Annotated in this window: 54 protein-coding genes (1 of these 54 running past the window's edge); 34 read left to right on the top strand and 20 right to left on the bottom strand. The window is 45.4% G+C overall.

Annotated elements, in window-relative coordinates:
- Both A3IE_RS0113910 and A3IE_RS0113905 read right to left on the bottom strand, forming a co-directional pair.
- A protein-coding gene (locus A3IE_RS0113910) for an NAD(P)/FAD-dependent oxidoreductase (protein ID WP_020396231.1) crosses the window boundary here: on the bottom strand, positions 1-247 show its 5' end (the start). 1031 nt of this gene lie to the left of the window's left edge; 247 of the gene's 1278 nt are visible here — the first part of the coding sequence; its start codon is at positions 245-247; its stop codon lies off the left edge, out of view.
- Positions 247-1581, bottom strand: a complete 1335-nt coding sequence (locus tag A3IE_RS0113905) for a glutamine synthetase family protein (RefSeq protein ID WP_020396230.1) — start codon at positions 1579-1581, stop codon at positions 247-249. The genes A3IE_RS0113910 and A3IE_RS0113905 overlap by 1 nt, the downstream gene beginning before the upstream one ends.
- Before the next feature lie 142 nt (positions 1582-1723).
- Here A3IE_RS0113905 and A3IE_RS0113900 point away from each other — a divergent pair, with 142 nt between their 5' ends.
- Both A3IE_RS0113900 and A3IE_RS0113895 read left to right on the top strand, forming a co-directional pair.
- Positions 1724-2509 carry a GntR family transcriptional regulator gene (locus A3IE_RS0113900; RefSeq protein ID WP_211206833.1) on the top strand — a complete coding sequence of 262 codons (786 nt, stop codon included), beginning with the start codon at positions 1724-1726 and terminating at the stop codon, positions 2507-2509.
- A gap of 19 nt (positions 2510-2528) precedes the next feature.
- Positions 2529-4022: an aldehyde dehydrogenase gene (locus A3IE_RS0113895; RefSeq protein WP_020396228.1), complete on the top strand. Its 1494-nt coding sequence runs from the start codon at positions 2529-2531 to the stop codon at positions 4020-4022.
- 7 nt (positions 4023-4029) lie between these two features.
- Here A3IE_RS0113895 and A3IE_RS0113890 read toward each other — a convergent pair whose 3' ends face one another.
- Positions 4030-4629 (bottom strand): HD domain-containing protein, encoded by a 600-nt coding sequence (locus tag A3IE_RS0113890; RefSeq protein ID WP_020396227.1) that lies wholly within the window; start codon positions 4627-4629, stop codon positions 4030-4032.
- 59 nt (positions 4630-4688) lie between these two features.
- Positions 4689-5681: an adenosine kinase gene (locus A3IE_RS0113885; RefSeq protein ID WP_020396226.1), complete on the bottom strand. Its 993-nt coding sequence runs from the start codon at positions 5679-5681 to the stop codon at positions 4689-4691.
- Positions 5682-5863: 182 nt separating this feature from the next.
- Here A3IE_RS0113885 and A3IE_RS0113880 point away from each other — a divergent pair, with 182 nt between their 5' ends.
- Genes A3IE_RS0113880 through A3IE_RS0113870 form a run of 3 tightly spaced genes read left to right on the top strand, consistent with a single transcriptional unit; the run spans position 5864 to position 9365 of the window.
- Positions 5864-6454 carry a LemA family protein gene (locus A3IE_RS0113880; RefSeq protein ID WP_020396225.1) on the top strand — a complete coding sequence of 197 codons (591 nt, stop codon included), beginning with the start codon at positions 5864-5866 and terminating at the stop codon, positions 6452-6454.
- Positions 6451-7887 (top strand): M48 family metalloprotease, encoded by a 1437-nt coding sequence (locus A3IE_RS22190; protein WP_020396224.1) that lies wholly within the window; start codon positions 6451-6453, stop codon positions 7885-7887. The genes A3IE_RS0113880 and A3IE_RS22190 overlap by 4 nt, the downstream gene beginning before the upstream one ends.
- A gap of 38 nt (positions 7888-7925) precedes the next feature.
- Positions 7926-9365 carry a M48 family metalloprotease gene (locus A3IE_RS0113870; RefSeq protein WP_026154947.1) on the top strand — a complete coding sequence of 480 codons (1440 nt, stop codon included), beginning with the start codon at positions 7926-7928 and terminating at the stop codon, positions 9363-9365.
- A gap of 3 nt (positions 9366-9368) precedes the next feature.
- Here A3IE_RS0113870 and A3IE_RS0113865 read toward each other — a convergent pair whose 3' ends face one another.
- Entirely contained in the window at positions 9369-10772 is a 1404-nt protein-coding gene (locus A3IE_RS0113865) for a mechanosensitive ion channel family protein (RefSeq protein WP_020396223.1), read from the bottom strand.
- Between the two features lie 4 nt (positions 10773-10776).
- Complete coding sequence (locus A3IE_RS23330) at positions 10777-10944, bottom strand: PLDc N-terminal domain-containing protein (RefSeq protein WP_020396222.1); 168 nt, start codon at positions 10942-10944, stop codon at positions 10777-10779.
- Positions 10945-11133: 189 nt separating this feature from the next.
- Here A3IE_RS23330 and A3IE_RS0113855 point away from each other — a divergent pair, with 189 nt between their 5' ends.
- From A3IE_RS0113855 to A3IE_RS20765, 7 genes are all read left to right on the top strand, one after another.
- Positions 11134-11919 (top strand): MBL fold metallo-hydrolase, encoded by a 786-nt coding sequence (locus tag A3IE_RS0113855; RefSeq protein WP_020396221.1) that lies wholly within the window; start codon positions 11134-11136, stop codon positions 11917-11919.
- Positions 11920-12062: 143 nt separating this feature from the next.
- A complete protein-coding gene (gene trpB, locus A3IE_RS0113850) occupies positions 12063-13247 on the top strand; it encodes a tryptophan synthase subunit beta (protein WP_083900651.1) in 1185 nt (394 codons plus the stop codon).
- Positions 13244-14068, top strand: a complete 825-nt coding sequence (gene trpA / locus A3IE_RS0113845; RefSeq protein ID WP_020396219.1) for a tryptophan synthase subunit alpha — start codon at positions 13244-13246, stop codon at positions 14066-14068. The genes trpB and trpA overlap by 4 nt, the downstream gene beginning before the upstream one ends.
- A gap of 5 nt (positions 14069-14073) precedes the next feature.
- Positions 14074-14964, top strand: coding sequence for an acetyl-CoA carboxylase, carboxyltransferase subunit beta (accD, locus tag A3IE_RS0113840; RefSeq protein WP_020396218.1), 891 nt, complete (start codon positions 14074-14076; stop codon positions 14962-14964).
- 11 nt (positions 14965-14975) lie between these two features.
- The gene (gene folC, locus A3IE_RS0113835) at positions 14976-16265 is read left to right on the top strand and encodes a bifunctional tetrahydrofolate synthase/dihydrofolate synthase (protein WP_033407250.1); all 1290 of its coding nucleotides are present in this window, start codon (positions 14976-14978) and stop codon (positions 16263-16265) included.
- A 24-nt stretch (positions 16266-16289) separates the two neighbouring features.
- Positions 16290-17492 (top strand): SPOR domain-containing protein, encoded by a 1203-nt coding sequence (locus A3IE_RS0113830; RefSeq protein WP_020396216.1) that lies wholly within the window; start codon positions 16290-16292, stop codon positions 17490-17492.
- 10 nt (positions 17493-17502) lie between these two features.
- Positions 17503-18078 carry a CvpA family protein gene (locus A3IE_RS20765; protein WP_020396215.1) on the top strand — a complete coding sequence of 192 codons (576 nt, stop codon included), beginning with the start codon at positions 17503-17505 and terminating at the stop codon, positions 18076-18078.
- A 95-nt stretch (positions 18079-18173) separates the two neighbouring features.
- Here the strand turns inward: A3IE_RS20765 and A3IE_RS0113820 are convergent, their stop codons facing one another.
- The 3 genes from A3IE_RS0113820 to A3IE_RS20760 are packed head-to-tail and all read right to left on the bottom strand — an operon-like array spanning position 18174 to position 21192.
- Entirely contained in the window at positions 18174-19565 is a 1392-nt protein-coding gene (locus A3IE_RS0113820; protein ID WP_020396214.1) for an ATP-binding protein, read from the bottom strand.
- Between the two features lie 3 nt (positions 19566-19568).
- Positions 19569-20258, bottom strand: coding sequence for a response regulator transcription factor (locus A3IE_RS0113815; protein WP_020396213.1), 690 nt, complete (start codon positions 20256-20258; stop codon positions 19569-19571).
- A 7-nt stretch (positions 20259-20265) separates the two neighbouring features.
- Positions 20266-21192 carry an alpha/beta hydrolase gene (locus A3IE_RS20760; protein ID WP_020396212.1) on the bottom strand — a complete coding sequence of 309 codons (927 nt, stop codon included), beginning with the start codon at positions 21190-21192 and terminating at the stop codon, positions 20266-20268.
- A gap of 320 nt (positions 21193-21512) precedes the next feature.
- Between A3IE_RS20760 and purF the strand changes: the two genes are divergently transcribed.
- From purF to A3IE_RS0113785, 4 genes are all read left to right on the top strand, one after another.
- Positions 21513-23018, top strand: coding sequence for an amidophosphoribosyltransferase (gene purF / locus A3IE_RS0113800; RefSeq protein WP_020396210.1), 1506 nt, complete (start codon positions 21513-21515; stop codon positions 23016-23018).
- Positions 22954-23652, top strand: a complete 699-nt coding sequence (locus tag A3IE_RS0113795; protein ID WP_245539201.1) for a L,D-transpeptidase — start codon at positions 22954-22956, stop codon at positions 23650-23652. Before purF ends, A3IE_RS0113795 begins: the two co-directional genes overlap by 65 nt.
- Positions 23653-23733: 81 nt before the next feature.
- Entirely contained in the window at positions 23734-24243 is a 510-nt protein-coding gene (locus A3IE_RS0113790; protein ID WP_020396208.1) for a DsrE family protein, read from the top strand.
- Between the two features lie 195 nt (positions 24244-24438).
- A complete protein-coding gene (locus A3IE_RS0113785; RefSeq protein WP_033407242.1) occupies positions 24439-25614 on the top strand; it encodes an O-succinylhomoserine sulfhydrylase in 1176 nt (391 codons plus the stop codon).
- A gap of 59 nt (positions 25615-25673) precedes the next feature.
- On the opposite strand, the gene A3IE_RS0113780 is transcribed toward A3IE_RS0113785, so the two are convergent.
- Entirely contained in the window at positions 25674-26567 is an 894-nt protein-coding gene (locus A3IE_RS0113780; protein ID WP_020396206.1) for a porin, read from the bottom strand.
- 402 nt (positions 26568-26969) lie between these two features.
- Here A3IE_RS0113780 and A3IE_RS0113775 point away from each other — a divergent pair, with 402 nt between their 5' ends.
- Positions 26970-27518 carry a DUF4124 domain-containing protein gene (locus tag A3IE_RS0113775; protein WP_020396205.1) on the top strand — a complete coding sequence of 183 codons (549 nt, stop codon included), beginning with the start codon at positions 26970-26972 and terminating at the stop codon, positions 27516-27518.
- Here the strand turns inward: A3IE_RS0113775 and A3IE_RS0113770 are convergent.
- Positions 27515-28204, bottom strand: coding sequence for a YggS family pyridoxal phosphate-dependent enzyme (locus A3IE_RS0113770; protein WP_020396204.1), 690 nt, complete (start codon positions 28202-28204; stop codon positions 27515-27517). The genes A3IE_RS0113775 and A3IE_RS0113770 overlap by 4 nt on opposite strands.
- 52 nt (positions 28205-28256) lie before the next feature.
- Between A3IE_RS0113770 and A3IE_RS0113765 the strand changes: the two genes are divergently transcribed.
- Genes A3IE_RS0113765 through A3IE_RS0113755 form a run of 3 tightly spaced genes read left to right on the top strand, consistent with a single transcriptional unit; the run spans position 28257 to position 31687 of the window.
- On the top strand, positions 28257-29294 hold the full coding sequence (locus A3IE_RS0113765; RefSeq protein ID WP_020396203.1) for a type IV pilus twitching motility protein PilT: 1038 nt from the start codon (positions 28257-28259) through the stop codon (positions 29292-29294).
- 9 nt (positions 29295-29303) lie between these two features.
- The gene (locus tag A3IE_RS0113760; protein WP_020396202.1) at positions 29304-30455 is read left to right on the top strand and encodes a PilT/PilU family type 4a pilus ATPase; all 1152 of its coding nucleotides are present in this window, start codon (positions 29304-29306) and stop codon (positions 30453-30455) included.
- 8 nt (positions 30456-30463) lie between these two features.
- The gene (locus A3IE_RS0113755) at positions 30464-31687 is read left to right on the top strand and encodes a PilT/PilU family type 4a pilus ATPase (protein ID WP_020396201.1); all 1224 of its coding nucleotides are present in this window, start codon (positions 30464-30466) and stop codon (positions 31685-31687) included.
- Here A3IE_RS0113755 and bioD read toward each other — a convergent pair.
- Positions 31684-32346 carry a dethiobiotin synthase gene (bioD, locus tag A3IE_RS20755; protein WP_020396200.1) on the bottom strand — a complete coding sequence of 221 codons (663 nt, stop codon included), beginning with the start codon at positions 32344-32346 and terminating at the stop codon, positions 31684-31686. The two genes, A3IE_RS0113755 and bioD, sit on opposite strands and share 4 nt — an antisense overlap.
- Before the next feature lie 74 nt (positions 32347-32420).
- On the opposite strand from bioD, the gene A3IE_RS0113745 reads away from it, so the two are divergent.
- On the top strand, positions 32421-33077 hold the full coding sequence (locus tag A3IE_RS0113745) for a thiopurine S-methyltransferase (protein WP_020396199.1): 657 nt from the start codon (positions 32421-32423) through the stop codon (positions 33075-33077).
- Here A3IE_RS0113745 and A3IE_RS0113740 read toward each other — a convergent pair.
- Both A3IE_RS0113740 and A3IE_RS0113735 read right to left on the bottom strand, forming a co-directional pair.
- A complete protein-coding gene (locus tag A3IE_RS0113740; protein ID WP_020396198.1) occupies positions 33074-33865 on the bottom strand; it encodes a metallophosphoesterase in 792 nt (263 codons plus the stop codon). The genes A3IE_RS0113745 and A3IE_RS0113740 overlap by 4 nt on opposite strands.
- A 2-nt stretch (positions 33866-33867) precedes the next feature.
- Positions 33868-35532, bottom strand: coding sequence for a mucoidy inhibitor MuiA family protein (locus tag A3IE_RS0113735; protein ID WP_020396197.1), 1665 nt, complete (start codon positions 35530-35532; stop codon positions 33868-33870).
- 70 nt (positions 35533-35602) lie between these two features.
- Between A3IE_RS0113735 and A3IE_RS0113730 the strand changes: the two genes are divergently transcribed.
- Together A3IE_RS0113730 and A3IE_RS0113725 are read left to right on the top strand one after the other, a co-directional pair.
- Positions 35603-36367 carry a TatD family hydrolase gene (locus A3IE_RS0113730; RefSeq protein WP_020396196.1) on the top strand — a complete coding sequence of 255 codons (765 nt, stop codon included), beginning with the start codon at positions 35603-35605 and terminating at the stop codon, positions 36365-36367.
- The gene (locus tag A3IE_RS0113725) at positions 36368-36874 is read left to right on the top strand and encodes a hypothetical protein (RefSeq protein ID WP_020396195.1); all 507 of its coding nucleotides are present in this window, start codon (positions 36368-36370) and stop codon (positions 36872-36874) included.
- A gap of 3 nt (positions 36875-36877) precedes the next feature.
- On the opposite strand, the gene A3IE_RS0113720 is transcribed toward A3IE_RS0113725, so the two are convergent.
- The 3 genes from A3IE_RS0113720 to A3IE_RS0113710 all read right to left on the bottom strand — a co-directional run bounded on the left by A3IE_RS0113720 (position 36878) and on the right by A3IE_RS0113710 (position 39929).
- A complete protein-coding gene (locus tag A3IE_RS0113720; protein ID WP_020396194.1) occupies positions 36878-37591 on the bottom strand; it encodes a hypothetical protein in 714 nt (237 codons plus the stop codon).
- Positions 37592-37594: 3 nt separating this feature from the next.
- Complete coding sequence (locus A3IE_RS22185) at positions 37595-38302, bottom strand: OmpA family protein (protein ID WP_020396193.1); 708 nt, start codon at positions 38300-38302, stop codon at positions 37595-37597.
- Positions 38303-38558: 256 nt separating this feature from the next.
- Positions 38559-39929, bottom strand: coding sequence for a FimV/HubP family polar landmark protein (locus A3IE_RS0113710; protein ID WP_026154944.1), 1371 nt, complete (start codon positions 39927-39929; stop codon positions 38559-38561).
- A 378-nt stretch (positions 39930-40307) separates the two neighbouring features.
- On the opposite strand from A3IE_RS0113710, the gene A3IE_RS0113705 reads away from it, so the two are divergent.
- The 7 genes from A3IE_RS0113705 to A3IE_RS0113670 all read left to right on the top strand — a co-directional run bounded on the left by A3IE_RS0113705 (position 40308) and on the right by A3IE_RS0113670 (position 49137).
- Complete coding sequence (locus A3IE_RS0113705; RefSeq protein WP_020396191.1) at positions 40308-41984, top strand: hypothetical protein; 1677 nt, start codon at positions 40308-40310, stop codon at positions 41982-41984.
- A gap of 156 nt (positions 41985-42140) precedes the next feature.
- Entirely contained in the window at positions 42141-43682 is a 1542-nt protein-coding gene (locus A3IE_RS0113700) for a hypothetical protein (protein WP_020396190.1), read from the top strand.
- A gap of 394 nt (positions 43683-44076) precedes the next feature.
- Complete coding sequence (locus A3IE_RS0113690; RefSeq protein ID WP_020396188.1) at positions 44077-45210, top strand: branched-chain amino acid ABC transporter substrate-binding protein; 1134 nt, start codon at positions 44077-44079, stop codon at positions 45208-45210.
- 102 nt (positions 45211-45312) lie between these two features.
- Positions 45313-46230 carry an ABC transporter permease subunit gene (locus A3IE_RS0113685; protein WP_020396187.1) on the top strand — a complete coding sequence of 306 codons (918 nt, stop codon included), beginning with the start codon at positions 45313-45315 and terminating at the stop codon, positions 46228-46230.
- Positions 46230-47510 carry a high-affinity branched-chain amino acid ABC transporter permease LivM gene (gene livM / locus A3IE_RS0113680; RefSeq protein WP_020396186.1) on the top strand — a complete coding sequence of 427 codons (1281 nt, stop codon included), beginning with the start codon at positions 46230-46232 and terminating at the stop codon, positions 47508-47510. The genes A3IE_RS0113685 and livM overlap by 1 nt, the downstream gene beginning before the upstream one ends.
- Positions 47507-48424: an ABC transporter ATP-binding protein gene (locus A3IE_RS0113675; RefSeq protein ID WP_020396185.1), complete on the top strand. Its 918-nt coding sequence runs from the start codon at positions 47507-47509 to the stop codon at positions 48422-48424. The genes livM and A3IE_RS0113675 overlap by 4 nt, the downstream gene beginning before the upstream one ends.
- On the top strand, positions 48421-49137 hold the full coding sequence (locus A3IE_RS0113670; protein WP_020396184.1) for an ABC transporter ATP-binding protein: 717 nt from the start codon (positions 48421-48423) through the stop codon (positions 49135-49137). Before A3IE_RS0113675 ends, A3IE_RS0113670 begins: the two co-directional genes overlap by 4 nt.
- Positions 49138-49520: 383 nt before the next feature.
- Here A3IE_RS0113670 and A3IE_RS0113665 read toward each other — a convergent pair whose 3' ends face one another.
- The gene (locus tag A3IE_RS0113665) at positions 49521-51008 is read right to left on the bottom strand and encodes a sulfatase family protein (protein ID WP_020396183.1); all 1488 of its coding nucleotides are present in this window, start codon (positions 51006-51008) and stop codon (positions 49521-49523) included.
- Between the two features lie 268 nt (positions 51009-51276).
- On the opposite strand from A3IE_RS0113665, the gene A3IE_RS0113660 reads away from it, so the two are divergent.
- Together A3IE_RS0113660 and A3IE_RS0113655 are read left to right on the top strand one after the other, a co-directional pair.
- Entirely contained in the window at positions 51277-52272 is a 996-nt protein-coding gene (locus A3IE_RS0113660) for a Gfo/Idh/MocA family protein (RefSeq protein WP_020396182.1), read from the top strand.
- An 11-nt stretch (positions 52273-52283) separates the two neighbouring features.
- Entirely contained in the window at positions 52284-53477 is a 1194-nt protein-coding gene (locus A3IE_RS0113655; protein WP_020396181.1) for an AGE family epimerase/isomerase, read from the top strand.
- Here A3IE_RS0113655 and A3IE_RS0113650 read toward each other — a convergent pair.
- The gene (locus A3IE_RS0113650) at positions 53474-54832 is read right to left on the bottom strand and encodes a sigma-54-dependent transcriptional regulator (RefSeq protein WP_020396180.1); all 1359 of its coding nucleotides are present in this window, start codon (positions 54830-54832) and stop codon (positions 53474-53476) included. The two genes, A3IE_RS0113655 and A3IE_RS0113650, sit on opposite strands and share 4 nt — an antisense overlap.
- Positions 54829-56730: a sensor histidine kinase gene (locus A3IE_RS0113645; RefSeq protein ID WP_020396179.1), complete on the bottom strand. Its 1902-nt coding sequence runs from the start codon at positions 56728-56730 to the stop codon at positions 54829-54831. Before A3IE_RS0113645 ends, A3IE_RS0113650 begins: the two co-directional genes overlap by 4 nt.
- 268 nt (positions 56731-56998) lie before the next feature.
- On the opposite strand from A3IE_RS0113645, the gene A3IE_RS0113640 reads away from it, so the two are divergent.
- Positions 56999-57313, top strand: coding sequence for a hypothetical protein (locus A3IE_RS0113640; RefSeq protein WP_020396178.1), 315 nt, complete (start codon positions 56999-57001; stop codon positions 57311-57313).
- 70 nt (positions 57314-57383) lie between these two features.
- Positions 57384-57671, top strand: a 288-nt coding sequence (locus A3IE_RS20745; protein WP_211206831.1) for a hypothetical protein, incomplete at its 3' end; no start/stop codon positions are given.

The following is a 57671-nucleotide window of genomic DNA, read 5'->3' as shown; positions in this document are numbered from 1 at the left end:
TAACCGACAAGTCGCGGCTATAACCATTAACGATTTGTCCGCCATTGCGGCCTGAAGCGCCCCAACCAACTTTATGGGCTTCTACCACAACGACTTTGTAGCCCAACTCGGCTAAATGGAGTGCTGCTGAAAGGCCAGTGAAGCCTGCACCAATCACGCAAATGTCAGTACGTATTGAGCCTTGCAATGCAGGACGTTCGGTAACAGCAGCCGTTGCGGCGTAATAGGAGGAAACGTGCTCAACCATTAAACCGACCCTAAATAAGTCGCATATTCAAGGCGAGTAATATGCTTTGAAAATTTACGTACCTCTTGCTCTTTGACCGCATTAAAAATACGCACAAATTCCTCACCCATGATCTCCTTAATAATCGCGCTATTTTTCAAGCGTGCCATGGCTTCAATCCATTGAGTGGTGAGTTGACGTTCTGGGTTGGAGTTTTTATACGCATTGCCTTGGGTGACTTCATAAGGCTCTAGCTTATTCTCAATCCCATAGAGCGCTGCACCGAGAATCGCGGCAAATACCAAATAAGGATTGGCATCGGCACCGGCTACCCGATGTTCAATACGACGTGCCTCATCAGGGCTCTCTGGAATACGGATGGCTACTGTGCGGTTTTCATAGCCCCAGTTAGCGGTGGTGGGTGCATGTGAACCCGGTTGTAGGCGGCGATAGGAGTTCATGTGCGGTGCAAAAATTAACATACTATCAGGCAGCGCTTTTAATAATCCTGCCACCGCATGACGCAATAAAGGCCCACCTTCTGGTGTTCCATTGGCAAAAATATTATTGCCTTCTTCATCCAATACGCTGAAGTGCATATGGAAACCACTACCACTACGGTCGCTATAGGTTTTCGCCATAAAACTAGCTAAATGGCCATGGTTGCGGGCAACACGTTTTACCATGCGCTTAAACATCATGGTCTGATCGGCGGCTAAGAGGGCATCTGGAATATGATTGAGATTCACCTCAAATTGCCCATCACCAAATTCAGCAATAATTGCATCAGCCGGAATTTGTAGCGCCGCACAAGCATGGCGTAGCTCCGCTAGTAGTGGTCGGAATGCGTCTAAATTGGCGATGGAATAAGCATCGGGGCGATTAAAACTTTGTTCCATTAACCAAGGTGAGGTCACAGGGGATGCGGTATTTTCAGATTCATCTTTTAACAGATAAAACTCTAATTCAGCGGCAGTGACAGGGGTATAACCATGGGCTTTATAGCGTTCTACCACGTGGCTTAGAATTTGGCGTGGATCGCCATAAAAAGGAGTACCATCGGGGTTGAACATGGTGGCAATCGCCTGAAAATGCCCACCACTGGCCCAAGGTACGGGCAATAAGTTTTCAGAAACGAGTTTGCAAACGCCATCGCTGTCGCCGGTTTCAAACACCAAGCCATTCGCGATGACATCGTCACCCCAAAAGTCAACGCCCATAACAGAACGGGGGAGTTTAAAGCCTTCTCGGTGTAAAACAGGGGCTGCGGATGATGCAACTCGTTTGCCGCGTTGATTACCATTCAGGTCTGTGATGAAGACATCGAGTTCAGATATGGTATCAAAGTGATTCATGATTTGTGGCCTCTCCGCAATTTGTTTTTATCCTAAAAGGATATTGTGATCACAAAAAAAAGGCGGGTCAAGCTGATTAAGCTAAATATAGCGGCATTTATGTGGAAGTTTAGGCTAGAAAACTTTTAATTTGTGATCAATAATGATGAGTAGTCTGGGTTCAACCTTATTCAAGGAATGTATGCGCCAACAATTACAGAATCCTCTTACCAACCTTCCTCGGCCGGTGCGTAGCGCCGAATTAAGTGTCAATCAGTGGGTGTATCAGACCTTGCGACAAGCCCTATTGAGTGGACAGATTCGCCCTGGTTTTGCCTTAACAATTCGCGGTCTGGCGGATGTCTTAGGTGTGAGTTCTATGCCAGTACGCGAAGCTTTGCAGCGTTTAGGCTGTGAAGGCGCGATTGAAGTCAAAGACAATCGTCGCGTCATTGTGCCACAGATGACCCCTGCTAGGCTGAATGAGTTATTTAGTTTGCGGATTGTGTTGGAAACGCACGCGGCGGAAGGGGCTTTAGCTTATATCCGTGAAGAGGATGTGCGTGAACTAGAGCGTTTGGATGCTGAAATTGATCGTGCTTATAAACAGGGTGATATGGAGCTGGGCGCTTTGTCCAATCAGGCCTTTCACCGTTATTTATACCAATGCCATCCTTTTCAAGTCAGTGTTCCTTTGATTGAGCGTGTTTGGTTACAACTCGCTCCATTTGTGCGAATTGCCATGGAAAAATTACAGCGCAATTATCGCATTGATCGTCACCAAGAGGCTTTGAAAGCGATTCGTCACTGTAATGCGTATGCCTTACGCCGTGCGATTGAATCCGATATTCGTGATGGAATGGCCTCGATTCAAGCCGTGGATGGTTTAGAACAATATTTTAGCGAAGCTACGCAAGTGGCGGTCAAGCCGCGCTTAGTTCGCGGTTAATTCCTAGGAGAAAGATACCATGTCAAAACCAGAAGTCATTAACTGGCATGAGCGTGCTGCCGCATTAAAACCCGAAGGGCAAGCGTTTATTAATGGCCAATACGTGAGTGCCTTGTCGGGCGAAACCTTCGAGTGTGTGAGTCCCATTGATGGGCGTATTTTGACGCAAGTCGCCGCTTGCGATCAGGAAGATATTGAGCAAGCGGTTAAGGCAGCTCGTAAGGCTTTTGAGGACGGGCGTTGGGCTTTGCGTGCGCCTGCGGAACGTAAAAAGATTTTGCTGCAATTTGCCGACTTAATCGAGCAGCATAGTGAAGAACTAGCTTTGCTAGAAACCTTAGACATGGGTAAGCCCATTCGTGATAGTCGTAGTGTTGATGTGCCTGCTACGGTACGTTGTTTCCGCTGGTACGCGGAGGCAGTCGATAAATTGTACGATGAAGTTGCTCCAACGTCGCCTTCGATGTTAGCGACGATCACGCGCGAAGCGCTGGGTGTCTGTGGCATTATCGTGCCGTGGAATTTTCCCATGATTATGGCGGCATGGAAACTCGCTCCCGCTTTAGCCGCCGGTAATTCAGTGATCTTAAAACCGGCTGAGCAATCGTCCTTGACAGCACTTCGCTTAGCGGCGTTAGCCCTTCAGGCGGGTATACCGGAAGGCGTATTAAATGTGGTGACTGGGTTTGGCCCAACAGCCGGTAAGTCCTTGGCGTTAAATATGGACGTGGATGGCGTGTTTTTCACAGGTTCGACGCAAGTAGGCAAATACATCATGCAATATGCCGCCGAATCGAATATGAAGCGTATCGGTTTGGAGTGTGGTGGCAAGTCTGCGCATATTATTTTACGCGACTGCGAACACTTGGATGAAGCAGCGGAAGCGGCTGCCTTTGGTATTTTCTTCAATCAAGGTGAAATGTGTTCTGCGGGTTCGCGTTTAATTTTAGATGAGCCAGTGCGGGATAAGGTCTTAGCAAAAATTCAACAAATGGCGCAAAACATGCAGCCGAATAATCCATTGGAGTCAGAAACTCGCTTAGGGGCAATGGTTGATGCAACGCACACACAGCGTGTGATGGAATATATTGCGTCTGGTAAGCAAGAAGCACAGTTATTACTTGGCGGGAAACAGGTACGCCAAGAAAGTGGCGGTTGCTATATTGAACCAACGATTTTTGACCACGTGAGCAATAAAGCACGTATTGCACAGGAAGAGATTTTTGGGCCGGTTTTATCTGTGATTACCGTGAAGGGTTTAGAGGAAGCGCTGCAAATAGCGAATGATTCTATCTATGGTTTAGCCGCCGGTGTGTGGAGTGATAATGTGAATACGCTGATGAAGGCGACCCGTGCGTTGAAGGCTGGGGTAGTGTATGCGAATTGCTATGATGCGGATGACATTACTACGCCCTTCGGTGGCTTTAAACAATCGGGTATTGGGCGCGACAAATCTTTACATGCCTTTGATAAATATACCGAATTAAAATCGACGTGGTTGCGAATCCGCTAGGCTTTATTTAGTCAGGCTGTGGCCTAGACTGTGCAATGGCATGTTGTTCGTGTCGGGTTTGCGTATCTCTATCAATGATTGCACGCAAGGCACTAAATAAAGGGTGATAAGCGGTGTATTGCTGTCCATAGCTTAAGTTAAACGCATAATCAAAATCAGGCGGGTTTAAGCCTTGGGTGTGCTGTAATACCGTTTCCAATTTATCCAAGGCTTTCGCGGCTTTTGCTTCGGGGCTTTGGGCTTGATCATACTCATCCCATAAAGCCAAAAATTGCGCACGCAAACTCGAATGAAGGGGGCGCAACAGTTCTTGAAAATCAAGGCGCTCTTGTGCATTTTTATTGGGAATGTCGTGTTGATGAATGGCGGGAATATCGCCACTGATTGCCTCACCTAAATCGTGCAGGATGCAAGTTTTGAGTAGTTTGGCAAAATCCAAATCGCGTAACTGGTCTTCGAACACCAAGGCGAATAAACACAGTCGCCACGTATGCTCGGCGCTACTTTCGGGGCGGCCTTGCGAAGTAAAACCACTGCGCAAGGTATTTTTTAATTGCTCCGCCGCACGTAGGAAATGTAAGCGTTGCTCAAGCTCTATTGCGTCCATAAGCTGCCTATAGTGTGTTGATAGCGCTACACTAATCCTAGTAGCCTCCAAGGCAAGACCTAAGCGTTAAGTAAGGCTTTATGATCCTCTTTCGGGAGGCGTGCGCCAAAGACGGTTACCATTTTGCTGGAGGCGCGGCTGGCTAATTCGCCTGCTTGTTGATCGTTCATGCCTTGGGTAATCCCATACATGAAAGCGCCTGCAAACATATCGCCCGCGCCATTGGTATCAATCGCGTGGGCTTTGAAAGGTTTAATTTTTACCACATCATGATCATTCACCACCAAAGCGCCCTCGCTGCCTTGGGTTAGGACTAATTTTTTAGTGCGCGTTTTTAAGTCAGCAATGGCATCCTCGAGGGTATGTGCGCCCGTGAACGCCATGGCCTCGTCATCATTACAGAATAAAATATCCACACCTTCAGCCATAATTTCTTCTAAGCCGGGCTTGAAATAGGTTGCCATGGAAGGATCAGAGAAAGTGAGGGCAACTTTAATATGATTATCGCGAGCGACCGCGCGGGCATTTTTAATGGCTTGGCGTGAGGAGTCAGAGGTGACCAAATAGCCTTCAATATAGAGATATTCAGACTGTTTCAATTCATCGATATATACTTCTGAAGGCGAAAAGTCGCTGGTGATTCCTAGAAAAGTATTCATGGTGCGCTCGGCATCTGAAGTCACCATCACCATACATTTGCCCGTGACACCCTCTGACGCACCACGCACTTGATCGAGACGGGTTTCAACCCCCGCCGCGTGTAGGTCATTCATGTAAAATTCGCCGAATTCATCATTAGCGACTTTGCAAGCATAGAAAGTTTTGCCGCCGAATTGACTAATGGCAACAAGGGTATTACCGCCCGAACCGCCACCAGCACGTTTTTTCAAGCTAAAGGTCTGAGTGAGTTCTTTTAAGAGATGATGGTGACGGGATTCGTCGATCAAGGTCATTAAACCTTTTTCAATATCGTGCTGAGCTAGAAAGCTATCAGTGACTTCAAATTCCAAGTCCACCAAGGCATTACCCATGCCGTAAACGTCGTATTTCATGCTAAGTGCCTAGTGCAATCATAAAAATTGCCAGACCTTGTACCTGAATCATCGCTGACTCACAAGAGGTCAGCACTATTTAATCCCTTGAACTGAGTAAAGTTCAAACGTCAAGCACACTACATATTCTTTCATATGGTGCTATAAAGGTATTTTAATGGATAGTTAGTGAGGAGGGTCTAGTGAGTGTTATTTGGATAATTGTGCTTTTTATATTAGCACTGATGGTGCTGGTGATTGTCATCTACAACCGCTTAGTCGCCACGAATAATCAAGTGTCGAATGCTTTTGCGCAAATCGATGTACAACTCAAACGGCGTTATGACTTAGTACCGAATTTGGTGGAAACGGCGCGCGTTTATATGGCGCATGAAAAGACCACCTTAGAAGCAGTGGTCGAGGCGCGTAATAAAGCGCAATCCGCTCATCAAGCGCTCACACAACACCCTAAAGATAATCAAGCCATGAGCAGTTTGATGAATGCGGAGGGAGTCTTAAGCCAAACGTTAGGGCGGTTTTTTGCCTTGTCGGAAGCCTATCCTGATTTGAAAGCCAATCAGAACATGCTGCAACTTTCTGAGGAGCTGATTACGACTGAAAACAAATTAGCGTTTGCGCGTCAGGCTTATAATGATGCGGTAATGGCGTTAAATACCTCGATTCAATCGTTTCCTGCGGTATTGTTTGCTCGCTCACTCGGTTTTACTCAGGCTAATCTGCTGCAACCGATTGAAACAGCGCTTGAACGTCAAGCACCTATTGTGAAGTTATGAGTGATACCCAACTAAACGATTTAAAGGACTGGAATAATCCCGTTTGGCAGGGGCAAGCGCGTGAAGATTTTTTGGCGACAATCCAACGGCATCGCCTGATTGCATGGCATGTCAGCGCCGTATGCTTTTTAGCTTATAGCATCTTAGCCTTGGCTATGTCTGTGCTACTAAGCCCCTTAGTTTATGGCGTGTGGACGCTCTTACTGGATCTCATTAATTTCCTATGGCCTACCCCTAGTATTTGGCCCGATTTCTTGTTTAGTGCTTCTAGCGAGGGTGCTGTTAAATTATCGGGTACACAAGTTCTAGCGGGCTTAGTAGGTGTTGGCCTAGCGCTGCTCGGTGGCTTAGTGTTGATGGCTTGGATTGGTTACAATCTTGCTCAAGCCCTACGACAAGGGCAATGGGTGCATACGACACTGTCTACACGTCCTGTGGATGAGACATCCTTGCCGGAACAGCAGTTCAAGAACACCTTAGCAGAAATGGCGCTCGCAGCAGCAATTCCTGTGCCTCCCATCAAAGTCGTCGCAGGGGTAGCGAATGCTGCTTTAATAAGCCATGGTGACATAACAGCAGGCGTTTTGGTGGGGGAGGACTTAATCAAGCGTTTAGATCGCCGACAATTACAGGGCGTTTCCGCGCATCTTATTGCGTCTTTGGCAGAAAATGACCTCAAAGTTGGACTGCACATTAGTACCATGTTGGGTGTTTTGGCATGGTTGGCACGTTTTGCAGTGAGTTTAATGGACGCTCAGCAACGCCCAGAACGCTTAAAATTACTGCGGGCTGTGTTTCGCCGTGACGCCAACAGCCGTGCCTTGCTCCACACTTATTTACTGGAGCCGGTAGTTCAGGCTAAGCCTAATGCCGCGCAATCGCAGTACAAAATCAAATTCACGTGGCGCGAATGGCTATTACTGCCTTTATTAGGGCCTTTCGTTATTGGCGTCTTGGCTGCACTTCTAATAAATTATTTTATCTTAAGTCCTTTAGTGGCTTTAGCGTGGCGACAACGCAAGTATATGGCGGATGCTAGTGCCGTGAAATTAACGCGTGAGCCTAATGGCTTGGCTAGTGCCTTAGGTTTGCTCACAGCTGAAAACAACACGCTTTTGGTCAGTGCTTGGGCAAGTCATTTCTGTCTGGTTCAACCAAGCAATATAAATCCTTCGCTATTCTCCTTGTTTCCGCCGCTAGAAAAACGTCTACAAGCCTTAGTGTTATTAGGTGCCGACGCTAGTGTTTTGTCTTCCACGCGCATTGCTTCGGGTGGTTTAAGCCAATTTTTCCCTTACCTAGGTACGGTCTTTGTTGCTGGATTAATTGTGTTGTTTATTCCGTTAATAGTGCAGCTCTCTCTGATGTTAAGCCTTATTTTTACAGTAATACCCTTTAGTTTATTACATAGTTTGCTAAGAGCATTAGCTTAACCTCGACGGTGTCGCAATCTTTCCTATTAAGGTGTGTTATGCAAGAAACGAAGCCTGAAGCGCTTGACGAACTTCACTGGCAGCCTTGGCAAGCCCATGAACGTGAAAGTTTTTTTGCTGCTATTGAACGACACCGACGCTTAGCATGGCGGGTGAGCGCTATGTGTGTTTTGGCCTATAGCGTATTGGCATTAGTGATGTCTTTGCTGTTAGCGCCCTTATTTTATTGTGTCGTGGGGCTAGTATTTGATCTGATCAATCTAGTAACGCCGATGCCTGATCTATTAGGCGGCATGTTTCAGCTAATCACGCGCCTACTGGATGATCCTTGGCAAATCGCCTTTGCTGAGCTTGCACAGGGTTTGGTCTTGGCTTTATTGCCCGGATTGCTGCTCATGATGGGACTGGCTTATCCCATTTCCCGCACTTTAAAACAGACAACATGGCTGGAAGAGGTGGTACAACCACTCAGCAAACCGTTTTTAGCTGAGCGCCAATTTCACCATGTAGTGGAAGAAATGGCGATTGCAGCCTTAATCCCTGTACCACAGATTCATGTGATGAAAGGAGGGATGAATGCAGCGGCTTTGGGGTTGCCGGATAAGCCCGCAACAATTTTGGTCGGCGAGGATTTATTAAAAACATTAAACCGCGCTCAATTGCAGGCTGTGGCCGCTCATTTAATTGCGTCAATAGCTGAGCATGACGGGAAAATTGGTTGGCAGATGGCTACAGTGATGGGGGTGTTTGCGCTCATTGCACGTTTTGCTTTTAGTGTGACAGATCCTGATGCCCGTCATCAATTGAGGCAAGTAGTAGGAGCGATAGGGAAGCCTAATAGCGTGGGTCGGGCAGTATTGTTGTCTAGTTTGCGCGATCCTTTTGCTGAAGAGTCGCCCAAGTCGACAAGGGTACAGAGGAATACTACTGTATCTCTGACTTGGCGTGAGTGGCTCAGTTTGCCCTTAATGGGGCCTGTGTTTATGAGTGCTTTCTTGGGACAGTTTGTGAATAGTCTATTGCTAAGCCCTTTGCTCGCCTTGGTGTGGCGACAACGTAAATACATGGCAGATGCCAGTGCCGTGAAGTTGACGCGAGAACCAAATGGATTAGCCAGTGCTTTAAGCCAATTCAACAATCAAAACACCGCTTTACTAAAGACTACATGGACGAGTCATTTTTGTGTGGTACAGCCGGGGAAAGTGAGTGGTTTAATCCTGCCCACGTTTCCGACTTTGGAAAAACGTATGAAAGCCTTGATTCGTTTAGGTGCGCAGCCAATGGTGTTAGCGCCTGATCAGGATTGGCAAAATTTGTGGCAGCAAGCGGGCTGGAAGCTAGTATTGATTATGCTGTTGACACTACTAGCGATAGTGCTGATTAGTGTTCTACTGCCTATGTTGGTCATAGTCTCCATGATGTTAACCATGCTAATGACATTACTTCCCAGCGGTCTGCTTCATACCTTACTACGCTGAATATTATTCCTTGGGCGTGTGGTTCTGTAATAAATTTTCGGAGTCTTTGTCTTGTTCCTTATCCACGTGTTGTTGCAAGGAGTTATCGATACTGACATCACTCAGCTCTTGTGAATAATCTGCTTCTGCTTGATCTAACTCTTGCTGCACGAGACCACTGGGTTGCACGACCGAAGGGGCACGTGATACTTCAATGCGCTGAAGGGCATCGGGCCAAGCAATACCATGATCCTCAAAGACTTCTTTGATGTGACGAATTGCTTGACTGCGTACCCGAGCATGACTACTAAGGGTTTGATCGACCCAGCCTGAGCATTCTAATTGTACGATGCCATCACTTAACTCTTTAACTAAAACACTGGGTTTCGGTTCGTTTAACACACCTTTTAGCTCAGACAAGGTTTGTACTGCCAAAGATTGAACCGGTAATAAGGGTTGGTTTGCATCAATATTAATGATAAAGCTAAAGCGCCGTTTAGGGTTCCGCGTGTAATTGGTAATAATGGCTTTATAAACGACAGCATTAGGGATACGAATATGATTCCCGTCAGGTGAAATCAAAATCGTGGCACGCGAATTGAGGCGAGCGACTTGCCCTTCGAAATCATTAATTTTGATTAAGTCGTTTGTTTGAAAGGGGTTACGTAAACTTAGTAAAATACTCGCAATATAGTTTTCGACTGTATCACGCACGGCAAAACTGATAGATAGACTTAATAGGCCAGCGGCTCCCAGAATAGTCCCTAATAATGGGCGTGCATCTAATAAGTCCAAGGCCAGCACTAATCCTGTTACTATAAAAACTAAACGCGTTAATTGCCCCGCTAATTCGGCAATAAAAGGATTAGGTGCGAGACGATGATATAAAGCTTTGCGTTTGGCAATCCATGAACCTATCAGCCAGAAAAAAACAAGTAAACCGAGTGCGGAAGCGAGAATAGGTAGATTGGCCAATATATCTTTGGCAGTGCTGGTTAAGCGATTTTGAGTGCTATCTAGGCGGCGTTGTAAACTACGGTCAACCGTCAAATTATTTTCAACACCAACCACACCCTCAATTTGACGCGCAAATTGTAAAGCTCTGGTTTCTTCCTTGGCTGAGGGCACGAGGCCGCTTAAACCAACCACACCACTGCGCACGCTAATCTCAATCTGCTTGAGCGCGTCTAGTTCAGAAAAGATTTGTGTCAGACGCTTTTTAATCTTTTGATCATCTTGTGCATTGTTATTAGTCGCAATCACACGATCAGGTGGCGCATCCGCTTGTTTATCTGCTTCCGTTGAAGTGCCAGTAAGGATTTGCCCTAGTCCACCTACATCTTGGGCATGACCTATACCGCTTAGGCTTAATAAAGCGACTATATAGACAATAGTCAGTTTATTAAATAAAAATCTACAATAAAACATTGGGTCATTTAGGTCCTAAAAACCACCAGAGCAAAATGCCCACGACGGGTAGAAAGAAAATAATAGCTGTCCATAGAATCTTTTTGCCAAGGCTCGCAGAACTTTTAAAAACCTTGAAGATAATGTAAATATCAATAATTAAAATCAAAAAGCCTAGAAAACCTGAGAGCATAATAGATTCCTTGAGTGAAATAAACTATTAGTCTGGCATTAGCATGAATAATGCAGTGTGGCTATTTGCCTATACCACCCAAGCCACGTTAAGGTGAGCGGGTAGTGATGTCAAATAGCCCTATATCTTTTATCTTATTTTGGCACTGATTGGCAAGCTACTTACTACTTTAGACTAAGCGAGATAATCATGTTGTTTAAGCAGTTATTTGAGAAAGATTCTAGTACCTATACCTATTTACTAGCGTGTGAGCATACCGGTGAGTGTGTGCTAATCGATCCTGTGATTGATACAGTAGAGCGCGATCTAAAAGTGTTACAGGAGCTAGGTTTAAAACTAACTTATACCCTAGAAACCCATATCCATGCTGACCATTTAACGGGTGCACTTAAGTTGCGTCATTTAACGGGTAGCAAAATTGTTGTACCGGCTATGGATGGCTTAGCGTGTGCGGATTTAGGCGTGCAAGAAGGAGAGTCATTCCAAGTGGGTCAAATCGAATTACATCCATTATATACACCAGGCCATACGAATACTCATCATGCTTATCTTTTAGATAATGGAATGCAACAAGTTTTATTTTCAGGCGATGCCTTACTGATAGAAGCCTGTGGTCGTACAGACTTTCAATCCGGAGACGCTGGTGTTTTATATGACAGTATTCATAACAAATTCTTTTCCTTACCGGATGAAACCTTGGTTTATCCAGCCCACGATTATGAAGGGCGGCAAATTACTACCATTCGCCAAGAGAAATTACGTAATCCACGTTTAGGCAATAATAGGTCTCGCGAGGATTTTGTGGCATTGATGAATGGTTTGAATTTACCTTATCCGCGTAAGATTGATTTTGCTGTGCCGGGGAATCGCCTGTGTGGTCAATGCCCTGACAATGTACCTGAACAATATCGCGGTCCTTGTGGGATTCAAGAATCGCTATCACGTCGTTCTCAGTTTGTTGGTGATCAAGGTTGATAAACGGTGGTAATACTAGGGTTAACCAGTGCGCGCCTAACATAGATCAATGGACGCGCATGTGATAACGTTATTGTCCTTTACAGCCAGCAAAAATCAGGAGAATTAGGCCTGTGAAATTCAGCACATTCGACTGGGCTTCAATGCCAGATGCGTCTGGTCATTTCGGCCCTTACGGCGGACGTTTTGTGGCAGAAACGTTAATGGAGCCGATTCAAGAACTTGAAGCCGCTTATAATAAATTAAAAAACGATCCGGCATTCCAAGCTGAATTTGACCGCGATCTTAAATACTACGTCGGTCGCCCGAGTCCTTTATATCTGGCTGAGCGCTGGAGCCGTGAATTAGGTGGGGCAAAAATTTTCCTTAAGCGCGAAGATTTGAATCATACCGGTGCGCACAAAGTTAATAACACCATCGGTCAAGCATTGCTTGCTAAACACATGGGTAAAACGCGCATTATTGCTGAAACCGGCGCGGGGCAACATGGTGTGGCCTCTGCAACGATTGCTGCACGTTTAGGCTTAGAGTGTGTGGTGTATATGGGGTCTGAAGATATTCAGCGCCAAGCACCAAATGTGTATCGTATGAAGTTGCTGGGGGCGAGGGTTGTACCGGTCACATCTGGCTCTAAAACCCTGAAAGATGCATTGAATGAGGCCATGCGGGATTGGGTTACCAATGTGGATAATACCTTCTACATTATTGGCACAGTGGCGGGCCCTCATCCTTATCCGCAAATGGTGCGTGATTTCCAAGCGGTGATTGGGCGTGAAGCGCGCCAGCAAATTCTCGAGCAAGATGGCAAATTACCCGATGCCTTAGTCGCCGCAGTGGGCGGTGGATCGAATGCGATTGGTTTATTCCATCCTTTCTTGGCCGATGAGTTCGTGAAGATTTTCGGTGTCGAAGCGGGCGGCCATGGGATTGAAACGGGTAAGCACGCTGCGCCTTTGAATGCTGGTCGTCCGGGGGTATTACACGGCAATCGTACCTACTTGATGGAAGATGCGCATGGGCAAATCATTGAAACACACTCCGTTTCAGCCGGTTTAGATTATCCGGGGGTTGGGCCTGAGCATGCGTGGCTTAAAGACATTGGTCGCGTGCAGTATGTGGCCATTAATGATGATGAGGCGATGCAAGGCTTCCACAACTTGACGCGCAAAGAAGGCATTATTCCTGCGCTAGAAAGTAGTCATGCACTGGCTTATGCGGCGAAAATTGCGCCCACTATGAGCAAAGATCAAAGTATTATCGTGTCCCTATCTGGGCGTGGCGATAAAGATATTAATACCGTGGCGCGTTTAGAGGGGATTACGCTATGAGTCGTTTTGAAGACTGCTTTGCGCAATTGAAGCAACAAGGGCGTACCGCGTTAATTCCCTATGTCACCGCAGGCGATCCACAGCCACACGTTACCGTGCCATTGATGCATACCATGGTGGAGGCAGGTGCTGATGTGATTGAATTAGGGGTGCCATTCTCCGACCCAATGGCCGATGGCCCAACCATTCAATTAGCCTGTGAACGCGCCTTAGTGCATAACACCAGCTTGAATGATGTATTAAGTATGGTGAGTGAATTTCGTAAAACTAACACCAAAACCCCAGTCGTTTTAATGGGATATCTGAATCCCATTGAAGTGATGGGCTATGAGGATTTTGCGAAGCGCGCACAAGCAGCGGGTGTTGATGGTGTCTTAACGGTGGATTTACCACCAGAAGAAGGCAAAGAAGTTCTGCCACTATTCAAGCAGCATGGCTTAGACAGTATTTTCTTGTTATCGCCTACGACGGTGGATTCGCGTCTCAAGCAGGTGGCACAGCTGGGCGGTGGATTTTTGTATTATGTGTCCTTGAAAGGTGTGACCGGCGCTGCCACATTAGATGTCAATGCAGTGGCAGAGCGCATTCGTCATATTCGTCAATTTAGTGATTTGCCCTTAGGTGTGGGTTTTGGCATTAAGGATGCGGAAACCGCAGCGCAGGTCGCTCGAGTGGCGGATGCTGTCGTGGTCGGTAGTGCGCTAATCAAAATTATTGAGGTGAATGTTAATGACACGCAGACTATTATGACTAAAATTGGCGCTACCTTAGCAGACATGCGTTCGGCTATGGACAAAAACTCCTCATCTCGTCACGGATAACATTCATGAGTTGGTTTGAAAAATTGTTGCCTTCGCGTATTCGTACTGAAAGCACCACTGAAAAGAAGAAGTCGATTCCAGAAGGGTTATGGCATCAATGTCCTGAATGTCAGTCGGTCTTGTACCGTGCTGAGTTGGAACGCAATAATGAAGTATGTCCTAAATGCGAGCATCACATGCGCATTTATGGACGTAAGCGTTTGGCAGCTTTCTTGGATAAAGATAGTAGCGAAGAGGTGGGAGCCAATGTTGCACCCACCGATATGCTGAAGTTTCGTGATACCAAGAAATATAAAGATCGTATCAGTGCAGCCCAGAAAGAAACGGGCGAAAAAGATGCGCTGATTGTGATGAAGGGCGCGGTATTAGGCTTGCCTCTAGTCGCAGCCGCTTTCGATTTCCGTTTCATGGGGGGATCGATGGGGTCAGTGGTCGGTGAGCGTTTTGTGCGTGGGGCACAAGTCGCCTTGGAGGAAAAAATTCCTTATGTGTGTTTTGCCGCAAGCGGTGGTGCACGTATGCAGGAAGCTTTATTTTCCTTGATGCAAATGGCTAAAACCAGTGCAATTTTGACGAAATTATCGGAAAAAGGTATTCCTTTCATTTCTGTCTTAACCGACCCAACCATGGGCGGCGTTTCAGCCAGTTTTGCCATGTTAGGGGATGTTAATATTGCAGAACCAAAAGCTTTAGTCGGTTTCGCAGGGCCACGCGTTATTGAGCAAACGGTGCGTGAAACCCTACCAGAAGGCTTTCAACGTAGTGAGTTTTTATTGCAAAAGGGTGCTATTGATATGATCGTGCATCGTAATCGTTTGCGTGAAACCATTGCTGATTTGTTAGCGATATTCCAACATCGTTCTAATCCTAGCCTGCCTAGTCCGGTTATTGCTTAGTGAGTTTAGCTGTGCGCAGCTTAGACCAGTGGCTACAATGGCAGGAAAGCTTGCATATTTCTGCCATTGATCTGGGTTTAGAGCGTATCCGACGCGTTGCTGAACGCTTAAATTTGCTCAAGCCACCGTTTCCCATCATTACTGTCGCAGGCACGAATGGCAAAGGCTCAACGGTCGCCCTATTGACATCGATCTTAGTCGCTGCCGGTTATCGTGTGGGCACTTATACCTCTCCCCATTTATTACGCTATAACGAACGTGTGGCGCTCAATGCTGAGCCTGTGAGTGATGAGCAGCTATGTGCGGCTTTTAGTGCTATTGAAGTGGTGCGGGGTGATATTTCGCTAACATATTTCGAATTTAGCACCTTGGCGGCCTTGTGGATTTTTCATCAGCACGTGGTCGATGTCGCTGTTTTGGAGGTTGGCTTAGGGGGGCGTTTGGATGCTACCAATACATGGGATGCACATGTTGCCATTGTCACGGGCATCGATCTTGACCATGTCGATTGGTTAGGCGACAACCGCGAGTCGATCGCTTATGAGAAAGCTAGCATTGCTCGGAAGGGGCAGCCACTTATTTGTGGGGATACCAATCCTCCACAGCGTATTGCTACAACAGCTCAAACGATTGGGGCAGTACTTTGGCAGAATACTAAAGATTTTAGCGTGATTAGCCAGCCAGAGATCAAGCGTTTTTCTGTCATGTGTGCGGCTGCAACATCGTTAGGGCATCATTTTCAGGATTTACCCTACCCGAATTTACAGGGTGAGTTTCAACTTACTAATGCAGCTTGCGCTTTGATGGCGTTAGACCAATTGTATGAAGTATTGCCTCAAGTAACTCGTGCAGCGATAGAACAGGGTTTACAGTCAGTGGCATTGACGGGGCGCTTACAAAAACTTCAATCTCAGCCCGATGTGTGGGTAGATGTAGCGCATAATCCACAAGCAGCGCGTGTCTTAGCGGATTGGTTGGAGGGTCAGCCTCAGCTTGGTAAGACTTATGTTATTTTTTCTTTATTAGCAGATAAAAATCTAGTGGCGGTGGTCGAAGCATTACGCACAGTGGTGGATGAGTGGCATGTGTTTAAAGTGGAATCGCCACGCGCCACGCCACTAGAAACCTTGGTGTCTACTATTCAAGATCAGGGAATTAGCGCAATTATTGCTCATAATAGCTTGACACAGGCGTGGAGAGCAGTGCAATCAAGCCTGAACGCGCAGGATAGGGTAGTGATATTCGGTTCATTTCTGGTAGTATCCGGTGCATTGGACGCGTTATTTAAAGTTAGTCGCTAAGATATTTTGCAAGGAGTTTCGTTAATGGATAACAAAGCTACAACCAAGCGCATGATAGGTGCGGTGGTGCTAGTTTTAATCGCAGCACTATTATTGGCATGGTTGCTGAAAGGCAAAAATCGCTCACTTGAACAGAGGGATCTGATTGCAGAACAAACTAAGGGCGCCGCACCGATTCTCGGTTTCCCTGGTGTTAATCAAGGTACAGGAACAACGTTAGCCTCGAATCAGGGACAGTTAGTGCCGAGTGATTCCGCCAATCAAGAAGCTCCCATTGGCATCGATAGCGGTGCTGCACAAAAAGCAGGTGCTACAACCGGCACAGATGCAGCAAGTACGATAGCTAGTACTGATCCCAACGCCAATTTAAGTAATAAGGATACGGCTGCGAAGGATTTTAATGTTCGTGACAATGGCCGTGAAGTTCGCCCAGTTGTAGAAAATGGTAAGCCAGCAGCCGGTGTGGGCAGTATGGGAGCGAATGAGATTGCTAGTGCTTCCAACGCTAAGACGGGTGCAAAGACCCCAGCAGCGCAGCTAGAGTCCGCACCGATCGCTGCAACCCAGCCAGAACCTGTTAACAATACAAATGCGAATAGCACCACGCAAACGCTGAAGCTTCCACCAGCCGCTGCGCCAGCAGAAACGGTTGCCGTTGCACCACCGCCAGCACCAGATACCAATAGCAGTGCCAGAGCACCTAGTGAATCGGTTGTGCCAACACCAGCAGACACTGGTAGTAATAATGCGAATAGAACTGCCGTGGCCAATCGTGATCGTCCTGTTGCCAATAATCAGGATGAGCTTAAGCCAGTACCAGCGCGTACACCTAATCCACGCTTAGTCAATGAACGCCCGGTTCCTCCTCCTGTGTCGCAGCCACGTACGGTGGCCAGTGCCGCACCGCGTCCTGCTCCAGCACCTGCTGTAACAACACGTCCAGCGGCACCGACTCCTGCTCCCGCTGCTGCTAGCACGGGTGGTGGCTATGTAGTGCAGCTATTGGCTACCTCTAATAAAGCAAAAGCTGATGATATTCGGCGTGCGATGTCCGCCGATGGTTATCCGGTATTTATTACCCAAGCCAATGTCGATGGAAAGCCAGTTTATCGTGTACGTGTTGGCTCTTATCCGGGAAAAGGTGACGCTGCTGCTATCCAAGGTCGTATGAAGTCGCGTTATGGACAAAATCAATATGTCCAAAACAGCTTTGTGACTAGAAATTAAACGGTAGCGAATGACTTTTTCAACTCATATGGCGGATTGGGTGGATATAGGCATCTTTGTATTAATTGCCTTATCCGCGCTAGTAGGCTTGGTGCGTGGGCTGGTGCGTGAAGCATTGGCTTTAACGACATGGATAGCGGCGGCTGCTTTTGCAGCGCTATACTTCAAGAAACTAGCACCACTACTGCCATTTAGTATTCAAAGCCAAGTAGCACGGTTGATCCTTGCTGGAGCGATTATCTTTTTCGGCGTTCTCATTCTTGGAGCCTTCATCAATCATCTTTTTACCTCAGCGGTTTCCGCCATAGGCTTAGGCGGGATTGATCATTTTCTGGGCTCGGTATTTGGTGGGGCACGTGGTGTTATTATCGTCATTCTAGCGGTAATTCTGATGGATTTAACCACTTTGCCGAACGAAGCTTGGTGGAAAGAGTCACGCTTATTAGGCTGGTTTTCTACCCAAGCACAGCAGGTCAAAGGGATGATTCCTGAGGAATTTGCTAGTTACTTGGAAAAAGGCGGCGCGGCTGTTATGCCTCCTTCTTCAACACCAGCCCCCGCTACACCTGAGCAAGCTCCTCAATAAGCTTAGGCCTAATCATTCCTTAGCTGGAAACGGTCTTTCTCAATAAGCTGTTGTTACCGCTTATTGAGTCCAAACGGTTTGAAGTTCGTTGGCTTTTATTGAATCGGTTGCCATGGCAATAAAACCTCAAGCTTTAAGCCTCCGGTTGTACGATTGCTAGCTTGAATACGGCCGCCATGAAAGAGGATGGCACGTTTAGCGATGGCTAAACCTAGGCCATAACCCTTATTTTGTTCAGCCTGCGAGCTACGTCGGAAAGATTCAAACACGATATCTAGCTCATCGTCCGGTAAGCCAGCGCCATTATCTTCTACCACAATCTGTAACTGTCCTTGCTGGTGTGCCAGTGTAATAGTAATGGTGGAGTGGGCGGGGGTATGTTGAATGGCATTACGCACAATATTCTCCAAGGCTCGATACAACAAATCACCATTGGCACGAATTAATAGTTCTTCTAGGTGCAAATGATTCTGCACCTGCAGTGTTTGTTGATTGGCACTGGCTTCAAAATGACAGGCTTCCACCAGCAGGGTGATTAAGGCTATTAAGTCGATATATTCGGTGGCATGACTAGCAATACCGGCTTCTAGCCTAGATAAGGTCAAGATTTCACCCACCAGTTTATTTAAGCGCTCTGCCTCTTGCTCAATGCGCTCTAAGCTAGTGCTAAGACGTTCCGGCTGTTGCCGCGCTAGCGCAATACTCATATTCAAACGGGTCAACGGCGAACGCAGTTCATGTGATACGTCATTCAATAGGTGTTTTTGGGCATCGACAAGGCTTTTTTGTTGATCCAGCAATTGTTGTAGTTGTTGCGCCATACGATCAAAAGCAAAGCCTAAGTTCGCTAATTCATCACGCCGTTTGCCAATGTCCGCCGCAACGCGACAGTTTAATTCTCCGGCTGCCAACGCTTGAAAGCCGCGCTCAAGGATTTTGACGGGACGTGCGAAATAAGCCGCTAAAAAAGTACTGGCTAGGAAGCTGGCTACAATAATGCCAAGCGCGACTAATAAATCATCCTGATGTTTTTGGCTGAAATTGAAGTGATATCGCTGATTAAACTCAGCGAATTGTCCTGACCATGGGGCAAAGAAAGTCAAGATTTCCGTCTGGTGGTTAGCTTGGCGAATAATAGGAAAGCTGAGCTGTTCACTCTGATATAAGCGTACTGCTTTGAGAGTCTCTGCTCCTACTTTACGACCGAGCAGTTCTTGATTGTGCTGATCTAAAACATAAATCTGCATGGTAGCCGGTGCTTCAGCCTCTTGTTCATTCAGCAGTTGTATCAGAGCTGCTCTACCGCCGTGGGTGAAAGTGGTGGCTGCTGCTTTAATAGTAATAATCGATTGGGGGTTGGCAACTAGCTGATTTTCTAGTGCTTGCGTGCGTTGCTGTTTTAGCCAATTCGGCAAACTGAGTGCACCAATAATGAAGACTAGGCTGAGCCAAAAGGTAAAGAGGATTTTCCAAAATAAACGATTCAAACGCTAGCCTATGAGTAGTTGATAGCCACGACCGCGAATAGTCCGAATATAGGGTGCGCCATCGGGTGCAAGTCCTAATTTGGCCCGTAAATGTCCCACATGGACATCAATGCTGCGATCATATAACACCAGTGGCCGTCGTAGGGCGTAAATAGATAATTCTTGTTTGCTAACAATAAAGCCAATTTGTCGCGCTAATAATTCTAATAATTTATATTCGGTGTGAGTTAAGTCGAGTTCCTGCTCATGCCAAAAGACTTGGGTGCGCTCGGGAAAAATCTTCAGAATTTTCAGATCAATATGGCGAATAAAAGCGGTACTGCGTTCTGTGCGTCTCAGGATAGCTTTAATCCGTGCTAACAGTTCTCGCGAGTTAAAGGGTTTACATAAATAATCATCTGCGCCCATTTCCAAGCCTTTAATCCGATCTTGATCATCATCACGGGCGGTAAGCATAAGGATGGGAATCGTGTTTTGTTGGCGTAATAGCGTCAGTAACTCTAGCCCATTCATGGTGGGCATCATGTAATCTAAAATAATTAAATCGGGTTCAAGGCGTTGCAGTTGCTCTAAAGCCATGTGTGCACTGCTAGCTAACAGCGTCTGATAACCTTCCTGCTCAATGTATTCCTTTAACATGAGCAGAAAGCTTGTATCGTCATCCACTAGCAATAAGGTCTGCTGAGTTAACATCTCACGGCTATTTTAGATAAGTATTTAAAAAGTCGATGACGCTGGTCTCTACATAAGCATCTTTAAATTCGCCACCACCATGCGTACCAGCCGTTAGTTTCATCAATGTACTTTTAGTTGCCCCAAACTTTGCTTGGATCGCTGTGTGTAAGCGCTCAGACTGTTTAGGGGCAATATTGCAATCCATTAGACCATGCATAATTAAAAAGGGCGGTAAGGTCGTGCTAGTCGGTAATGCCGCTAAATACGTTAAGGGGCTAGCAGCATCCGCTTTCGCTTTGTTTTCACTAACAGTAGCACCAATGAGGGCGGATTCTGGTGAATCAGCCGCACCATTAGCACCAGTGCAGCGTGTTACACCTGAGGCAATCATATCGGCATCCATATTATAAAAGTCCATAGGGCCGAACCAGTTCACCACCGCTTGCACCCGAGTATTAGCATCACTCGCTAAAGCAATACCGGTCATACTGGCGAGATGGCCGCCTGCTGAAGCGCCCCATGCAGCAAATTTAGTCGAGTCTAATGCATATTGACTGGCATTAGTGCGTAGATAAGTCACAATGCTTTTCAAGTCCTCTAATTGTGCCGGCCATTGTGCCTCGCCACTTAAGCGATAATTGACGCTCGCCACGGCATAGCCTGCATTGTTTAACGCAGTAAGTGATTGTGGGTTGGCTTTGTCGCCAAATTTAAACGCACCACCATGAATCCAAATCACCGTTGGGAAAGGCCCATTACCCGTCGCCGGTAGATAAATATCCAACTTTTGCGCCGTTGAGGTGGCTGCATAGGCCACATCTAGCCACGTCCGTGTTGTCACGGTGTTTGTATTAGAACTATCATCATTGGAATTACAAGCACTTAAGCTAAGGCTCATTAAAATAAGCATCGCCCAACCTACGCTTAGCCATCCTGTATTACGTTGTTTCACTTTTACACTCCTGAGGCAAACATCCAGCTTGTTAAGACAGAGCGACAGTCTTGGCTAAGAATCCCGCAGCGTTAAGTTTTTTTACAGTTCTTTACATTTCCAATGTCAGCAAAAATCGTTTGGTTTTAATCTAGTGATTTAATTGCCAATTTTATTATCTACATGAATTAATTGATAAAAAAATTGTTCTACAAAGTGCTTACTAACCGGATTGGATAGCAAACACATTTTGTGTCTACTGCATTAGACTTGTGCATGGCTTTTCTGCTTGATCAGCGTAAAATGCCGATTTTAATCGTGAGCTGGGAATAAATAGAGCTATGTGCGGAATTATTGGCATTGTCGGTTTGGAGCCAGTTAATCAAGCGCTATATGATGGGTTGACGGTGCTCCAACACCGTGGACAGGATGCGGCCGGTATTTTTACCAGTGACGGCAAACGCCTTTATTCGCGCCGTGGGAATGGTCTTGTCAAAGAGGTTTTCATGGAAGAGCACATGCAAACCCTTAAAGGGAATATGGGTATCGGTCATGTACGTTATCCAACCGCAGGTTCTTCATCCTCAGCCGAGGCACAGCCATTTTATGTGAATAGCCCCTATGGCATTTCACTCGCACATAATGGCAACTTAACGAATGCGCAGGGTTTGCGTAAGGATCTCTATTTACAAGACCGTCGCCATATTAATACGAATTCTGATTCTGAAATGCTGCTTAACGTATTCGCGCAGGAGCTATTAAAGCAAGATGCTTTTCGAGTAACGCCTGATGATATTTTTGCAGCCGTTTCTGGTGTTCATAAACGTTGTCGTGGTGCTTATGCCGTAGTAGCGATGATTACCCGTGATGGTTTATTAGGATTCCGTGATCCGAATGGGATTCGCCCCTTAGTTTATGGTGTGCGTGATCAGGGGCAGGGTAAAGAATATATGTTAGCCTCTGAAAGTGTCGCATTGGATTCGCAGGGCTATCGTTTAATTCGTGATATTGAGCCGGGCGAAGCTATTTATATTACGCATGATGGAAAAGTATTTACACGCCAATGCAGTGATAAACCACGCTATCATTCGTGTATTTTTGAATATGTTTATTTTGCGCGTCCCGACTCTATTATTGATAACGTATTCGTCCATAAAACACGGATGCGTATGGGGAAAAAATTAGCTGAGCGTATTATGCAGGAATGGCCGGATCATGATATTGATGTGGTGATGCCCATTCCGGATACCAGCCGCACTTCGGCGCTGGAGTTGGCTTACACGCTAGGTGTTCCGTACCGTGAAGGTTTAATGAAGAACCGTTATATTGGACGTACTTTTATTATGCCCGGCCAAAAACAGCGTAAAAAGTCTGTGCGCCAGAAATTGAATCCCTTGCATGTCGAGTTCCGTAATAAAAATGTATTACTGGTAGACGACTCGATTGTACGTGGTACGACTTCGGAAGAAATTGTACAAATGGCGCGTGATTCTGGGGCAAAACGGGTTTATTTCGCCTCAGCTTCGCCACCGATTCGTTACCCCAATATTTATGGAATTGATATGCCAGCCGCGAGCGAATTAATTGCGCATGGTCGTAGCGAAAAAGAGGTAGCTCATGCGATTGGCGTGGATCGTTTATTTTATTTGAAGTTAGAGGATTTAATTGAGTCGGTACAAAAAGGGAATCCGCGCTTACAACAATTTGATTGCTCCGTATTCACAGGGGAATATGTGACAGGCGAAGACGCTGAATATTTTATCGAATTAGAGGCACAACGAAATGATAAAGAAAAAGAAAAATCTGACCGCAAAAATGCTGCTATTGATTTGCGTGACAGCGATTAGTGGTTTTGGGGCAATGAGTTTAATTAACAATAGCTCAGCACAAGATGTGACTAGCCAGCCTATGGTAGCGCATGTAGCGCCAACGCCTAATTTTCAAGGCTTATTGCAAGATTTGCAGCGCCGTTTCCCTAGCTATTCGACACAACAGGTGTTGTTGGTAGATGCAACAGGGCAAGAAATGTTGCTCATTGAGCAGGGACAAGTCACAGCGCGTTGGGTTATTTCCACTGCTTCCGCTGGTTTAGGCAGTCGTAAAGGTAGCGACCAAACACCATTAGGCGTACATCGTATTGCTGAAAAATTTGGAGAAGGTGCGCCTTTAGGAACTGTATTCAAGGCGCGTAAAAATACTGGGCGTATTGCACGTATTTTGACTGAGCCAGGAGCACGAAGTGGTGAGGATAATGTGACGACACGTATTTTGTGGCTGGATGGCTTAGAAGTGGGTTTGAATAAAGGCGGCGATGTTGACTCACGCTCACGCTATATCTATATCCATGGCACTGATGAAGAAGGACGTTTAGGCGCACCCGCGTCACATGGCTGCATCCGGATGCGTAATCAAGATGTCGTGAATCTTTTCTCGCGGGTAGGTGTTGATACCTTAGTGGTGATTGCACAGCGCAAAACCTAGAGCCTAGCCCTTTGGTACATTGTATTTTTTGGCAGTGACAACTACATTCACTCCGTAAATGTACAAAAGGAGAGGAATGTTATGTTGCAGCGTACCGCGTTGATGGTTTTTGCTTGTAGTTTATGCTTAGCACCGCTGGCTTTGGCACAAGAAGCGACTTTTGACCCTGGCGTTAAAGCACCCGAAGTACCTAAAGATTATTATGCGGGTGCAGAAAAAGTCGTGTTTCATCTCAGTAGTGCCATGGATGAAAAAGGCTATTTAACAGTGTTAGGGAATGTGGCTAATTACATTGCGGCTTTGGAAGCGACTCAGTTGAAAACGGAAGCGATTGTGGTCATGAATGCTGATGGTCTTGGTTTATTGCGCATGGCGAAAGAGCAAGAAATGGAAGCGGATGCTAAATTGCCTGCACGCATTGATAGTCTCAAGAAACAAGGCGTGAAATTTCAAATCTGCTATCGCACCTTAACAGCGCGTAAAGTGCCTTTTGATACGCTGTATGGCGCTGTACCAGAGGACGTGGTGTCTTCAGGTGTGGCAGAAGTAGGGCGTTTGCAAGCACAAGGCTACCGCTTAGTAAAACCCTAACAGACTTTGATAAAGCCGCTATTCTAGCGGCTTTTTATTTGACAAACTTTCCTCACACTCTTTACTATAAAACCATGCGCCGATTTGAGTTCAGCTTGCGGGCGCTTAATAAATCCAGCTAAAGCGGTGTAACCTGCTTTAGTGATTTGACTATAGGCGGGTTTTTTTATGCCCGTTATTTACCATGAGGCATATATGAATCATTCAGACTGGGAGTTCGAAACCCTAGCGGTACGTGCTGGTCAGTTACGTAGCGCAGAAAACGAACATAGCGAAGCAATTTTTCCTACCTCGAGTTTTGTGTTTAATAGTGCCGCTGAAGCAGCCGCACGTTTTTCGGGTGAATCGCCCGGGAATGTTTATTCGCGTATGACCAACCCGACGGTGCGCTATTTTCAAGAGCGGCTTGCTGCTTTGGAAGGCGGTGAAAGTTGTGTGGCCACCTCATCCGGTATGTCCGCTATTTTGGCTGTGGTGCTCGCTTTTCTAAAAGCAGGTGACCATTTAATTTGCTCGAATTCTGTTTTTGGCACTACCACTGTGCTTTTCCAAAATTATGTGCAGAAATTCGGTATTGATGTCAGCTTCGTAAAACTGAGTGATTTAGGTGCTTGGCAAGCCGCTATGCGCCCGAATACGCGACTTTGTTTTGCGGAAACACCTTCTAACCCTTTAGGTGAGTTAGTCGACATCCAAGCCCTAGCTGATTTAGTGCATCAACATAATAGCTTATTAGTAATCGATAATTGTTTTTGTACCCCAGCTTTGCAACAACCCTTAAAATTAGGTGCGGACATCGTAGTACATTCTGCGACCAAATATTTGGACGGGCAGGGGCGTGCTATTGGGGGGGCAGTCGTGGGTGACAAAGAGCGCGTGGGTAAAGACGTGTTTGGTGTTTTGCGCTCTGCTGGTATGACTTTGAGTCCTTTTAATGCTTGGATTTTCCTGAAAGGTCTGGAAACACTAAGTTTGCGTATGCAGGCCCATTGTAGACAAGCACAGCAATTAGCCGAATGGTTAGAAACTCTGCCTGCGATTCAACGTGTTTATTATGCAGGCTTGACCTCTCATCCGCAGCACGAACTGGCCGCTAAACAGCAAGGTGGATTTGGTGGTATTGTTTCGTTTGAAGTCAAAGGTGGCAAGGCTGCAGCTTGGCATTTAATTGACCAAACCCAATTATTGTCTATTACCGCAAATTTAGGTGATACCAAAAGTACCATCACGCATCCGGCCACAACGACGCATAGCCGTTTAACGCCAGAGCAGCGCGACATAGCTGGGATTCAAGATGGCTTAGTACGTATTTCAGTGGGATTAGAAAATCTAAGCGATATTCAGAAAGATATTTTACGCGGTTTGCAATAAGCTAAAAAAGAAAAGGTGCTGAATAGCACCTTTTCATTAACACTAGCTAAACGTTTTGCTTAGAAATCATACTTCAGAGCAGCACGGAAAGCGGTTGTTGCATCTTTGCCTTTTACATCAGCATCTTGCTTGGATAGTTCAAACCAAGAAGAGGTTTGCTTACCCATTTTGTAAGTATAACCTAAGGTAATGCCATTTGGATCAGTACCTGAATCTAGGCTAGCTTGGCCGTAGCTTAAATAAGCATCGCCTAAGCCCAAATGTAAGTCGACAGAATTACCGACATCTTTACGGTCAACATAGCTTAAGCCGTAAGCCACTGAACCTGCTTTGCCGCCGACAGAAGCACCGTAAGTAGAGTCTTCACTATCGGTATCACGAATACCTAAGCCTACAGTCGCAGGGCCAGCACCGAAAGTAGCACCAAATTCATAACCATCGCCCATTTGGTCGTCGTTCATGTAACTGGTAGCGCCAACACCGAACATGCCAAACTTAGAGTCGAAAGTCATAGCTTCGCCAGTACGACCGCCATTGGTAACTTTAGTTGCGCCAGCTAAAGTATCCCACCAACCTTGGTCAGCTGGAGCTAAAACGGTATTGTAGAAAGTATGGTAGTCTTGACCAATACGGAAACGGCCAAATCCACCTTTAACACCTACGTAACCTTTACGCATACTAACAGCTGATGAGCCGTCACTGCCATCTAAGCTGACGCCAAACTCATAATGACCAAAACCGGTCAAGCCGTTACCTAACTCAGTTTCGCCTTTAAAACCAAAACGTGAGTTCATATTTCTGATCGTGGTAGTGTCATCAGTACCATTGTCAAAGTACTCAATACCTGCACGAACACTACCATAGAAAGATGTGCCGGTTTCCGCCTGAGCGGCGAAAGAGGCTACACCTAAAGAAGCCATTGCAATGGCAATTGTCAAGTTTTTCAATTTCATAGTAATTTCCCATTCCACCGTTGCATAAACGCAGCGAACTGTATTATAAAGCCAACACTTTCTAGACACAATTGCTATTAGGACAGTTTTTTCTCTACGCACTAAGGCCAGTCTTTATTATCCTACTCATTGTGCCTATTTGTATATCAGTTAAGCAGTTGCCTAACTTAATAACACGGTATTTTGCTTAGCTCTCTACTAAAGCTGTCTTTATCTTAGCATTATGTGGCTATAAAACAACAGTCTATTAGTGTATAAAAACCACAGAAAAACGTATTAGTTGCGATTAAAAATAATTAACCTACCTTTAGTCTGAGTTTGTTCGACAGTACTTCTCAATCCAGTCAGAATCATTATAAACCCAACTTATACCAAGAAGACTGATGATGGAGTGTTATTATCGTGCGCCTCATTGCACTGTTATGTTTTAGTCTTTTAACATGTCCTGCCCTAGCAGAAGTTTATCGCTGGACAGATGCGCAAGGTAATACGATTTTTGGCGATCAACCTCCTGAATCTGCACGTGCTCAAGCCGTGGAATTACCCCCTCTTACCATTGCGGATAGTTTTAATAATAAAAAAGCAGAGGATAAAGCAACGGTTACGGCGATTAGTAAGCCTGTAGAAGAGGCTGATTCCACCAGTCAAGAAACTAATAAATCCTATACAAATTTTTCTATTAGCGCTCCTTCGGCGGATGAAACCATTCGTGCAAATGGGGGTAGTGTAGCCTTACAATTAAACATTAAGCCTGAGCTACAAAAAGGCCATGGCATTGTGGTTTATCTTGATGGTAAGCAAGTAGGAAAAACCTCCTCGACTTCTTTCACATTAAGTGAGGTTACGCGTGGGTCACACAGCGTTTTTGCAGTGTTGCATGATGCTAAGGATAAAGTACTGACCAATACCGAATCCGTGAGTTTTCAAGTATTACGAGCGGCGGCTCACTAATAGTTTCGAGCACCAAAAATGGCTGTCCCGATGCGAACCTGCGTTGCACCCTCAGCAATAGCGGCTTCCATATCATCGGTCATACCCATAGAAAGTGTATCCAGTTTGAAGGATTGCTGGTTTAACTGGTCTTTAAGTTCTCGCAAGCGCCGAAAAACTTGTCTTTGTACAGCCACATCTTTACTAGGCGCGGGAATTGCCATTAAACCTCGTAACTGTAGTCGGTCTAGTGTTTTTATTTGATGAGCTAGCGCTTCTGCCTCATAAAATGCCACGCCTGATTTACTAGCTTCTTCACTGAGATTGACTTGAATGCAGACTTGTAAGGGTGCGAGCTGGCTAGGGCGTTGATCATTTAGGCGCTGGGCCACTTTAAGGCGGTCTATCGAGTGTACCCAAGTCGCTAGCTCAGCAATAGGTCGCGTTTTATTGGTTTGAATCGGTCCGATGAAATGCCATTCAATGCAGGAGTCATTTAAGGCTAAAGCTAAAGCCTTTTCTTGCATCTCCTGAACATAGTTTTCGCCAAAAGCATACTGTTGCGTTTGTAGTGCTTCTTGAATGGCCGTGAGTGGCTGATGTTTGCTTACCGCAATGAGTTTGACACTATTGGGTTCGCGTCCATAGCGTTGCTCAGCCGCACGAATACGTTCGCCGATTATCCGAAGATTGTCTGTGATGGTCATGGCTTATGATAAGTTTTAGGCAATTAGAAAAATAACAAAACGCGATTGAACCATGGATATTACTCAATTATTGGCCTTTGGTGTCAAGAATAGCGCTTCAGATTTGCATTTGTCAGCGGGCATGCCGCCAATGATTCGGGTTGATGGTGAGGTACGGCGCATTAACTTGCCAGTCTTGGAGCATAAGCAAGTACACAGTATGGTGTACGACATTATGAATGATAATCAGCGCAAAACTTATGAAGATAAGTGGGAGTGCGACTTTTCATTTGAGATTCCGGGAATTGCACGTTTTCGTGTGAATGCTTTTAATCAAGGCCGTGGCGCGGGCGCTGTTTTTCGTACTATTCCTAGTAAAGTGTTGAGTTTAGAGCAACTTAATGCGCCTGGTATTTTCCGTAAAATTTCTGAAAATCCCCGTGGCTTGGTATTAGTGACAGGGCCTACAGGTTCGGGTAAATCGACTACGCTCGCGGCCATGATCGATTATAAGAATGATACCGATTATGGACACATTCTAACCATCGAAGACCCGATTGAATTCGTCCATGAAAGTAAGAAAAGCTTAATCAATCAACGGGAAGTGCATCGTGACACGAAGAACTTCGAAGCGGCGCTACGTTCTGCTTTGCGTGAAGACCCAGACACGATTCTAGTGGGTGAGATGCGCGACTTGGAAACCATTCGCTTAGCGTTGACGGCGGCGGAAACAGGGCATTTAGTGTTTGGGACTTTGCATACCACCAGCGCCCCTAAAACCATTGACCGTATTGTCGACGTATTTCCTGCCGCAGAAAAAGAAATGGTTCGTGCCATGTTGTCTGAATCGTTACAGGCGGTTATTTCTCAAGCTTTGTTAAAGAAAAAAGGCGGCGGGCGTGTAGCAGCGCATGAAATTTTAATCGGCACACGGGCAGTACGTAACCTCATTCGTGAAAATAAAATTGCTCAAATGCGCTCAGCGATGCAAACCGGCCAAAGCGATGGTATGCAGACCTTGGATCAATGTTTGCAATCGCTGGTGATGAAAGGTGTGATCGATAAAGAATCTGCTCGCCGCAAAGCGGATAATCCTGATAACTTCGCCTAGGAGCTTTTAATGGATCGTGATAGTGCGATAGGTTTTGTACACAAATTGCTCCAGACGATGCTCGAAAAGGGTAGTTCTGACCTATTTATAACCGCCGATGCGGCGCCTTCTGCCAAGGTTAATGGCCAAATGACGCCATTAACGAATACCCCGTTGAGTGAAATGAATGCGCGTATGTTAGTGCGTTCCATTATGAATGATTCGCAATTACGGCATTTTGAATCCGCGATGGAGTGTAATTTTTCCATTAGCTTACCCAATACCGCGCGTTTTCGTGTCAGTGCTTTCACGCAACGTGGCTGTGCGGGGATGGTGTTGCGTCATATCCCCAGCGAAATTCCCAGTTTTGAACAATTACAACTCCCTAAAGTGTTGCGCGATTTAGTGATGACCAAGCGCGGCCTTATTATCATTGTAGGCGCAACAGGCTCTGGTAAGTCGACGTCCTTGGCGTCCATGTTGGATTATCGTAATGCTAACTCGAAAGGTCATATTATTACGGTAGAAGATCCTATTGAATTTATTCATCCTCATAAAGGTTGCTTAGTTACCCAGCGTGAAATTGGCATTGATACGCAAAGTTATGAGTTAGCGTTGCGCAATACCTTGCGCCAAGCGCCTGACGTGATTTTGATGGGGGAAATCAATACGCGCGAAACCATGGAGTATGCGATTGCTTATGCAGAGACAGGGCATTTGTGTTTAGCGACTTTACACTCGAACAGCGCTAACCAAGCGATTGAGCGGGTACTCAACTTTTTCTCCGAAGAGCGTCGGCCTCAGGTTTTAATGGATTTGTCGCTAAATCTCAAAGCCGTTGTATCTCAGCGTTTGGTCAGAACCAGTGATGATAAAGGCCGCATTCCGGCGGTAGAGGTGTTGATTAATACCCCGCTGATGGCTGACCTTATGATTAAAGGGGACGTGCCGGGAATGAAGGTGTTGGCATCCAAATCGCGTGAGCAGGGGATGTGTACCTTCGACCAAGCGCTGTTTGATTTAATTGAAAGCCGCAAAATTACGGTACAAGAAGGTTTACGTAATGCAGATTCGGTGAATGATTTGCGCTTGAAGCTCAAATTAGAAAGCCGGTTTACTAAAGATAATGATTTCTTCCGTGGTACGGAAAGTATCACGATTGCACCCGTGGATAAAAGGTAAGAATAATTATGGGTAGTATGATTGATGATGACATGCGCCTGTCGCCACTCTTGCATATGATGGTCAAGCAAGGTGGCTCAGATATTTATCTGACTACTGGTGCACATGCCTCCATTAAAGTACGTGGACAATTGCGCAAAATCAGTCGTGAACCGATGAAGCCGGGTAATATTCGGCAAATTGCAGAAGAAGTCTTAGCACAAAGCGAGATGGAATCATTTATGCAATCACGTGAGCTGAATAAGGGGGTTGCTTTAAAAGGCATTGGGCGCTTTCGCTTAAACCTCTATTTCCAGCGTGGCGAAGTATCAATGGTTATCCGCCATATTCGTAGCCATATTCCCACGCCTGATGAATTAGCTTTACCCAATGTCCTGAAAGATCTAGTCATGCGCCGCGATGGTTTGATTTTATTCGTCGGCTCTACAGGGGCGGGTAAATCGACTTCGATGGCGTCTTTGATTCAATATCGAAATGAACGCCATTGTGGCCATATTCTTACTATTGAAGACCCGATTGAGTATACTTTTAAGCATGGTCAATCGATTATTGGGCAGCGCGAAATTGGTTTTGATACCTTAAGCTATGCCAATGCGATGCGTGAAGCGATGCGTGAAGCACCTGATATGATTATGGTAGGTGAAGCACGTGACATGAGTACCATGGAAGCGGTATTAGGCTTTGCTGACACGGGACATTTGGTATTGTCAACACTACACGCGATTAATGTGGTCCAAGCATTGGAGCGTATGTTGTATTTATTCCCGGGTGAGCATAAAGGGCGGGTCTTAATGGATTTGTCTTTAAATCTGCGCGCTATTGTGGCTCAGCGTTTAATTCCTTCCGAAGACAGTAATACCATTCATTTGGCGGCGGAAGTATTAATTAATACGCCTTATGTAGCAGAGTTAGTGCGTAAAGGGAGTTTCAATGATTTACCGGATGTGATTGAAAAAGGGGTATCTGATGGGATGGTGAGCTTTGACCAAGCCCTGTATCGCCTATATTCCGAGAAGAAGATTTCTAAACAAGCGGCTTTAGAATATTCAACTTCACGTAATAACTTGGAGTGGCAATTGAATTTCGGCCACGGTAGCTTTATTCCGGATGCTAATCGCAAGAACGATAAAACGGTTTATGAGCAAGTGGTCGGTGTGAGTAGTGTACAGACAGTGCCAACGACTCCACATGCAGCGGCAGCCGCAGCACGTTTAGGTTTGCCCTCGATTTAACCATGATCCTGCCAACGCCAAATCGGTACGTGGCTAGGCAATAAAGCACGTAAGTCAGCGACATTATCCATATGCGGTGTCGCTGGCTGTTGGGCATTAAGAATAATGCCTGCCAAGTTTAAACGCCGTGCTATTAAGGCTTGGTAGCAGAGTAAAATATGATTTAATGCGCCCACCCGATCTAAACTGACTATTAACACCGGCAAGCCCAGTTGCTCCGCCAAATCCGCATTCAATCCATCGTGTGCCAACGGTGAATAAAAGCCGCCAGCGCCTTCAACATATAAAAAATCTGAGGCTTGAGTCTGTTGCCGACAAGCCTGTACCAAGGCTTGAATACTTAAGCTTTTGCTTTCCAAGGCCGCCGCACGAGGTGGTGAAAGGGGTTGGGTTAAGGGATTGGCACAAATCAGATTCAAGCGCTGAAAATTCGTTGCACAGAGCGCGAGTTTCCAGGAGTCGGTTTCTGTGATTTGCTCAGGCAGCCAACCCGATTCAACGGGTTTGCGTGGTTTGAGTTGTCTTCCTCTTAAGCGTAGGCGTTGTAATAATTGTGTGCCTACCCATGTTTTTCCCACACCTGTATCCGTGCCCGTCATAAATAGGCCAGTGCCCTGACTGAGTTCATCCAACCACTGTTCAAAATCTATCGTATTCACACGCTTTATCTCGTTGCTTTAATTTTCGCATTATACTGGGCGACAAAGTTTAACAATCTATTGCGAGGAAACCTATGCAGGCAGAGTTTTGGCATCAGCGTTGGCAAAAAAATCAAATCGGATTTCATCAATCCGCCATTAATAGCCATTTGGAATCTTTCTGGCCGCAACTGAATGTTCCTGAAGGAACGAGGGTGTTTGTACCCTTATGTGGTAAGAGTTTAGATATGTTGTGGTTACGTGCTCAAGGCTATCCGGTGTTAGGGATTGAGCTAAGCGAGATTGCGGTGCGTGACTTTTTTGCTGAAAACGAATTAACACCAGTCATTCAACAACAAGGTTCATTTACGCGCTGGGAAACAGAGAATTTGGTGATTTTGGTAGGGGATTTCTTTGATCTGACAGCGGCAGACCTAGCGGAGTGCGGTGCCGTTTATGATCGCGCCTCGTTAATTGCTTTGCCACCAGCGATGCGCCCAGCGTATGCAGAGCATTTTCTGAAAATCGTTTCGCCCAGTAATACGATTTTATTAATTACGGTTGAATATGATCAGTCGATTGCGAGCGGTCCACCTTTTTCGGTGAGTGAACAAGAAGTGCGAGATTATTATGAGGCAACCTACAAAATCGTCAGAATCTATACCATTCCTGCCTTAGATACCTTTTCGGGCTTCCGTAATAAGGGCATTACCGAATTGGATGAGCATGTGTTTTTCTTAAAACCGCGCTAATTGACAGAAGGTAAGAAGTGCACGTTGCTGCTAAGCGTTCCGTCTGCTGCTAAGAGCCACTCGCGCCATCCGGAGCGAGTATGCTCAAATTGAATAGTGGCTTGGGTATGCGCCAATTGCACACAAGTAGCAGGTGTGCCTAGCACGGGGATAATGCGCCCATCCGGCAGTTGATAACTACCCTGATGGCTATTGTGAATATGCCCAAAACCAATGGCTTTTAATTGTGGAAAAGGCGCAACACAGTCCCAAAATTGCTCGGCTTGTTGCAGGCCGTGCGATTCCATCCAGCCGCTACCGATGGTAATGGGATGGTGATGCATAAATAGCAGCACAAAATCTTCGGGTGCAAGCTGTTCAAACCAGAGCCTTAGGGCGTCTAGTTTTTGCTGACTCAAATACCCCGCGCCATGACCCGCTAAACTGGTATCTAGGAAATAACAATGCCAAAAGCCAAAGTTAGCTGAGGTTTGAAAATGCGCATGGCTAGTGGGTGCTTGAAACACTTGCGCCATGAGCTCGGGGACATCATGATTGCCGGGCAGCACATACACGGGAGCAGGTGCCAGCGCTAGATGCTGATTCAGGCGCTGGTACGTTGCTAAGCTTTCTTCTTGCGCCAAATCGCCACTAATAATTAAGGCATCAGCAGCGTGCCGCTGAAAATGTGCCAATAGCCGCTGTAGTGATTGATTGGGCTTCACTGGCAAAGCCGACCAAAACAGCGAGGTATGGTCATCACTAAAACAATGGGTATCGGTAATTTGCAGCAAGCGTAGCGTTTTCATGATTATAAACCTGATACGTCTTTGTCCTCGGGGTAACTAACAACATAGCCGTATTCAATTTGATCGCTACTGCCCGCAGAGACTTCTCGCACCCAACTCATCACACCTTTTTTATTATCAACATTTTGCTCACTCGGGCGATCTCCTAGCATGTTAATCGTAATTTGGTCAGTATCCGAGGTCGGAATAACATCGTATAACGTGATATTGCGCGCATCTTCATGCTGATTGGCCATCGTGACTAAATACTGACGTTGTAGGCTTTTGCGACTATTGATAATGCCTGAACTATGGGTCGACTCGGGGCTAGGCTGAAATTTCAGTTTAACAAGGTTGTCTTCGCCAAAATCGAGCTTGACCAGTTCGCCTTTTAGCACACTAGCCAGTTGACTATTTCCAATAAAATTGCCATCTCGATATAAACTGACCGGACCTGCAATGAGCGGCTCATTACCTTCATAAGTCGTTTCTGCGCGTACAAAAGCGCGTGGATCAAGGCGGGGCACACTATAAATACCCAAAGTACTTGCTAGCTTTTGTACTGTCAACGTTAAGCGTCGACTATCACTGCCGGAGTTGAGGCTTAGCTTTCCGGGGGCTTGATACTCAGCTTGATAGTCCGTAGTAAATCGTAAAGACGAGATTTCTTGCATAGCGATAGGGGCAGCAGGGGCAACAGCGACAGCTGATTTTTCCATGGCTCCGCCAACGGCTTGGTTTGCCATATCCCCTTCGGCTGCGGCCATCGCGTCTGCTGCGGAGGGACGTTGAGCAAGATGTTCATCATATAAGCCCACTGACCAGCTATTCAATTCAGGCAATGCCAATTGTCCAGACGCAGGGCGCAAAGTAGATAGATTAACCTGCACTTCTGACCAATCTTCGCCAGTAGTTTGCTGAATTTCTGCTTGGGTTTTGAGTTTGATGGTGCTGGTTTTACTATCTAAATCGGCTTCGTACACAGGACGCCAGCTTGCACCCTGAATTTGGTAATGGATATTCAGGGTTAAATCACTAGGCGCTTGAGCGTTCACATATAAGATAGCGCTGCGGGTGCTGGTCGAGCCTGTTGCGATTTGAGCCAATTCTTTACGCAATTTTTCCAAGCCACGGTCAAAGGCCAATAAGCTTTGGTCAGCGGCTCTAATGTTAGCTTGAGCCTCAGCAGTCGCGATTTCTAAAGTGCGCCAAGCTTGTTGCCATTGTTCAACCGGTATAACACTAGCGCTCTCGCCTTTGTCATCCGTTTTCGGCAACCCAGTCGCGCGAATAAATTCCAATTGTTGTTTGGCACGGGCTTGTGCGTCGACCATTTCTTGACGCTTGGCTTCCCATAGACGAATTTCTTCTTGTAACTGCTTTTCACGTTCTTGCACGGCTTGCGCAGATAATTGCTCCACTAATTGCACGCTGCCTAAGCTGACCGGCGCAGAGCCTTGGCCGGAGACGCGCAGTGAATCGGCATCAAGCTGAACTGGTAAGCCTGCCAATGTAATTTGACTTTCACCGCTGGGGATTGCAATTTTTGCCAAGCGCGTAATGCGAGCGCTATCAGGATATACTACCACTTGCGCGATGGTTGAGTCTGCCGCAATGCCTGCATAACTCCACGCAGGAAACAGTGTGGTTAATGCTAGCAGGCAAATGGGAAGGCGTAGTTTAATCATTATGATAAATCCCCAAAGTGATGGTTGAATGATTTTAGTCTATTTTGCAAAGCCAAGGTCAAGCTAATCTATGCGCCTAATCGATACACATTGTCATTTCGATGATGAAAGCTTTGATTGCGACCGCGTTGATTTGTTGCAGCAGATGCGTGAAAAACAGGTAAGTGATTTAATTTTACCCGCTATTACGGCTGCTAGTTGGAAAAGTATCCGCCATTTAGCCCAGCAACATGCTGAATTACACGCTAGCTTTGGCTTACATCCTATTTATTTGGCTGAACATCGCCCAGAGCATTTGCAGCAATTGCAACACTACTTGGAACAAGGTGAGGCTGTGGCGCTAGGCGAATGTGGTTTGGATTTTTTCATACCTGAATTGGATGTCTCGCAGCAAATCGAATATTTTGTCGCTCAATTGCGTTTGGCAAAGCACTATGATCTACCCCTGATTATTCATGCGCGACGTTCTGTGGATCAGGTGATTAAATACATTCGCCGTATTGGCGGTTTACGCGGTGTGATTCATAGTTTTGCGGGCAGTCAGCAACAAGTGGATAGCTTGATGGAGCAAGGTTTTTATGTTGGCATTGGTGGGACAGTGACTTATGAGCGTGCCCAGCGTTTGCGGCGCATAGTCGCTGCATTGCCGAGTGAATGTTTATTATTAGAAACCGATGCACCCGATCAACCTGATAGCCAATGGCGTGGTAAGCGTAATACACCCTTACGTCTCCCCATCGTGGCGGAAACGGTTGCCGCCTTGCGGGGCGTATCGGTGGAAGAAGTTGCGGCTTTCACCAGCGCGAATGCACAACGTTTGTTTGGAATAACTTGAATGCGCAAGTATTTTTACCCTCTATTGATGGCTACTGTCATTTTGTTTGGCGTTATACTCGTCATCACGCCTTATGTGGCTGAATATTTTTTTCCTTTATCGCAAGCCGCTTATCAAAAACCGAATGATACGGAAGTAAAACGTGCCTTATCGGATTGGTTTGGGGCAAAGCCTGAGCAAATTAGTGAGGCTCAAGCTATGCGGCGACGTTTGCCAGATGGGTCGATGGATTGGTATCAGTTCAGTTTGCCGCCAGAAGCGGTGAAGCGTTTCATTATTGAGAGTCGTTTGCAGCAGCAAGATTTAACACCTGAACTGATGCGGCAACATTTTTTGGACAATGCCCCTCAGATTGCTTGGTGGCAACCGCAAGCGCTGCAACAACAGACCTATTTTCTAGGCGCTGGTGGTGGGCGTGAAGTGGCTTTAATTTATAATGCCGAGCATCAACACGGTGTCATGCGCGTTTATACTCGTCAAGCCAACACCGAGGCTAAACGTTTTTAACATCTAGCTTGCTTGACGTAGTTGCCTAGTATTTTTGAGTGGGGTAAGAACCAATTGTTTGGCCAGCAATACCCACTCTTTCACGGGTAACTCCTGTTCCTTGCCAAGCAATTCTGTGATTTGTTGAAGTTGTGAGGGAGTGCATTCGGCTAATTGGCGAAATTGGTGAATGCCTAATTGCTGCAATTTGCGTGCAATCTCGTGGGTGATACCATCAATTTGCTGAAGGTCATCAGGCTGATTCGAAAAAAATAGCGGCAGTGCTTGGGCCTGTGTTAGTGATTCGGTGGAGCCTGCGTTTTGCACATGCGGTAATTGTTTCTTCAAAGTACGTGCTAAATCTACCAAGCGCAAAATATGCCGCTCGCGCCGTTTTACTTCTGCCTGAGACTGGTCAAGTTGTTTGCGCGTTTGTTCCAGTTGCTTACGTAGTTTCAAATAATCTTCGTGATATAGTTCTTGTGTCAAAGCGCTAGTCAGTTGTTTTTTTTGTTGCAAGGAAAACTCATACATTTTTTTCAGCTTGGCGAGTTCTTGCTGTGTTTTTTCATGTTCTTGACGATTAAGTTTGTGCCGTTCGCGCAGTTGATTGAGTTCCTGTAAGAAGGTTTGCTTAGTTGCACTGTGATATAGCATTCTTACCCACCAACCAATGGCCAGACCCACTAAAAAAAGACTGGAAGAAATGAGGATGGTTTGAATGCTGATGGGGCTCATAAGTTATTCCTTCAAAACCGTTAATTCAACGCGCCGATTCTGGATAGCACTGGGCTCTGTTTGATCAAGTGGGCGGGTAGCGCCGTAGCCTTTTGCGACCAGCCTTTGTGGTTCTATGCCCTTATCAATTAAATATTGTGTAATAGTCTCAGCACGGGCCTGCGTTGCCGCCATGCGCCCCAACGCTGTGCCTTGTTGATTGGTATGTACACCAATTTCAACTTGAGCGTTTGGGTAGTGTTTAAGTTGTTCTACTAATTGATTTAAAACGGTAAAAGATTCTTCATTCAGTGTAGCCTGAGCATAAACGAAGCTGATTTTGCTTAAGTCTTGTTGCTCCAATGGATGGGTTTTGTTTGTTTTAACAGGTGCATCAAAGGTTGCTGGAGCTAGCTTTACGAGGTTCTGTGAACTAGGCACATAGTTTGCGTCACGTACGCCTTTGACAGATTCGACCGTATCTAAGATGTCGGAAAGTTTGCTTGAATCATTGATCGCACCAGTTAAAATCGCATCGCGTCCCTCGAAACGTAAATTAACAACGGGCAAACCGGCTTGGGATAAAGCCACTCGCGCTTGTTGGGCAAGCTGAGTTTCAATAGCCGAACGCTTCCATTGAACTGCCCAAAACGTCAAAGGTAGCGTAATGACTAAGGCCAAAATGAATAGGCGTGTGAGAATACGTTTTTCTGGTAATGTAAAGGCTGACATAACAAGCTGCTTCCCGCTTAAATCAAAGCCCGAATATAAATCATTCAGTGTTGAGTTGGAGTAGGCGCAGTACATTTATTTGCATTCATAAATTAGGATTAAGCCTAATGTACGAAGCAGCCATGTTTTAAGCTAATAGCGTAAGTATGGGCGAGGAAGTTTGAAGGATTAGCTGCTAAATCAAGAGCAGAACTCTCTATAAAATCTCGAAAAAGCTTAACTTTAGCAAGCTAAGCTATTAGTTATTCATCGTTTTTTAGGACAAGAACGATAAAATCTCCCGTGCCTCTTGCTGCTGTCTCATACCACCTTCTTCCAGAATTTCGCGCAATAAGGGTTGTGCCGCAGAGGCATCACGTAAATCTAAATAAGCACGTACCATATCCAATTTGATGGCAGCTTCAGGATTATCGTCATTCGCCGCAGCAAGCTGCATATCGGCCAAGGTGCTTTGGTCGGCTGTTTTAAATACCGCTTCCTGCTCAAGTGATCTGGTTGCAAGAGCAGCTTGAGCCGTTTCCTGAGGGGCTAAGCTTGGCGGTTTAGGATTATTCGCTTTAGGGATTGGGCTGGGTGTAGCTAATGGCTGAACGTATGGCTTGCGGCCTAACCACCAAGCTAGCGGAATCAATATTAGTGATGCACCCCATAACCACCAAGGCGCACCACTCGTTTGTTGACTGCGACTGAGTTCAGCATTTGCTAAAGCTGCGCGCACTAAGAGTAAATCTTTATTGGTGGTATCTAATTGGTTTTGTAGGGTTGGGACTGAAGCGGCTTGTTGCTGTGCGGTTTGTAGTTGGTCTTCGAGTGTTTTCTTTTCAGCTAAAATTTGTTCATTAGTGGCAGAAATATCTTCAAATTGTTTTTTTAAAAATGCTACATCGTCACCACCCTCAGCGGGCTTACCTGCTGCTAATTGCTCTTTTAATTTTTTATTTTCCGTCAGTAATTCTTCATTCGCCGCTTCAATGCTATCTAATTGTTGAGCTAAGGCATCTGCATCCACAGTGGGGGTATTGGATTCAGTCGTTGTGTTGGGTGTGGTGCTTTGTTCTTGAGTTTGTTTAAGTTTTTTATTTTCTGCCAGTAATTCTTCATTCGCCGCTTCAATTTGATCAAGCTGTTGCTTAAGAAATTCTACATCGTCCCCACTGGTCGTTGCTGCTGGCGGTGGTTCAGACACTTGAGTTTGTAGCGCTTTGAGCTGAGCCTCTAATTCAGCGATCCGTGTTGCCGTTGGACTTTCTACCTTAAGCTGGGTATCTGCTGTTTCTTGTGTGCTAGTAGGCGCAGTAGGTTTAGCAGGCTCTGGCGTTTTAGCTTCAGCGTTGTATTGTAACTCACTTGGCAGGGAGTCGAGAGTCGGTAATTTAAGCTCTTTGCCAACAATCAGTTGATGGAAGTTATTTTCTTTAAAGGCTGTTGGATTTGTTTCCAACAAATAACGCATTAATGCCTTACGTTTCGGATGATTTGGATAATGTTTAGAGACAATACTGCCGAGCGTATCCTTAGGCTGAACTTGAATCGTAGTGCCTTCCGCCAAACTGGAGCTGCTAGCTAATAGCGCTAATAAGCCTGTCGCCAACATCAAAGGGGAGATTTTAGTGATTTGTTTCATCATATGGTCTTTCATCCCATCCAGTGATGTTTAATCCATGAGGAGGTGGTGGTGGCTTACTCCATAGCAATCAAGGGCTTGCTTGGGATTGAGCTAGAATCAATTCATGTTCCAAGGAAATACTATGTTCAGTTGTAGTTAAGTGCAAGGATGTTGGTCGATTTCTATCAAATCTAGCCTCATTTCAGGCTATTAACTCAGGCTAGTTGTGTAGAGTGTGCAACGGAGTGGTTTAGCGGCGGTAGCTAGCCTTTGATCAATAAAACAAAGCTCGGCGATTTGCGCTTATCTAAGAATGGTTTACACCTTAGGGCTTGAATTATAAGCTGGCTGAATGGCTCTCCGGCTAATTACAATAAAAACCGAATACAGCGAAGCATTATGTCTGAACAATTATTTGATCTCGTTATCACGGGGCACGATTCTCATAAAACAGATGAAGCCTTAGTAAGCGATCTGCTTGACCTGCTCAATGACCATAGTCCACAGCTGGAATACAAGTTGTCGGAAGCTTTGTTGTTCAGTAATAACATGGTAGCGATTCGTGAGCGTATCAATATTAAGGAAGCCAATGCACTGCGCCAACGTTTAAATAGTCTTGCGGTGCACAGTGACATTCGTCCCACCTTGCAGGTGATGGCTAAACCTATTGAAGCAGCAATATATACCTGTCCTGCTTGTGGTCATCAACAAACAAAGCAAGAAGAAGGCTATGGGCGCTACGATGTGTGCGAGGCTTGTGGCATTGTGGGAGAGCGCTACAATCAAAAGTTGCGTATGCAAGAGGTGATGATCTCTGAGCGTCAACGTTATGAAAATGAAAAGTCGAAAAGTATCCTAGATGCTTTGGCTCAGGCTAAGTTGGATGAGGAAAATCGTTTACGTGAGGAAGCGCGTCGACGTTTAGGCTTATTACCACGCTCCAATAAAATGCTAAAGATCATTGCTGGAGCCATCGCTGGCTTGGTTTTTGTGGCAAGTTTTGGCGTGTTTTACTCTCTAAAAAATAAACCAGATACGGAAGCTAGTGCTGCAAACGTTGAGTCGCTAAAGCCGCTGGTCGATCAAGCCTCCATAAATCCTGCCGGTGTAGTTGGCCCTGAAGGTAAACAAAGCTTGGTGACTATTCAAGGTGGTAATGTTTCCCCTGAAGCCGTCGCTGCTTTAATGCAAGCGGGTGAACACAGTCCCCTTAAGACGCCATCAACTCTCAAGGAAACGGAGGAAGAGCGTCACACAGCTGTCACTAATACTAATGTAGAAGCGAATGAGGCCTCTCAAGGTACAGCAGTTTCAGAGGCTAATGTTAAAGCTAAGGCTCAAGGCAATTTGGCTGCGAAAGGCGATTCTTTGGCTCAGCCTCAGCCTGCACTTGGGGAGGCTACTCCGTCTATAGAGTTAGTGAAAATTCTGAAAAATAATCAGTTATTAGGCACTAAGCACACCGACCTTTCTTTGGTTAAACAACGTGAGCGGGTTGCACAATTATTAAAACTTGGCGAGAGTGATTTGGCTGCGTTGGTGGTGGAAGAGGCTTTGGATCCTTATCACGCCAGTGTATTACTACTCGATATTGCGCAATGGGAGTTACAAAATCATGCTGAGTCAGCAGCGCTGCAAAAGCTTGATCTTATTCAAAATTTATTGAGCAAAACGCGCAATATCGATCAGCAAGTCTTAGTGTTGGGCGTTCTGAGTCATGCGCAACAGCTCACGAATCAACATGCCAAAGCTGCTGCCAGTTTAGCCAGTGCTATTGAAAAAATTCGTTCTTTGCCTAAGCGTTCTGTGCAGGCTGATTTATTGGTGCAATTAGCCCAAGCGCAGGCACTATTAGGCAATGCTAAGACAACGCGCCAGATTTTAAAAATAGCTGAGCCCTTACTAAGTCACAAAGCGACACATTTTGCTTATTTTATTGCAACTTATATGTTGATTGGTGATCTTGAGGTCGTGAAAAAGCAGCTTTCTGCTTTGGAAAATTTGGCACAACGTGAAAAATTAAGCGCTGTCATCAACGATTTGGAGAATCCACTTGCCCAGGGCAAAACGAGGTAAACTGGCATGATGAGACGTTCCAGAAAAATACTTGTGCGTAGTTTTTGTTTGTTTTATTTGCGCTTATCTAAGAAAAATTTACAGTCTGCTACTTAAGTTATAAGCTTATTTTTACCATTGCTTATTTATAATAAAAACGAATGCATATCACGGGCCATGCCAGAACAACAATTGTTTGATCTTGTTATTACGGGACACGAATCCCACAACGCTGATGTTTCATTAGTGCGTGGGATTCTTAATCTACTTAATGAACAAAGTCCTGACTTGGAATTGAAGTTGGCAGAAGCGCTGATTTTTAATAATAAAAAGCTTGTGATTTGCGAGCGCACAGGGATTAAAGAGGTTAGTGCCTTACAGCAACGTTTGGCTACATTGGCCGTAAAAAGTGAGATTCGCCCTAGTGTTACGCTCAAGCCCGCTCCCCTAGCTACAGTTTATATTTGTCCAGCCTGTAATCATCAACAAGCCAAAAATGAAACGGAGAATGGACGCGATACTTGCGATGCTTGTGGTATCGTGGGGGAGCGTTATAACCGTAAGTTGCGCTTACAAGAAGTCATTCATCGTGAGCGTCAGCGTTATGAAGCCGAAAAGTCTAAAACAACACGTGATGCAGGCGCTCCAAATCCTTCTCTCAACGATGAGGAAGGTTTGTTGGCGGAGGCTATTCGTCAAACAGGTCTATTACCTAAGCGCTCTCTGAGTCTGAAAAAGATTATCTTAGGTGCAGCAGCAAGCGTCGCGTTGGGGGGAGGGTATTATGTGACACAAATGCAAGGTGCTTCCATTACTTTGCCTGTCGTTGAAACAGCGAATAAGTCACAAGGCGTGGCTGGTCCTTCAGGCACGGCAAGTACGCCAGTGGCTACAGTAACGCCTAAGCCCGTCACTACGGAAAAAAACACTACAACAGTCGCTAGTGCTACTACCACGAATAATATTGAGCCTCCACCCAAAGGACCCACATTAGCCTCTAACAAAATGTATGCACCCAGTGAGACTTTGCTGAGAGCGTTTGCTGCTTTGGAAGAGACCAAGTCACTCCATGCCTATGTAAGTACCTCGACTACACCTTTTGGCAAAGATCGGCAGCGCGTACGTCGTTTGTTGAAAATGGGAGAACGGCGTTTGGCGGAAACTATTATTGCTTCGGTTAAAGAACCCTATCCCCATTCACTACTTTTGTTGGATGCGGCCATTTCAAATATTCAGCGTGGTCAGTCACAAACAGCCCAAGAAGTCCTAGCAGAAATGCAAACTACTTTGACGGATACCGTGGATACCACCCAGCAAGTGTTGATTATGGGGGCAATCAGCAAAGGCTTCTTGCTCATGGGCGAAAACGATCGTGCAGCCGCGATGTTAAAGCAAGCGATGGAACGTATTCATACATTGCCCAAAGGTAGTGCTCAAGGCGATTTATTAGTGCAGTTTGCCAATGAACAAGCTTTATTAGGCAATGCCGAAACCACTCGAAAATTATTAAACGAAGCTGAGCAGCTATTATCTGATTCAGGGTCGGGTATCAATGCGACAAAAATGGCGCAGATTATTTCGGTCTATGCTTTAGTGGCGGATTTTGCCGAGGCCAAAAAGCGCTTGGCAAAAGTCGATGATCCAAGTAAGCGTGAAAAACTATCCGCCTTGATTGCGGATATCGAAACTAAGTTGGAATGGTGGACAGCCGACGAATAATGTAGTTTTGCTTCTGTTCTTAGCTATTATCCTCCCATCCAATGCCTGTCTAGCTCAAGCGTGTAAAAAAACATGCCTCTGTTTCAAGTAGTTAGCCTCATTTGATTTCTGGCGTTATCAGCTAAACTTTTATCGTAGTGACTAAAAAACTTACCTGAAGCATGATGTGAGCTTGAATCTTGCTCTGTTGGTATTTGAAGCACGAAATCCGCACTAAAACAATAATTTAGTTATGTTTTTTAGCTGTGTTACGGCACCAAACTGGTTCACCGATACTTTGTTGCAAAAATATAACAAGTTAGGATTGCTATCCGCACGCATAATCTGGTTAGATTGTACTAAGGCGATAATCTGTTGCCTTTTACCTAATCTTTTATGATACGAGGATGTTGTCATGATCGTGAACAAATTGAAGAAGATTGCTCCTTTAGCGGTACTGGTAACGGGCATTTTAGCCGGTACATTCGCTAATGCAGCCGATGATGTAATCAAAATCGGTCTAGCAGGGCCACTGACTGGCTCGAATGCTGCATTTGGTGAGCAAATGCTGAAGGGTGCTGAAGCAGCAGCCAAAGCAATTAACGATGCAGGTGGTATTGATGGTAAGAAGATTGAAGTTGTAAAAGGTGATGATGCTTGTGAGCCAAAGCAAGCCGTAGCGGTGGCTAACCGTTTGGTGGATAGCGATAAGGTTTCAGCGGTTATCGGTCATTTCTGCTCCTCATCTACGATTCCTGCCACAGAGGTCTATGCTGAAGCGAATATCCTTTCTATCACTCCCGCTTCTACCAACCCGAAAGTTACTGAGCGTGATATGAAAAGCGTGATGCGTACCTGTGGTCGTGATGATCAGCAAGGTATCGTTGCGGCTGAGTATATGATTAATAAGCTGAAAGCGAAGAAGGTTGCCGTCATTCACGATAAAGATACTTATGGTCAAGGCTTAGCGGATGCGGCGAAGGATGCTTTAAATAAAGCAGGCGTTAAAGAGGTGCTGTATGAAGGTTTGACGCGTGGCGAGAAAGACTTCAATGCATTGGTAACCAAGATTAAAGCAGCCGAAGCGGATGTGGTTTATTTCGGGGGTTTGTATAGCGAAGCCGGTACACTTTTACGTCAATTACGTGAACAAGGGTCTAAAGCGGTGTTCGTATCAGGCGATGGCATCGTATCGGATCAGATGGTAACAGCAGCGGGTGGACCACAATTCACCGTAGGTGTGCGTCATACTTTCGGTCGTGACCCTATGACTATCGCCGAGAGTAAGGCGGTTGTTGAGGAGTTCAATAAGGCGGGGTATAAGCCAGAAGGCTATACCCTGTATTCTTATGCTTCTATGCAAGCGATTGCTGAAGCGATGAAAGCTGCAAAAACAACCGATGGCGATAAATTAGCCGATTGGTTGAAGAAGAATGGTGCCAGCACGGTTATGGGTAAGAAGGAATGGGATGACAAGGGTGACCTGAAAGTGTCCGACTATGTTATCTATCAATGGGATAAAGACGGCAAGTACAAAATGGAAGAGTAATACTCTTCCTTGGTAAGCCCAGTCTCTATGGCCTGTCATGTTTAGCATGGCAGGTCTCGCCGCAGTACCCCCTTACTTCTTAACATAGCTAGGTGGTTTACAATGGACTTCCATATCCTAGGACAACAACTCGTTAATGGCCTTGCGCTTGGCTCAATTTACGGCCTCATCGCAGTCGGCTATACCATGGTTTACGGCATTATTGGCATGATTAACTTCGCTCATGGCGATGTTTATATGGTCTCTGCTTATCTTACTGCTATCTGCTTAGCCATTTTATCGTATTTCGGAATGGTTTCTCCCTTTTTCTTAATCGTCATTACTTTAATTGTCACCGTATTTTTTATTGCTCTCTATGGTTGGAGTATAGAGCGCATCGCGTATAAGCCGTTGCGTAATTCCCCACGTTTAGCCCCGCTTATCTCGGCTATTGGCGTTTCTTTGGTTTTGCAAAACTATGTGCAAGTGAGCCAAGGTGCAAAAACCCAAGCGGTTCCCACGATTTTACCGGGGGCATTCCGTTTTGGAACAGAAACAGAGTTTATACAGATTACTTATATTCAAGTATTGCTGATTATTGTGTCCTTCATCAGCATGGCGGTATTGACCTACATTATTCAAAAAACCTCCTTAGGGCGCCAATGTCGTGCTGTGCAACAGGATGCAAAAATGTCCGCGATTTTGGGTATTAACACCGACCGCATTATTTCCACGGTTTTTATTATTGGGGCAGCGATGGCCGGTATCGCAGGGGTCTTAGTCACCATGAACTATGGCTCCTTTGACTTCTCCGTTGGCTTTATCACTGGGGTTAAAGCGTTTACCGCAGCCGTGTTAGGCGGCATTGGTTCTTTACCCGGTGCGATGCTGGGTGGCATTATTTTAGGGATGTCGGAATCGTTATTCTCAGGCTTTGTGAATACCGATTACAAAGATGTCTTCGCATTTTCTTTATTGGTGCTAGTATTAATTTTCCGCCCAAGTGGTTTATTAGGTAAGCCTTTAGTGGAGAAAGTCTAATGCTATTTACTAATCCTAATGATCCGCCGATACTTGCGGCGCTTAAAGATTCTTTATTTGTTGGCTTAATTGCCTTTCTGGTTTTTGCGCCAATTTCGGGTATGGTGCTAGATGGCTATGGATTTAATTCCCATCTTGAGCGGCCTGCGATTATGGCGGCCATTGTATTTGCAGGGCGCTTTATTTATCAGTTTTTGGCAGGAACTAGCTTTGGCAAAAACCTCATTGCTAAATTTGCCGCAAGCAAAGCTAAACCAGGCGTCTATGTTGGGCAATCGGATGGCTTGAAATACCTGAAATTTATTCTGCCAGTTTTATTTATAGCTTGCTTAATTTTACCCTTTTTCCTCGATAAATATTGGCTGTCCGTTGCCACCCTCGCCATGATTTATGTGCTATTAGGCTTGGGCTTGAATATTGTGGTGGGATTGGCTGGTTTGCTAGATTTGGGTTTTGTGGCGTTCTATGCAGTGGGTGCTTATACCTTTGCCTTGGGCTCGCAATATGGCATCGGTTTTTGGACAGCTATCCCTTTAGCGGCTATTTTAGCGGCAATGGCAGGCGGCATTTTAGGCTTCCCCGTATTACGGATGCATGGCGATTATCTGGCAATTGTTACATTGGGCTTCGGTGAAATTATTCGCTTAATCTTAAATAACTGGATGGAAGTGACGGGTGGTCCAAATGGCGCACCTGCACCGAACCCCACATTCTTAGGGATAGAATTTAGTCGCACGGCCAAAGAAGGCGGCGTACCTTATCACGAGTTCTTTGGTGTCACTTACAATCCTGCCGCTGAGTATATTTTCCTTTATATTGTCTTGTTCTTAGTGGTTTCCTTGATGATTTTTTTCTTTAGTCGTTTACGTTCTATGCCTATGGGTAGAGCGTGGGAAGCCTTACGCGAAGATGAAATTGCCTGTCGCTCCCTAGGCTTGAATCACGTCATGGTGAAACTCAGCGCTTTCATGATGGGCGCTATGACTGGCGGGGTAGCGGGTGTGTTCTTCGCAGCACAACAAGGTTTCGTGAACCCAACTTCCTTCACTTTCTTTGAATCAGCGTTGATTCTGGCCATAGTAGTTTTGGGCGGTATGGGTTCTGTGGTCGGGGTGGTGTTAGCTGCTTTAGTGCTGACCATTTTGCCAGAAACCTTACGAACCTTTGCCGAATACCGCATCTTAATCTTTGGTATTTTGATGGTTGGGATGATGTTGTGGAAGCCACGAGGACTAATTCGGATTCGTCGACCCTATTTTAGCCGAGGAGACAGCAAATGAATGCCGAAACCTTAGCTACAAACGGTGTTGTAGGAGAAAGCACTCCAGCTTTATTGAATGTTGATGGTCTTACCATGCGTTTTGGTGGGATCATTGCCTTGAATAATGTGAGCTTTACCGTCCAGCCACATTCTATTACTGCGCTGATTGGCCCCAATGGCGCTGGTAAAACGACCGTTTTCAATTGCGTGACAGGATTTTACAAAGCCACTGAAGGCAAGCTCAGCTTAAATGCGGGCGGTAAACAAACGGACTTACGTAAGGTTTTGGGTGAGCGTTTTCAGTGGAGTGATTATGTAAATCCCAAGGCGTTTGGTGAGCGTCTGTATTACAAAGCTTTCGGTGGTTCGCATCGCGTGGCCTTGGCAGGGGTGGCACGTACCTTCCAAAATATTCGCTTATTTCGCGAGTTAACAGTGGTCGAAAATTTGTTGGTTGCCCAGCATATTCACCTCGACCGTAATTTGATTCGTGGCACGTTGCGGACAAAAGGCTATCGTGCCTCGGAACGCAAGGCGTTAGAAACGGCTTATCATTGGTTAGATGTAATGAATTTGACGGAGGATGCGAATCGTTTAGCCGGTGAGTTGCCTTATGGTAATCAGCGCCGCTTAGAAATTGCGCGTGCTATGTGTACTGAGCCGAAATTAATTTGCTTAGATGAGCCAGCAGCGGGTTTAAATCCGCGTGAAACGGAGGATTTGAGTAAATTAATTCGCAAATTGCGTGATGAGCATAAGGTGACTGTGTTGTTGATTGAGCACGACATGGGTTTGGTTATGTCCATTTCAGAACATATTGTGGTGTTGGATTATGGACAGGTGATTGCTTGTGGATCGCCAAAAGAAATTGAAACCAATCCTAAGGTATTAGCGGCCTATCTCGGCACAGAAGCAGAAGAGGTGGTGTCATGAGCGAATACATGCTAGAAATTCAAAATGTTGACGCTTTTTATGGACCGATTCAGGCCTTGCGTAATGTCAGTATGAATGTTACCGAAGGTCAAATCGTGACGTTGATTGGCGCCAACGGTGCGGGTAAGTCGACTTTGCTAATGACTATTTTTGGTTCACCACGTGCTGCCAAAGGTACGATTAAGTTCCAAGGCAAGGATATTACCCATATTCCCATGCATGAAGTCGGACGTTTAGGCATTGCCCAAGCGCCGGAAGGTCGGCGTATTTTTCCGAGTATGAGCGTGGAAGAAAACTTGTTGATGGGAATGATGCCGATTGGTGAAGCGCATATGGAGGAGGATCGGGCGAAAATGTTTGCCATGTTTCCCCGTCTCCAAGAGCGCCGTAACCAACGTGCGGGAACCCTCTCAGGCGGTGAACAGCAGATGCTGGCAATTGCACGTGCTTTGATGAGTCGTCCAAAGTTATTGCTGTTAGATGAGCCTAGTTTGGGGCTTGCTCCCCTCATCGTTAAGCAAATCTTGAATTCTCTTAAAGATATTGCAGCACAAGGTGTAACGATTTTCTTAGTGGAGCAGAATGCGAATCATGCCTTGCGTTTGGCTGATCGAGGTTATGTGTTAGTGAATGGAGAGATTCGTTTATCAGGAACGGGAGCAGAGTTGTTAGCTAATCCCGAGGTAAGAGACGCCTATTTAGGCGGTCACTAAAGATGAGGAAAATGGTATGTATCATACTTACAAAAGCGCTATAGCCGCTTTGATTCTAACCAGTTTCGCAGTAATTGCACCCTTGAATACCGCTGAGGCTATTGTCGCGCCGCCTAAGCCTTGGCCTCATGGTAATAAGCCCCCCGTGGTTAGACCAACACCGCGACCTTGGCCACCTCGCCACCCTCCTGTAAGACCCACGCCAAGACCTCGGCCACCTATTTATAATCATCCTCCGGTAAGGCCAAGACCCATGCCTAGTCATCCTTGCCGCGTTAATCCCTATCCACCCTGTTATGGACCGATGAGATAGGCTTGCTAATTTAAGCGACGGTAGTTCCTGAAAAGGCACTTAAATAAGTGCCTTTTCAATTAAAAAATCGTTAATTAGTTGGTAGATAGTAGTTGTACCATTCTTTTTCAATACTATTTAAAGGCTGATTAGGAACACCCGGTCTTTTTAAACTAGCTGCCCACCCCTCAAGTTCACTTTTCATTTCATTAGCAATTTCTGGACGTTGTGAGATCAGATTTGTTTTTTCTATATCGGTAGATAAATCAAATAAATACTCGTTTGTGCTACCTGCTTTGATATATTTCCAATTATCTTTGCGAACGGCAGATTGATTCCAGAAGCGCCAAAATAAAGAGCGATTTATTTTTGTATTAAAGTTGTTTAAATAGGGAATAATGTTGACTCCATCCATAGTGCTTGAATCAGCACCTGCTAAGCTGGCAGCCGTTTTCGTCGCATCTAAAGTTATGATGGGTTGTTCATAGACTTTTCCTGCAGGTAAATGACCTTTCCAGCGCACTATATAAGGAACTCTTATACCGCCCTCTGTCAGCATACCTTTTTCACCGATCCAAGGGTTATTTAATGAGCCATCCCAGTTGCCATCATCAACGGCTAGAATGGGTAAGTCTTCTTTTTTAATAGCTAAGGGGGCGCCATTATCACTCATAAAAAAGATAATAGTCTTTTCATCGATGGCATTATCTTGCAATGTTTTTACTATTCTTCCCACACCCTCATCAATTGCCGCTAACATCGCCAAGGCATAACGGCGTCTTTCTGGCATGGATTCTGGAAACATAGAAAGGTATTTTTGTGTAGCTTCCAATGGGGTATGAGGGGCGTAATAGGACACATAAAGGAAAAACGGATCAGTTTTGTGCTTATTAATAAAAGCTACTGCAGCATCACTCACTACATCTACCCGAAAACGATTATCGACAATGGCCTTGGGTTCAAAGCTATTGCCAGCAAGGTCAAAATTGGCGCGGTAATTGTTTAAATAGCCATAAAAGTATTCTTGAAATCCCTTGGATTCGGGGAAGTATTTAATCTTTTCAGATAAAGGAATATTCGCGAGGTTAAAGGGCTGCGTGGAGCCAGGTGCATAAGTTTGTTGGTACCAAATTTTTGAATTGCCATCGAGTTCAAGGTGCCATTTCCCAGCCATTCCGGTTTTATAACCAACACTCACTAATTTCTCTGCCAATGTTGGCTCATCTTGCGGCATCGGTGTGTAGGCATTGTCATCAGTACCAAATTTCTGCTGATAACGACCGGTCATTAAAGCGGCACGTGAGGGGGTGCATTGGGGGGCTGTTGAGTAGCCATTCGTCATTTTAATGCCACTGGCTGCAAGCTGATCAATCGCAGGAGTTTTAATATCGCTGACTACCCCTTGTGTGCTTAAGTCAGCATAGCCATGATCATCGGTATAAATAAAAATGATATTAGGTTTTGTAACTGGTGTGGGGGGAATAGGTTCAGGCGTTGTATCATCGCTGCTATTGCAAGCGCTAATAAAAAATATACAGAATAGTAGTATAAAAGATTTTTTTGCCAGCTTGATTTTCATAAATTAGCAACTTGTGTTGAGGAATACATTAATTTAGTTGTTGTAACATGCCTGAGCTTTTTTTCAAGCTTTTAAGTATTAATTAAGACCTATCACAACAATGATTCAAACTGAGATTGGTGTTCAGAGCCAAGATTGAAGACATAGATAAAGATCGCCTTAGCCGATTTATAGTTATGCTTATTAAGCAATTTCGCCAGTGCTAGTAAGGCTTAGCTTGCACTTGTATAGTAAGCCTTGATACCACCACAGCAGTTAAGGATAAGTCATGATTCAATTCGGTCTAATCGGTGCTAGTCAAATTGCCCAATTCGGCGTGATTCCTGCGATTCGAGCGCAAGCCGATGCGCGCGTATTATCGGTTTTTTCCAGTCATCCTGAGCGCGGTAAAGCCTATGCCGAAACCTGTCAAATTCCCAAAGTATTTAATAGTTTAGATGAATTGCTGGCGGATCCTGAGATTCAAGCCGTGTACATCAGTACTACCAATGAATTGCATCATGCGCAAACCTTGAAAGCAGCGCGCGCGGGCAAGCATATTCTGTGCGAAAAACCCTTGGCGATGAGTCTTGCGCAAGGGCGCGAAATGGTACAAGTGTGCCAAGAAGCCGGTGTGGTATTGGCGACGAATCACCATTTGCGTAATGCCGGAACCTTAAGAAAAATTCGTGAATTAATTCAAACGGGTGCAGTCGGCAAGCCTATTGCAGCACGGGTATTTCATGCGGTTTATTTGCGTGAAGACTTACAAAGCTGGCGTATTAATAAGCCTCAAGCTGGTGGGGGGGTGGTATTAGATATTGTGGTGCATGATGTTGATTTGCTGCGCTTTTTATTGAATGCCGAGCCGATTGAAGTCACCAGTTTTTCCCAGCATTTTGGCATGGGTGAAAATGTGGAAGACGGTTCGATGGCGGTGTTTCGTTTTGATAATGGCTTATTGGCACAAGTACATACGGCTTTTACTGTGCGTTATGCTGGTAATGGCATCGAAATCCATGGCACGGAAGGCTCGATTATTGCCAAAGGTGCCTTACATCAGTCATCGACGGGCGAGGTGCTGCTGCGTAATGCGCAAGGTGAGCAAGTGATTGAAACCGAATCAGCCGATTTGCATGCGGGCGGTGTAAGGCGTTTTCTCGATGCGATTCAAGGGAAAGGAATGCCCGCCGCAACTGGCGAAGATGGCTTACGCTCGATGGCAGCGGCCTTGGCCTGCTTAGAATCGGCACGTATGGGTTGTAAACAGGCAATTATTATTTAAAGGATAAAATCATGGTTGTGCCACAAGTTGATTTTTTTAGCCGCGATTTTTTAGAGCAGCATATTCGTACCACAATCCAGTTTTATGAACCGAATGCAGTGGATGAAGCGGGTGGATTTTTCCATTTTTTTCGAGATGATGGCAGTGTGTACAACCAGTCGACACGGCATTTAGTCAGTAGTACGCGTTTTGTTTTTAACTACGCGATGGCGACTCATTATTTTGCCGATTTGAACTATGCCAACTGGGTACAACATGGCATTGATTTTATTGAGCGCCAGCATCGCCAAGAAACTACCGGTGGTTTCGCGTGGTTACTAGACAATGGCGTCACCACGGATGCCACCAACCATTGTTATGGCTTGGCGTTTGTAATGCTTGCCGGTGCATGCGCTTATCGTGCTGGTATTGTGGATGGTGAAGTGTTGCTGTCGCAAGCGTGGGATTTGATGGAGCGCTATTTTTGGGACGAACCATTTGGTCTTTATCGTGATGAAGCCAATGCCGATTTCAGTGTCGTTGCACCTTATCGTGGGCAAAATGCGAATATGCACGCTTGTGAAGCATTACTATGGGCTTACGAGGCAACAGGTGACGAACGTTATTTAAAGCGTGCGTCAACACTCGCAAAAAATATTACCTTGCGCCAAGGGGCTTTGGGTAATGGGTTAATTTGGGAGCACTATGATCCACAATGGCAAATAGATTGGAATTATAATAAAAATGATCCGAAAAATTTATTCCGCCCATGGGGATTTCAACCCGGTCATCAAACTGAATGGGCGAAGTTACTGTTAATTTTACATCGTCATCAGCCGGAAGACTGGCAAATCGACAAAGCACGCTTTCTGTTTGACACTGCCCTAGAAAAAGCATGGGATAAAGACTATGGCGGCATTTGTTATGGCTTTGCGCCCGATGGCTCTATTTGTGATGCTGATAAATATTTCTGGGTTCAGGCAGAAAGTTTCGCCGCCGCTGCTTTATTAGCGCACGCGACGGGTGAGCAACAATACCGTGAGTGGTATGCGCGTATTTGGCAATATAGTTGGCAACATATGGTTGATCATCAATATGGCGCATGGTTTAGAATCTTAACGCGCGATAATCAAAAATATGATGAGTTCAAGTCACCGGCAGGCAAAACCGATTATCACACGATGGGCGCCTGCTATGAGGTCTTACGCTCGGGTATAATTCATTAACCAAACTCATATTTTTTAATCAAACGATACACATTGCGCTCGCTGATCCCAAGGGTGCGAGCGACTTTGCCGCGGTGGCTATCATATTTTTCTAATAATAATCCCAAGTAATGTTTTTCTAATTCTTCTAGAGTCGGTGTATCCTCAAAGCTCATTTCAACACCTTTTATAGCACGCTGAGGTCGATTGAATTGTATGCTGGTCATATCACTTAAGGTAATATGCTCAGGTAAAATTAACGCAGATTCTCCCGATAAAATAATCGCACGTTCTACCATGTTTTTTAGCTCACGAATATTACCCGGCCAGAAATAATTAATTAATTTCTTTAAAGCCTCATCACTCAAGTGTTTATTCACGCGACGTGAAAAATCATGGTTGCTTATAAAATGATTGACTAAAGCGGGAATATCTTCTTTACGCTCGCGCAAGGGTGGAACGACAATGGTAAAAGCATTAAGGCGATAAAATAAGTCGGGACGGAAAGTGCCTTCACGTGACATTTCTAATAAATTGCGGTTGGTGGCGGCAACAATACGCACATTTGCAGTTAAATCACGTGTCCCACCCAAACGACGATAATGCCCCGTTTCTAATACTCGTAATAATTTAGCTTGAATTGGTGGGCCAATTTCACCAATTTCATCTAAGAATAAAGTCCCACCTTCTGCACTTTCAATCAAACCTTTCTTTTGGCGATCTGCGCCTGTGAAGGCCCCCTTTTCATGGCCGAATAGTTCAGACTCAAATAAATTTTCGTGCATGGTGCAACAGTCCAGCGCGACATAGCCATGCTTAGCAACTTGGCTACGCTCATGAATTTCTCTTGCTACTAATTCTTTACCGACCCCACTTTCACCTTGAATTAAGACTGTCATATTACTAGGCGCAACGGCACTAATCATAGCCTCAACACCCTTTAAATTAGGGCTTTTACCGACCATAAAAGACTTGCGCTTTTGTACTTGTTCTTTTAAATAAAGAATCTCTTTTTTCATATTATGTGTATCAAGCGTTTTACGAATGACTAGCTCTAATTCATCTAAATTTGTGGGTTTTAATAAGTATTCGGCCGCACCAGAACGCATGGCAGTAACAGCCTCTTTAACACTGCCATGCGCAGTAATAATAATAACAGGATACTCACTCACTAGCTGCGGTAAAACATCTGTGCCATTTACATCGGGTAATTTACAGTCTAAGAGAATTAAATGAAAATCATATTGTTGTAAGAGACGCTGTGCCTCAGCCCATGAATGCGCACTTTCTGCCGAGTAACTCATTTTTCTGAGTTGTCCCACTAATAAGCGATTTAGTGTTGTATCATCATCAATTACCAAAACAGAGTGCGTCATATATTGTCCTTATGCTGTGCGTCAGCGTCAGGGAAGCTAAGAATAAATAAGGTTTTACCTGGGTTATGGGCTGCAACCGTTAATTCACCTTGATGTTGGTGTGTTAATGCTAACGCTATCGTCAAACCCAAGCCAGAGCCTTTCTTTTCATCCGAGCGGCGGCTAAAAAACGGATCAAAGATATAAGGTAGATTTTCTGCCGGAATACCTACGCCCGAATCTTGAATATGAATCTGAATATCGTCACCTTTCTTTAAGCTAGCCACTTTAAATTCTCCACCTTGCGGCATGGCATGAAACGCATTTTGTGCTAAGTTTAAGATAATCATCCTTAGATCATTATCAGCAGCTAAAATGCGTAAGGGCTGCTCGGACAAATTTAAAACCTCAGTAATGCCTAATTGTTCGCGCTCAAAGCGTAGTAACGATAATGTTTCGCGAATGACAGTATTAACTTCGACTAACTCAGGATAATTACTGGCGAGGGTACCCATTTTCATAAGGCGATGGGTCACCGCCAAACATTGCTCAACCTTTTCATCGACTAGGCGCAAATAATCTTTTAGCTCAGTCGTATCTTCTTGCGAATCACTTAAAATTTGATCGCTAGCCTGTAAGGCAATACGCACTGAAGCTAATGGATTATGGATTTCATGGGCGACGCCAGCCGCTAATTCGCCGAGTGAGGCTAGTTTTTGCTCATGTGAGTATTGCACGGCTTTTTGCAGATCGCGCACGGCTTCAACCACTAAAAAATCGCCATTCATTTCAGTCGCCGTGGGTAAGCGTGCAGCATAAACCTCGGTGGGTAACACACTTCCATCTTCACGCTGCAAGTGCTCCATAAATTTTAAAGTGCGAGTTTGTGTGTGCAATTCATGAACGGGGCAGGTGCGTAGCGAAGGAGGGCAGGGAGTTTCCCGTTGATAAGTAATTTTGTAGCAAGGTTCATAACGCAGTTCTTGAGGGGAATTGACCCCAGTTTGATCGGCATAAGCATTATTGGCGGCAATAATTTCATATTTGTTATTAATGACTCTAACACCATCAGGAATAGCATCAATCAAACCTTGCAGGAATTGTTCGCGGTGTTTCAGGATACGGTGATTTTTTTGTAGGGTTTCAGCCATTTGATTGAAGGCGAAAGCTAAATTTGCCATTTCATCTTTGCCCCCATTCAAAGGAGCGCGTGCAGTCATGTCGCCTTGTGAAAGTGCTTGGCTCGCAGAATCGAGGGCAGCAACTGGCTTAAGAATATTTCTCTGCATAAACCACCATGCTGCAACCGCACTAAACAACATGGCAATTAAACCAGCCCCCATCAACATTAAAATATTAATTTGGCCCTTTCTCTTAATGGGCTCGGCATCGTAATCGACAACCAAAATGCCGTTAACGGGATGTTTACTAGCTTCACCATGACAGGCCATGCACTCAGCTTTATTGTGTACGGGATGAAACGTGCGTAGTACCTCATGACCGTTAGCCGGAGCAATAAAGCGTGTTGACGCTTCGGTGGGTGGTTTTTCTGCGCTACAACTAGGGCAAAAGTCACGAATCATCGTGGGGTCGGTTGTGCCAAGGCGGCTAGTGTCTGAGGCGAAACGGATTTCGCCACTAGGGTTTAAAATTAATACATCACGAATGCCGGGCTGTTTGCCTAAATCGCTGACAATTTCTTGCAGACCAGTGAGGTCACGCCGCAACATAGAGCGTTCTAAGGACGATTTCAGTAATAAACTAACTGATTCAGAGGCTTGGGTGCGCTCGTCAGCGATTTGCTTGCTATAAAAAAAATAAAAAACAAATAAAAAACTCAGTGACACCAAGCCTAATACACTAAATAGAAAGATTAAAAATCGACGACTTAGATTATTGCGGCCAAATAATGCGGTCATAGTTTGTGAGTGCGTAACGCCAACACTGGCAATGTCATCATACTAAGTGATTCGCCAACAAACTGTTTTGATCTATGTCGTGTCTGACAGTTTGTCATTGATGCGTGTGCCAAACTGGCAGAAAAACCACCTAAATGCTGTGTGATTTTAGGCTTTATCCTAAGAAAATCACTTTTAATCATAAGCTTATTCATTTAGTGTTTATTTGGCATAGTTTCTGCTCTTAGGTTTTACGATTAGAACGACAACGATCACGGAGATGATCCACATGCGCGGTCAAACATATATTTCTTTATTGCTAGGTACAACACTCTTACTCACAGTTGCTGGTAGCAGTTGGGCGCAAGATGTCCCTTATGTGGCAGGTACTAATCCTTCGGAGCGTCCTGCGAATGCCCCTGTGATCACCGAGTTAGTAAGAGATCAGAATTGGTTGCCTTATGCCTTAACCGGTGTTTCTCAGCCTTTCCCTGCCTCATTACGATTTTTAGAAAATCAAGGCAATTGGTTTACACCTTTTAATCACCCCGGCATGTTATCGCGCTATGATATACGAGGCTGGCATGCCAAAAACACGCAGTAAGCGTTTAGTCGTGTTAGTCAGATATCTATAAAATTTAAGTCGTTAACAAGGATATTCAAGGAGAGTTTCAATGAAGTTATTTAACAGAAAAGCTTTAGCAGTCGCAGTGGGCGCGATGCTCCTTTCTCCGATGGCTATGGCTGAAGGCGCTGTTGGCATGGAAGATGTGACTAAACAGTGGGTATGTACTTCAGATGGGGCTATAGATGGTAAAACTCAATGCACCCAGTGGACACGTAAAGGCTTTGGTAGTGCTCAGACAGGTATGAGCGGCATGTCAGGCATGGGTGGTATGAGCGGCATGTCCGGAATGGGTGGCATGAGCGGAATGTCAGGCATGGGCGGCATGGATGGTATG

Source organism: Thiolinea disciformis DSM 14473 (assembly GCF_000371925.1).
Taxonomy (GTDB): Bacteria; Pseudomonadota; Gammaproteobacteria; order Thiotrichales; family Thiotrichaceae; genus Thiolinea; species Thiolinea disciformis.
Note: the sequence above shows the minus strand (reverse complement) of the source record. Positions and strands in the feature narration are given on the sequence as shown.

Excerpts from the sequence above, each read along its gene's own strand:
- A3IE_RS0113720 (WP_020396194.1), bottom strand. The coding sequence starts at position 37,591 with ATGAGCCCCATCAGCATTCAAACCATCCTCATTTCTTCCAGTCTTTTT.
- A3IE_RS0113770 (WP_020396204.1), bottom strand. The coding sequence starts at position 28,204 with ATGACCATCACAGACAATCTTCGGATAATCGGCGAACGTATTCGTGCG.
- accD (WP_020396218.1), top strand. The coding sequence starts at position 14,074 with ATGAGTTGGTTTGAAAAATTGTTGCCTTCGCGTATTCGTACTGAAAGC.
- A3IE_RS0113895 (WP_020396228.1), top strand. The coding sequence starts at position 2,529 with ATGTCAAAACCAGAAGTCATTAACTGGCATGAGCGTGCTGCCGCATTA.
- A3IE_RS0113785 (WP_033407242.1), top strand. The coding sequence starts at position 24,439 with ATGAATCATTCAGACTGGGAGTTCGAAACCCTAGCGGTACGTGCTGGT.
- A3IE_RS0113755 (WP_020396201.1), top strand. The coding sequence starts at position 30,464 with ATGGGTAGTATGATTGATGATGACATGCGCCTGTCGCCACTCTTGCAT.
- A3IE_RS23330 (WP_020396222.1), bottom strand. The coding sequence starts at position 10,944 with ATGCTCTCAGGTTTTCTAGGCTTTTTGATTTTAATTATTGATATTTAC.
- livM (WP_020396186.1), top strand. The coding sequence starts at position 46,230 with ATGCTATTTACTAATCCTAATGATCCGCCGATACTTGCGGCGCTTAAA.
- A3IE_RS0113855 (WP_020396221.1), top strand. The coding sequence starts at position 11,134 with ATGTTGTTTAAGCAGTTATTTGAGAAAGATTCTAGTACCTATACCTAT.
- A3IE_RS0113690 (WP_020396188.1), top strand. The coding sequence starts at position 44,077 with ATGATCGTGAACAAATTGAAGAAGATTGCTCCTTTAGCGGTACTGGTA.
- A3IE_RS0113780 (WP_020396206.1), bottom strand. The coding sequence starts at position 26,567 with ATGAAATTGAAAAACTTGACAATTGCCATTGCAATGGCTTCTTTAGGT.
- A3IE_RS0113765 (WP_020396203.1), top strand. The coding sequence starts at position 28,257 with ATGGATATTACTCAATTATTGGCCTTTGGTGTCAAGAATAGCGCTTCA.
- A3IE_RS0113645 (WP_020396179.1), bottom strand. The coding sequence starts at position 56,730 with ATGACCGCATTATTTGGCCGCAATAATCTAAGTCGTCGATTTTTAATC.
- A3IE_RS0113700 (WP_020396190.1), top strand. The coding sequence starts at position 42,141 with ATGCCAGAACAACAATTGTTTGATCTTGTTATTACGGGACACGAATCC.
- A3IE_RS0113815 (WP_020396213.1), bottom strand. The coding sequence starts at position 20,258 with ATGTTAACTCAGCAGACCTTATTGCTAGTGGATGACGATACAAGCTTT.
- A3IE_RS0113885 (WP_020396226.1), bottom strand. The coding sequence starts at position 5,681 with ATGAAATACGACGTTTACGGCATGGGTAATGCCTTGGTGGACTTGGAA.
- A3IE_RS0113905 (WP_020396230.1), bottom strand. The coding sequence starts at position 1,581 with ATGAATCACTTTGATACCATATCTGAACTCGATGTCTTCATCACAGAC.
- A3IE_RS0113740 (WP_020396198.1), bottom strand. The coding sequence starts at position 33,865 with ATGAAAACGCTACGCTTGCTGCAAATTACCGATACCCATTGTTTTAGT.
- A3IE_RS0113730 (WP_020396196.1), top strand. The coding sequence starts at position 35,603 with ATGCGCCTAATCGATACACATTGTCATTTCGATGATGAAAGCTTTGAT.
- A3IE_RS0113760 (WP_020396202.1), top strand. The coding sequence starts at position 29,304 with ATGGATCGTGATAGTGCGATAGGTTTTGTACACAAATTGCTCCAGACG.
- A3IE_RS0113830 (WP_020396216.1), top strand. The coding sequence starts at position 16,290 with ATGGATAACAAAGCTACAACCAAGCGCATGATAGGTGCGGTGGTGCTA.
- A3IE_RS0113890 (WP_020396227.1), bottom strand. The coding sequence starts at position 4,629 with ATGGACGCAATAGAGCTTGAGCAACGCTTACATTTCCTACGTGCGGCG.
- A3IE_RS0113865 (WP_020396223.1), bottom strand. The coding sequence starts at position 10,772 with ATGTTTTATTGTAGATTTTTATTTAATAAACTGACTATTGTCTATATA.
- A3IE_RS0113790 (WP_020396208.1), top strand. The coding sequence starts at position 23,734 with ATGTTGCAGCGTACCGCGTTGATGGTTTTTGCTTGTAGTTTATGCTTA.
- A3IE_RS0113725 (WP_020396195.1), top strand. The coding sequence starts at position 36,368 with ATGCGCAAGTATTTTTACCCTCTATTGATGGCTACTGTCATTTTGTTT.
- A3IE_RS0113685 (WP_020396187.1), top strand. The coding sequence starts at position 45,313 with ATGGACTTCCATATCCTAGGACAACAACTCGTTAATGGCCTTGCGCTT.
- A3IE_RS0113795 (WP_245539201.1), top strand. The coding sequence starts at position 22,954 with ATGATAAAGAAAAAGAAAAATCTGACCGCAAAAATGCTGCTATTGATT.
- A3IE_RS0113900 (WP_211206833.1), top strand. The coding sequence starts at position 1,724 with ATGATGAGTAGTCTGGGTTCAACCTTATTCAAGGAATGTATGCGCCAA.
- purF (WP_020396210.1), top strand. The coding sequence starts at position 21,513 with ATGTGCGGAATTATTGGCATTGTCGGTTTGGAGCCAGTTAATCAAGCG.
- A3IE_RS0113670 (WP_020396184.1), top strand. The coding sequence starts at position 48,421 with ATGAGCGAATACATGCTAGAAATTCAAAATGTTGACGCTTTTTATGGA.
- A3IE_RS0113705 (WP_020396191.1), top strand. The coding sequence starts at position 40,308 with ATGTCTGAACAATTATTTGATCTCGTTATCACGGGGCACGATTCTCAT.
- trpA (WP_020396219.1), top strand. The coding sequence starts at position 13,244 with ATGAGTCGTTTTGAAGACTGCTTTGCGCAATTGAAGCAACAAGGGCGT.
- A3IE_RS0113870 (WP_026154947.1), top strand. The coding sequence starts at position 7,926 with ATGCAAGAAACGAAGCCTGAAGCGCTTGACGAACTTCACTGGCAGCCT.
- A3IE_RS20765 (WP_020396215.1), top strand. The coding sequence starts at position 17,503 with ATGACTTTTTCAACTCATATGGCGGATTGGGTGGATATAGGCATCTTT.
- A3IE_RS0113640 (WP_020396178.1), top strand. The coding sequence starts at position 56,999 with ATGCGCGGTCAAACATATATTTCTTTATTGCTAGGTACAACACTCTTA.
- A3IE_RS0113675 (WP_020396185.1), top strand. The coding sequence starts at position 47,507 with ATGAATGCCGAAACCTTAGCTACAAACGGTGTTGTAGGAGAAAGCACT.
- A3IE_RS22190 (WP_020396224.1), top strand. The coding sequence starts at position 6,451 with ATGAGTGATACCCAACTAAACGATTTAAAGGACTGGAATAATCCCGTT.
- A3IE_RS0113655 (WP_020396181.1), top strand. The coding sequence starts at position 52,284 with ATGGTTGTGCCACAAGTTGATTTTTTTAGCCGCGATTTTTTAGAGCAG.
- A3IE_RS22185 (WP_020396193.1), bottom strand. The coding sequence starts at position 38,302 with ATGTCAGCCTTTACATTACCAGAAAAACGTATTCTCACACGCCTATTC.
- A3IE_RS0113665 (WP_020396183.1), bottom strand. The coding sequence starts at position 51,008 with ATGAAAATCAAGCTGGCAAAAAAATCTTTTATACTACTATTCTGTATA.
- A3IE_RS0113710 (WP_026154944.1), bottom strand. The coding sequence starts at position 39,929 with ATGATGAAACAAATCACTAAAATCTCCCCTTTGATGTTGGCGACAGGC.
- A3IE_RS0113650 (WP_020396180.1), bottom strand. The coding sequence starts at position 54,832 with ATGACGCACTCTGTTTTGGTAATTGATGATGATACAACACTAAATCGC.
- A3IE_RS0113735 (WP_020396197.1), bottom strand. The coding sequence starts at position 35,532 with ATGATTAAACTACGCCTTCCCATTTGCCTGCTAGCATTAACCACACTG.
- trpB (WP_083900651.1), top strand. The coding sequence starts at position 12,063 with ATGCCAGATGCGTCTGGTCATTTCGGCCCTTACGGCGGACGTTTTGTG.
- A3IE_RS0113745 (WP_020396199.1), top strand. The coding sequence starts at position 32,421 with ATGCAGGCAGAGTTTTGGCATCAGCGTTGGCAAAAAAATCAAATCGGA.
- A3IE_RS0113660 (WP_020396182.1), top strand. The coding sequence starts at position 51,277 with ATGATTCAATTCGGTCTAATCGGTGCTAGTCAAATTGCCCAATTCGGC.